At 65.5% G+C, this 55,632-nt stretch carries 57 protein-coding genes and 2 pseudogenes (2 of these 59 only partly in view); 30 read left to right on the top strand and 29 right to left on the bottom strand.

Annotated features, from left to right (window positions below):
* The 4 genes in view from ACIA48_RS27005 to ACIA48_RS26990 are tightly spaced (at most 28 nt apart) and all read right to left on the bottom strand, a layout consistent with a single transcriptional unit that may run on beyond the window.
* Window positions 1-598: the 5' portion of an SDR family NAD(P)-dependent oxidoreductase gene (locus tag ACIA48_RS27005; RefSeq protein ID WP_396738866.1), read on the bottom strand. The gene continues 257 nt to the left of window position 1, outside the view; only the first 598 of its 855 coding nucleotides appear in the window; it begins with the start codon at window positions 596-598; its stop codon lies beyond the left edge, outside the window.
* Window positions 595-1,080 carry a polyketide cyclase gene (locus tag ACIA48_RS27000; RefSeq protein WP_396738864.1) on the bottom strand — a complete coding sequence of 162 codons (486 nt, stop codon included), beginning with the start codon at window positions 1,078-1,080 and terminating at the stop codon, window positions 595-597. Before ACIA48_RS27000 ends, ACIA48_RS27005 begins: the two co-directional genes overlap by 4 nt.
* 28 nt (window positions 1,081-1,108) lie before the next feature.
* Window positions 1,109-2,686 carry an acyl-CoA synthetase gene (locus tag ACIA48_RS26995; RefSeq protein WP_396738863.1) on the bottom strand — a complete coding sequence of 526 codons (1,578 nt, stop codon included), beginning with the start codon at window positions 2,684-2,686 and terminating at the stop codon, window positions 1,109-1,111.
* 10 nt (window positions 2,687-2,696) lie between these two features.
* Window positions 2,697-3,854 carry an acyl-CoA dehydrogenase family protein gene (locus tag ACIA48_RS26990; RefSeq protein WP_396738861.1) on the bottom strand — a complete coding sequence of 386 codons (1,158 nt, stop codon included), beginning with the start codon at window positions 3,852-3,854 and terminating at the stop codon, window positions 2,697-2,699.
* 99 nt (window positions 3,855-3,953) lie between these two features.
* Between ACIA48_RS26990 and ACIA48_RS26985 the strand changes: the two genes are divergently transcribed.
* Together ACIA48_RS26985 and ACIA48_RS26980 are read left to right on the top strand one after the other, a co-directional pair.
* Window positions 3,954-5,876 (top strand): flavin-containing monooxygenase, encoded by a 1,923-nt coding sequence (locus ACIA48_RS26985; RefSeq protein WP_396738859.1) that lies wholly within the window; start codon window positions 3,954-3,956, stop codon window positions 5,874-5,876.
* Window positions 5,873-6,760 carry an SDR family NAD(P)-dependent oxidoreductase gene (locus ACIA48_RS26980; protein ID WP_396738857.1) on the top strand — a complete coding sequence of 296 codons (888 nt, stop codon included), beginning with the start codon at window positions 5,873-5,875 and terminating at the stop codon, window positions 6,758-6,760. The genes ACIA48_RS26985 and ACIA48_RS26980 overlap by 4 nt, the downstream gene beginning before the upstream one ends.
* Here ACIA48_RS26980 and ACIA48_RS26975 read toward each other — a convergent pair.
* The 8 genes from ACIA48_RS26975 to ACIA48_RS26940 all read right to left on the bottom strand — a co-directional run bounded on the left by ACIA48_RS26975 (window position 6,757) and on the right by ACIA48_RS26940 (window position 13,559).
* Window positions 6,757-7,374, bottom strand: coding sequence for a Dabb family protein (locus ACIA48_RS26975; protein ID WP_396738855.1), 618 nt, complete (start codon window positions 7,372-7,374; stop codon window positions 6,757-6,759). The genes ACIA48_RS26980 and ACIA48_RS26975 overlap by 4 nt on opposite strands.
* The gene (locus ACIA48_RS26970; RefSeq protein ID WP_396738853.1) at window positions 7,367-7,714 is read right to left on the bottom strand and encodes a hypothetical protein; all 348 of its coding nucleotides are present in this window, start codon (window positions 7,712-7,714) and stop codon (window positions 7,367-7,369) included. The genes ACIA48_RS26975 and ACIA48_RS26970 overlap by 8 nt, the downstream gene beginning before the upstream one ends.
* A complete protein-coding gene (locus tag ACIA48_RS26965; protein ID WP_396738851.1) occupies window positions 7,707-8,645 on the bottom strand; it encodes an alpha/beta hydrolase in 939 nt (312 codons plus the stop codon). The genes ACIA48_RS26970 and ACIA48_RS26965 overlap by 8 nt, the downstream gene beginning before the upstream one ends.
* Window positions 8,642-9,460, bottom strand: coding sequence for an IclR family transcriptional regulator (locus ACIA48_RS26960; RefSeq protein ID WP_396738850.1), 819 nt, complete (start codon window positions 9,458-9,460; stop codon window positions 8,642-8,644). Before ACIA48_RS26960 ends, ACIA48_RS26965 begins: the two co-directional genes overlap by 4 nt.
* Before the next feature lie 179 nt (window positions 9,461-9,639).
* Window positions 9,640-11,103: an FAD-dependent oxidoreductase gene (locus tag ACIA48_RS26955; RefSeq protein ID WP_396738848.1), complete on the bottom strand. Its 1,464-nt coding sequence runs from the start codon at window positions 11,101-11,103 to the stop codon at window positions 9,640-9,642.
* Window positions 11,104-11,106: 3 nt separating this feature from the next.
* Window positions 11,107-12,015, bottom strand: coding sequence for a biphenyl-2,3-diol 1,2-dioxygenase (gene bphC / locus ACIA48_RS26950; RefSeq protein ID WP_396738847.1), 909 nt, complete (start codon window positions 12,013-12,015; stop codon window positions 11,107-11,109).
* A 3-nt stretch (window positions 12,016-12,018) separates the two neighbouring features.
* Window positions 12,019-13,197, bottom strand: a complete 1,179-nt coding sequence (locus tag ACIA48_RS26945; protein WP_396738845.1) for an acyl-CoA dehydrogenase family protein — start codon at window positions 13,195-13,197, stop codon at window positions 12,019-12,021.
* 92 nt (window positions 13,198-13,289) lie between these two features.
* The gene (locus ACIA48_RS26940) at window positions 13,290-13,559 is read right to left on the bottom strand and encodes a 2Fe-2S iron-sulfur cluster-binding protein (protein ID WP_396738843.1); all 270 of its coding nucleotides are present in this window, start codon (window positions 13,557-13,559) and stop codon (window positions 13,290-13,292) included.
* Window positions 13,560-13,687: 128 nt separating this feature from the next.
* Here ACIA48_RS26940 and ACIA48_RS26935 point away from each other — a divergent pair, with 128 nt between their 5' ends.
* From ACIA48_RS26935 to ACIA48_RS26925, 3 genes are read left to right on the top strand one after another with little or no spacing between them, the layout of a single operon-like run.
* Window positions 13,688-15,307, top strand: coding sequence for a flavin-containing monooxygenase (locus tag ACIA48_RS26935; RefSeq protein ID WP_396738842.1), 1,620 nt, complete (start codon window positions 13,688-13,690; stop codon window positions 15,305-15,307).
* The gene (locus ACIA48_RS26930; RefSeq protein WP_396738840.1) at window positions 15,307-16,107 is read left to right on the top strand and encodes a mycofactocin-coupled SDR family oxidoreductase; all 801 of its coding nucleotides are present in this window, start codon (window positions 15,307-15,309) and stop codon (window positions 16,105-16,107) included. Before ACIA48_RS26935 ends, ACIA48_RS26930 begins: the two co-directional genes overlap by 1 nt.
* A 2-nt stretch (window positions 16,108-16,109) precedes the next feature.
* The gene (locus ACIA48_RS26925) at window positions 16,110-16,940 is read left to right on the top strand and encodes a mycofactocin-coupled SDR family oxidoreductase (protein WP_396738838.1); all 831 of its coding nucleotides are present in this window, start codon (window positions 16,110-16,112) and stop codon (window positions 16,938-16,940) included.
* Here ACIA48_RS26925 and ACIA48_RS26920 read toward each other — a convergent pair.
* Window positions 16,937-17,794, bottom strand: coding sequence for an alpha/beta fold hydrolase (locus ACIA48_RS26920; RefSeq protein WP_396738836.1), 858 nt, complete (start codon window positions 17,792-17,794; stop codon window positions 16,937-16,939). The two genes, ACIA48_RS26925 and ACIA48_RS26920, sit on opposite strands and share 4 nt — an antisense overlap.
* A 122-nt stretch (window positions 17,795-17,916) precedes the next feature.
* Here ACIA48_RS26920 and ACIA48_RS26915 point away from each other — a divergent pair, with 122 nt between their 5' ends.
* Window positions 17,917-18,312, top strand: coding sequence for a hypothetical protein (locus ACIA48_RS26915; protein WP_396738835.1), 396 nt, complete (start codon window positions 17,917-17,919; stop codon window positions 18,310-18,312).
* On the opposite strand, the gene ACIA48_RS26910 is transcribed toward ACIA48_RS26915, so the two are convergent.
* Genes ACIA48_RS26910 through ACIA48_RS26895 form a run of 4 tightly spaced genes read right to left on the bottom strand, consistent with a single transcriptional unit; the run spans window position 18,309 to window position 20,604 of the window.
* Window positions 18,309-18,593, bottom strand: a complete 285-nt coding sequence (locus ACIA48_RS26910) for a nitrile hydratase accessory protein (protein WP_396738834.1) — start codon at window positions 18,591-18,593, stop codon at window positions 18,309-18,311. The genes ACIA48_RS26915 and ACIA48_RS26910 overlap by 4 nt on opposite strands.
* Window positions 18,590-19,195 (bottom strand): nitrile hydratase subunit alpha, encoded by a 606-nt coding sequence (gene nthA / locus ACIA48_RS26905; protein WP_396738833.1) that lies wholly within the window; start codon window positions 19,193-19,195, stop codon window positions 18,590-18,592. Before nthA ends, ACIA48_RS26910 begins: the two co-directional genes overlap by 4 nt.
* A complete protein-coding gene (gene nthB, locus ACIA48_RS26900; RefSeq protein ID WP_396738832.1) occupies window positions 19,185-19,817 on the bottom strand; it encodes a nitrile hydratase subunit beta in 633 nt (210 codons plus the stop codon). Before nthB ends, nthA begins: the two co-directional genes overlap by 11 nt.
* A 55-nt stretch (window positions 19,818-19,872) precedes the next feature.
* Window positions 19,873-20,604 (bottom strand): hypothetical protein, encoded by a 732-nt coding sequence (locus ACIA48_RS26895; protein ID WP_396738830.1) that lies wholly within the window; start codon window positions 20,602-20,604, stop codon window positions 19,873-19,875.
* A gap of 159 nt (window positions 20,605-20,763) precedes the next feature.
* On the opposite strand from ACIA48_RS26895, the gene ACIA48_RS26890 reads away from it, so the two are divergent.
* The 3 genes and pseudogenes from ACIA48_RS26890 (at window position 20,764) to holA (ending at window position 24,086) form a co-directional block, all read left to right on the top strand.
* On the top strand, window positions 20,764-21,582 hold the full coding sequence (locus tag ACIA48_RS26890; RefSeq protein WP_396738829.1) for a ComEA family DNA-binding protein: 819 nt from the start codon (window positions 20,764-20,766) through the stop codon (window positions 21,580-21,582).
* A pseudogene (locus tag ACIA48_RS26885) lies at window positions 21,579-23,127 on the top strand (ComEC/Rec2 family competence protein). The gene ACIA48_RS26890 and the pseudogene ACIA48_RS26885 overlap by 4 nt, the downstream one beginning before the upstream one ends.
* Entirely contained in the window at window positions 23,124-24,086 is a 963-nt protein-coding gene (gene holA / locus ACIA48_RS26880; protein WP_396738827.1) for a DNA polymerase III subunit delta, read from the top strand. Before ACIA48_RS26885 ends, holA begins: the two are co-directional and overlap by 4 nt.
* A gap of 5 nt (window positions 24,087-24,091) precedes the next feature.
* Here the strand turns inward: holA and rpsT are convergent, their stop codons facing one another.
* Entirely contained in the window at window positions 24,092-24,352 is a 261-nt protein-coding gene (rpsT, locus tag ACIA48_RS26875) for a 30S ribosomal protein S20 (protein WP_396738825.1), read from the bottom strand.
* Between the two features lie 301 nt (window positions 24,353-24,653).
* Between rpsT and ACIA48_RS26870 the strand changes: the two genes are divergently transcribed.
* From ACIA48_RS26870 to ACIA48_RS26860, 3 genes are read left to right on the top strand one after another with little or no spacing between them, the layout of a single operon-like run.
* Window positions 24,654-26,231 (top strand): circularly permuted type 2 ATP-grasp protein, encoded by a 1,578-nt coding sequence (locus ACIA48_RS26870; protein ID WP_396739504.1) that lies wholly within the window; start codon window positions 24,654-24,656, stop codon window positions 26,229-26,231.
* The gene (locus ACIA48_RS26865; RefSeq protein ID WP_396738823.1) at window positions 26,231-27,208 is read left to right on the top strand and encodes an alpha-E domain-containing protein; all 978 of its coding nucleotides are present in this window, start codon (window positions 26,231-26,233) and stop codon (window positions 27,206-27,208) included. Before ACIA48_RS26870 ends, ACIA48_RS26865 begins: the two co-directional genes overlap by 1 nt.
* Complete coding sequence (locus tag ACIA48_RS26860; RefSeq protein ID WP_396738821.1) at window positions 27,208-28,047, top strand: transglutaminase domain-containing protein; 840 nt, start codon at window positions 27,208-27,210, stop codon at window positions 28,045-28,047. Before ACIA48_RS26865 ends, ACIA48_RS26860 begins: the two co-directional genes overlap by 1 nt.
* A 72-nt stretch (window positions 28,048-28,119) precedes the next feature.
* Here ACIA48_RS26860 and ACIA48_RS26855 read toward each other — a convergent pair whose 3' ends face one another.
* The 3 genes from ACIA48_RS26855 to ACIA48_RS26845 form a co-directional block, all read right to left on the bottom strand.
* A complete protein-coding gene (locus tag ACIA48_RS26855) occupies window positions 28,120-29,076 on the bottom strand; it encodes an esterase family protein (RefSeq protein ID WP_396738819.1) in 957 nt (318 codons plus the stop codon).
* Between the two features lie 206 nt (window positions 29,077-29,282).
* Complete coding sequence (locus tag ACIA48_RS26850; RefSeq protein WP_396738817.1) at window positions 29,283-30,155, bottom strand: ribonuclease Z; 873 nt, start codon at window positions 30,153-30,155, stop codon at window positions 29,283-29,285.
* A 37-nt stretch (window positions 30,156-30,192) separates the two neighbouring features.
* Entirely contained in the window at window positions 30,193-31,212 is a 1,020-nt protein-coding gene (locus tag ACIA48_RS26845) for an aldo/keto reductase (protein WP_396738816.1), read from the bottom strand.
* Between the two features lie 162 nt (window positions 31,213-31,374).
* Between ACIA48_RS26845 and ACIA48_RS26840 the strand changes: the two genes are divergently transcribed.
* Both ACIA48_RS26840 and ACIA48_RS26835 read left to right on the top strand, forming a co-directional pair.
* The gene (locus ACIA48_RS26840) at window positions 31,375-31,803 is read left to right on the top strand and encodes a CBS domain-containing protein (protein WP_396738814.1); all 429 of its coding nucleotides are present in this window, start codon (window positions 31,375-31,377) and stop codon (window positions 31,801-31,803) included.
* Window positions 31,796-32,404 carry a GNAT family N-acetyltransferase gene (locus tag ACIA48_RS26835; RefSeq protein ID WP_396738812.1) on the top strand — a complete coding sequence of 203 codons (609 nt, stop codon included), beginning with the start codon at window positions 31,796-31,798 and terminating at the stop codon, window positions 32,402-32,404. The genes ACIA48_RS26840 and ACIA48_RS26835 overlap by 8 nt, the downstream gene beginning before the upstream one ends.
* A gap of 29 nt (window positions 32,405-32,433) precedes the next feature.
* Here the strand turns inward: ACIA48_RS26835 and ACIA48_RS26830 are convergent, their stop codons facing one another.
* Window positions 32,434-33,024, bottom strand: a complete 591-nt coding sequence (locus ACIA48_RS26830) for a type II toxin-antitoxin system PemK/MazF family toxin (protein ID WP_396738810.1) — start codon at window positions 33,022-33,024, stop codon at window positions 32,434-32,436.
* Here ACIA48_RS26830 and lepA point away from each other — a divergent pair.
* The 4 genes and pseudogenes from lepA to ACIA48_RS26810 all read left to right on the top strand — a co-directional run bounded on the left by lepA (window position 33,025) and on the right by ACIA48_RS26810 (window position 37,918).
* Window positions 33,025-34,970, top strand: a pseudogene (gene lepA / locus ACIA48_RS26825) (translation elongation factor 4).
* A gap of 14 nt (window positions 34,971-34,984) precedes the next feature.
* Window positions 34,985-35,701 carry a sensor domain-containing protein gene (locus tag ACIA48_RS26820; RefSeq protein ID WP_396739503.1) on the top strand — a complete coding sequence of 239 codons (717 nt, stop codon included), beginning with the start codon at window positions 34,985-34,987 and terminating at the stop codon, window positions 35,699-35,701.
* A 66-nt stretch (window positions 35,702-35,767) separates the two neighbouring features.
* Window positions 35,768-36,481, top strand: a complete 714-nt coding sequence (locus tag ACIA48_RS26815; protein ID WP_396738808.1) for a sensor domain-containing protein — start codon at window positions 35,768-35,770, stop codon at window positions 36,479-36,481.
* An 84-nt stretch (window positions 36,482-36,565) separates the two neighbouring features.
* Window positions 36,566-37,918, top strand: a complete 1,353-nt coding sequence (locus ACIA48_RS26810) for a rhodanese-like domain-containing protein (protein ID WP_396738806.1) — start codon at window positions 36,566-36,568, stop codon at window positions 37,916-37,918.
* Here ACIA48_RS26810 and ACIA48_RS26805 read toward each other — a convergent pair.
* Window positions 37,915-39,348, bottom strand: a complete 1,434-nt coding sequence (locus ACIA48_RS26805; protein ID WP_396738805.1) for an FAD/NAD(P)-binding protein — start codon at window positions 39,346-39,348, stop codon at window positions 37,915-37,917. The two genes, ACIA48_RS26810 and ACIA48_RS26805, sit on opposite strands and share 4 nt — an antisense overlap.
* A 405-nt stretch (window positions 39,349-39,753) precedes the next feature.
* On the opposite strand from ACIA48_RS26805, the gene ACIA48_RS26800 reads away from it, so the two are divergent.
* Window positions 39,754-39,951, top strand: coding sequence for a hypothetical protein (locus tag ACIA48_RS26800; RefSeq protein WP_396738803.1), 198 nt, complete (start codon window positions 39,754-39,756; stop codon window positions 39,949-39,951).
* A 7-nt stretch (window positions 39,952-39,958) separates the two neighbouring features.
* On the opposite strand, the gene ACIA48_RS26795 is transcribed toward ACIA48_RS26800, so the two are convergent.
* Window positions 39,959-40,228 (bottom strand): ANTAR domain-containing protein, encoded by a 270-nt coding sequence (locus tag ACIA48_RS26795; RefSeq protein WP_396738801.1) that lies wholly within the window; start codon window positions 40,226-40,228, stop codon window positions 39,959-39,961.
* 133 nt (window positions 40,229-40,361) lie between these two features.
* On the opposite strand from ACIA48_RS26795, the gene ACIA48_RS26790 reads away from it, so the two are divergent.
* The 4 genes from ACIA48_RS26790 to ACIA48_RS26775 all read left to right on the top strand — a co-directional run bounded on the left by ACIA48_RS26790 (window position 40,362) and on the right by ACIA48_RS26775 (window position 44,720).
* The gene (locus ACIA48_RS26790; RefSeq protein WP_396738799.1) at window positions 40,362-41,354 is read left to right on the top strand and encodes an isopenicillin N synthase family dioxygenase; all 993 of its coding nucleotides are present in this window, start codon (window positions 40,362-40,364) and stop codon (window positions 41,352-41,354) included.
* Between the two features lie 64 nt (window positions 41,355-41,418).
* Entirely contained in the window at window positions 41,419-42,372 is a 954-nt protein-coding gene (locus ACIA48_RS26785; protein WP_396738797.1) for a LysR family transcriptional regulator, read from the top strand.
* A 41-nt stretch (window positions 42,373-42,413) separates the two neighbouring features.
* On the top strand, window positions 42,414-43,646 hold the full coding sequence (locus ACIA48_RS26780) for an acyl-CoA dehydrogenase family protein (RefSeq protein ID WP_396738795.1): 1,233 nt from the start codon (window positions 42,414-42,416) through the stop codon (window positions 43,644-43,646).
* 24 nt (window positions 43,647-43,670) lie between these two features.
* Window positions 43,671-44,720, top strand: a complete 1,050-nt coding sequence (locus ACIA48_RS26775) for a hypothetical protein (protein ID WP_396738793.1) — start codon at window positions 43,671-43,673, stop codon at window positions 44,718-44,720.
* Window positions 44,721-44,726: 6 nt separating this feature from the next.
* On the opposite strand, the gene ACIA48_RS26770 is transcribed toward ACIA48_RS26775, so the two are convergent.
* Together ACIA48_RS26770 and ACIA48_RS26765 are read right to left on the bottom strand one after the other, a co-directional pair.
* On the bottom strand, window positions 44,727-46,736 hold the full coding sequence (locus ACIA48_RS26770; protein WP_396738791.1) for a glycoside hydrolase family 15 protein: 2,010 nt from the start codon (window positions 46,734-46,736) through the stop codon (window positions 44,727-44,729).
* Window positions 46,737-46,803: 67 nt separating this feature from the next.
* On the bottom strand, window positions 46,804-48,042 hold the full coding sequence (locus ACIA48_RS26765) for an FAD-dependent oxidoreductase (RefSeq protein ID WP_396738789.1): 1,239 nt from the start codon (window positions 48,040-48,042) through the stop codon (window positions 46,804-46,806).
* A 32-nt stretch (window positions 48,043-48,074) separates the two neighbouring features.
* On the opposite strand from ACIA48_RS26765, the gene ACIA48_RS26760 reads away from it, so the two are divergent.
* The 7 genes from ACIA48_RS26760 (at window position 48,075) to ACIA48_RS26730 (ending at window position 52,640) form a co-directional block, all read left to right on the top strand.
* A complete protein-coding gene (locus ACIA48_RS26760) occupies window positions 48,075-48,272 on the top strand; it encodes a hypothetical protein (protein WP_396738787.1) in 198 nt (65 codons plus the stop codon).
* 136 nt (window positions 48,273-48,408) lie between these two features.
* A complete protein-coding gene (locus ACIA48_RS26755) occupies window positions 48,409-48,501 on the top strand; it encodes an Ms4533A family Cys-rich leader peptide (protein WP_396738786.1) in 93 nt (30 codons plus the stop codon).
* 116 nt (window positions 48,502-48,617) lie between these two features.
* Window positions 48,618-49,649, top strand: a complete 1,032-nt coding sequence (locus ACIA48_RS26750; RefSeq protein ID WP_396738784.1) for a sulfate ABC transporter substrate-binding protein — start codon at window positions 48,618-48,620, stop codon at window positions 49,647-49,649.
* Window positions 49,646-50,524: a sulfate ABC transporter permease subunit CysT gene (gene cysT, locus ACIA48_RS26745; protein WP_396738783.1), complete on the top strand. Its 879-nt coding sequence runs from the start codon at window positions 49,646-49,648 to the stop codon at window positions 50,522-50,524. Before ACIA48_RS26750 ends, cysT begins: the two co-directional genes overlap by 4 nt.
* Window positions 50,521-51,333 carry a sulfate ABC transporter permease subunit CysW gene (gene cysW, locus ACIA48_RS26740; protein ID WP_396738781.1) on the top strand — a complete coding sequence of 271 codons (813 nt, stop codon included), beginning with the start codon at window positions 50,521-50,523 and terminating at the stop codon, window positions 51,331-51,333. Before cysT ends, cysW begins: the two co-directional genes overlap by 4 nt.
* Before the next feature lie 18 nt (window positions 51,334-51,351).
* Entirely contained in the window at window positions 51,352-52,410 is a 1,059-nt protein-coding gene (locus ACIA48_RS26735) for a sulfate/molybdate ABC transporter ATP-binding protein (RefSeq protein ID WP_396738780.1), read from the top strand.
* Window positions 52,411-52,451: 41 nt separating this feature from the next.
* Complete coding sequence (locus ACIA48_RS26730; RefSeq protein WP_396738778.1) at window positions 52,452-52,640, top strand: hypothetical protein; 189 nt, start codon at window positions 52,452-52,454, stop codon at window positions 52,638-52,640.
* A 1-nt stretch (window position 52,641) separates the two neighbouring features.
* Here ACIA48_RS26730 and ACIA48_RS26725 read toward each other — a convergent pair whose 3' ends face one another.
* The 3 genes in view from ACIA48_RS26725 to ACIA48_RS26715 are tightly spaced (at most 13 nt apart) and all read right to left on the bottom strand, a layout consistent with a single transcriptional unit that may run on beyond the window.
* Complete coding sequence (locus ACIA48_RS26725; protein ID WP_396738776.1) at window positions 52,642-53,877, bottom strand: acyl-CoA dehydrogenase; 1,236 nt, start codon at window positions 53,875-53,877, stop codon at window positions 52,642-52,644.
* Window positions 53,878-53,890: 13 nt separating this feature from the next.
* On the bottom strand, window positions 53,891-54,907 hold the full coding sequence (locus tag ACIA48_RS26720) for an LLM class flavin-dependent oxidoreductase (protein ID WP_396738774.1): 1,017 nt from the start codon (window positions 54,905-54,907) through the stop codon (window positions 53,891-53,893).
* Window positions 54,904-55,632 carry the 3' portion of a glutamine synthetase family protein gene (locus ACIA48_RS26715; RefSeq protein ID WP_396738772.1) on the bottom strand. It continues 624 nt past the right edge of the window, so only the last 729 of its 1,353 coding nucleotides appear in the window; the start codon falls outside the window, past its right edge; it ends in the stop codon at window positions 54,904-54,906. The genes ACIA48_RS26720 and ACIA48_RS26715 overlap by 4 nt, the downstream gene beginning before the upstream one ends.

Raw genomic sequence — 55,632 nt, 5'->3', positions numbered from 1 at the left:
ACTCAAAGATGTTCGATACCACGGCCCCAGGCAGGACCGCCTGAACGTGTATGTGGTCATGGCCCGCCAGTTCGACCTCGAGCCGCAGGCATTCGGTGAGCGCCAACACCGCGTGCTTGCTCATGATGTAGGGCGCCTGTAGCGGTATCGCTACGACGCCGCCGACCGACGAAAGGTTCCACACCCACGCCGGTTCGCCGGCGGTGATCATCGGGGGAAGAAACGCCCGCACACCGTGGAAAACCCCGCTGATGTTGATGTCGACCAGCCGATTCCAATTCTCGACCGGTGTGTCCCACAGGAACCCGAACTGCTCGACACCTGCGTTGTTGACCAGCAGCCGGACCGGACCGATGTCGCGGTAGGTGCGCTCGGCGAGCGCTTGCATCGTATCTGCGTCGCGCACATCGCATTCCGCGGTAGAAGCCGCGCCGCCGGCCGCGACGAGCTCATCCCGTAATTGCGCAATCGCGTCGGCGTCGATATCGGCAAGCACCACCGTCATGCCCAGCGAACTCGCATGTCGGGCAAGGCCCGCGCCGATACCCGCGCCGGCGCCCGTGATGACGGCGACGCCGCCGTCGAACGGTGTGCTCATGCGCCTGCGGTGGCGGAACTCTTCGCACTGTATTCGGCGAAGGGAATTGAATCCTCGGCGTCGAGCACCACGCTCATCGACGTGAAAACCAGGCCATGGTCGGCCCGACGAATCCCGACGTCGACGACGCCGCTGGACACGTCGAAGGGGACGTTGTTGGTGATCTGATTGACATACAGATAGAAGCGCACGTTCGTCACGGCGCCCTCGCTACCGGCACGGAAGATGTTGGTCGCGTGATGCCGCAACGGGTAAGGGTTCTCGTTGCGGTGTTGCGTCAGCCAGGCCAAGGTCTCGGCACCGCCATGCAGCTCGGCGGCCAGCAGATCCTCGAAGGGGCACGCGCCGGAGTCCGATCGGCTGACGTATTCCATTTCGTCGGCGATCCGGACGGCGAGTTCGTCGAAGTGGCCCTGGTCGTAGTGGTACCAGAAGCCGGCGATGAACTCCTGGACCTCGGACAGCGTGATCGTGTCGCTCATGACGACCAGTCAACAGCGGCCGATTGCACTACGGCGCAGAAACGTCCGGTGAGTGGAACGGATTCTCCGAGCCGAACCGGTTGCGTAGGTCGCGTTTCAGCAGCTTGCCGCTGGGGTTCTTCGGCAGACTGTCGACGAAGAAAACCTGCTTGGGAGTCTTGTACCCGGCGAGGTGAGCGCGACAGTGCCCGATCAGTTCGTCCTCGTCGGCGGCGCCGTCACTCCGGCTCACTACGGCGGCCACCACGGCCTCGACCCATACCGGGTGTGGGATGCCGAAGACCGCCGCTTCCTGCACGCCGGGGTGCCGGTACAAGACCTCCTCGACCTCTCGGCTGGCGACGTTTTCCCCGCCCGTCTTGATCATGTCCTTCTTGCGGTCGACGACGTGCAACAACCCGAACTCGTCGTAGTAGCCGAGGTCGCCGGAGTGAAACCATCCACCCCGGAAGGCCTCCGCCGTCCGTAGTGGGTCGTCGAGATAGCCCAACATCAGGTGGGGGCCGCGGTGGGCGATCTCGCCGACCATGCCTTGGGGCACGGGGTGGTCACTGTCGTCGACGATGGCGGTCTCGACGTTGATCGCGGGCCTGCCGGCCGCACCCGCGTGGTCGCGCTGATCCTCGGGTCCCATCGCACTGGCCAGCGGCGCCATTTCCGTCTGCCCGTAGAAATTCCACAGCGCGAGATTCGGCAATCGCTCCTGGATTTCGAGCAGCACCTCCGTCGGCATAGCCGACGCTCCGTAATACCCCTTGCGCAGGCTGCTCAGATCGACCTGATCGAAAAGCGGGGACCTAAGTAGTGCGATCCAGACTGTGGGCGGTGCAAAGTAATTCGTCACCCGATGAGCTTCTATGCCGCGCAGAACCAACTCCGGATCAGGCCGGGGAAGGATGATGCTGGTTGCACCGAGGTAGATGTCGGTTGCGAGGAAGTTGTCCAGTTGAGCGCAGTGGTAGAGCGGCATCGAATGAATCTCGACGTCGTCGGACGCCATCGACCCGGCGACGATCGTGCTGACGTAATTGGCCATGAGGCTGCGGCTGGAGTGCATCACAGCTTTCGGCCGGGACTCGGTGCCGCTGGTGTACATCAGCCGAAGCAACTGGTCGTCGTGGATCTCGAGGTCCGGCGCTTCCGTCGTGGTCGTCAGCCAGAGCGCGAAGTCATCCCACCCGGCCGGTGCCCGTTGCTCGCCGGTGGTCAGGACCACCTTTGTTGTGACGGTGCCGCCGCGGGTCATCGCCTGCGCGGCGGTGGGAATGAGGTCAAGGTCGACGATCAATCCGCGGACCTGACTGTGACCGAGGATGAAGGCGATCTCGTCTGCGGTGAGCATGAAGTTGATTGGGACGAGGACCACCGCCGCGCGAGCGGTCGCGAATGCCAGCACCGCGTACTGCCAGCAGTTTCGGGCCAGCAGCGCGATCCGGTCGCCCGCAGTGAATCCGTTGTCCCGCAGCGCCGCCGCGGCACGATCGACCAGCTCGTCGAACTCTGCGAATGTCAAGCTGACGTCGCCGTCGACAATCGCGGTCTTTTCGGGATGGCGGCGGGCCGACCGCCGGGGGATGTCGCCCAGTGAGTGGCTGCGGACCTGCATGTCGTTGTCCTTAGTCGTTCGGCACGAGTTGAAGATCGCGACCGATGATTTCGCGCATGATCTCCGATGTCCCGCCGTATACCCGTGTCACCCGCGCGTCGATCGCCGAGCGGGCAATGGGGTATTCGCGCATATAGCCGTAGCCGCCGAACAGTTGTTGGCAGGAGTCGAGGCAACGGAACTCCATCTCCGTTGCCCAGAGCTTGGCTTTTGCGGCATCGGTTGCCGATAGTCGCCCTGCGTTGAGTTCGACCACACACCGGTCGATGAACGCCTCGGCGACCGACACCTCGGTGGCCACATCTGCCAGCGCGAAACGGGTGTTCTGCAGCGCGCCGATCGGCTTTCCGAATGCGGGGCGCTCGCGCACGTAGTCGATGGTCCAGCGCAATGCGGCGCGGGCTCGCGCCAGACTTCCGACGGCGATCTGCATCCGTTCCTGCGGAAGGTTTCTCATCAGCTCACCGAATCCGCGGCCGACCTCGCCGAGCACGTTGCTCTTGGGGACTTCCACATCGGTGAAACTCAGCTCCGAGGTGTCCTGGCAATGAAGTCCCAGCTTGTCCAGGTTGCGCCCCCGCTCGAAGCCGAGCATTCCGCGCTCGAGCACGAGCAGTGTCAGTCCACGGTGGCGGTCCGGTGACGTGCGAACCGCGGTGATGACCACGTCTGCGTTCTGCCCGTTGGTGATGAACGTCTTCGCGCCGTTGACGACGAAGTGATCACCGGCGTCGACGGCAGACGTGCGAATAGCGGCGACGTCGGATCCGGTGCTGGGCTCCGTCATCGCGATAGCCGCGATCAGGTCTCCGCTGACGAAGCCGGGTAACCACCGGTCCTGCTGTTCGGGCGTCGTCAGATCTGCGAGGTACGGCAGGCAAATGTCGTTGTGGACGGCGAAACTCAGTCCCACCGCGCCGCAATCGGCATCCATGAACGCTTCGATCAGAATCTGGTTGTAGCGAAAGTCGCGAACCCCGACGCCGCCGAAGCGCTCGTCGGCTGCGAAGCCGAGCAGCCCGACGCGACCGGCTTTGGCGAAGATCTCACGCGGAACGATGCCGGCGGCTTCCCAGTCGGCGATGTGAGGCGCGACCTCCTTGGCCGCGAAATCGCCTGCCAGCTCGGAGAAGGCGCGGTGGTCATCCCCGTAGTGCACCCGTTGCATCGCCGAAGCGTAGGCAGGCCGACCGCTGTATTTCGACATGTGTCCCGCTGAGTAGACAGTCGCATCGCCGGCACCGATCAACAGCTCGATACTCGGTTCGTGACGACCGAAGCCGAAACGACGGCGGCTCCGAACGCAGTTGATCTGGATGAACTGCGGGCCAATTTGCACCAGGCTGACCCTGGCGTGCTTGTCGCGGTGCTGGCCCAGCTCACCGGCGACGCATCAGTGATCGAGCGGTTCGGACCGGCGATCTCCCATGTGCCCGATCCACCCGAGCGGGCAGGCGTCACCGACTCCGACACTGCCGAAGCGCTCGTGACCGCTGTCATCGAAGCCCTCCAAAGGCCGCATCCCAACGACGCGCTGGCCGCCGACGACCCCGAATTGTTCACGCGGCTGCTGCCGGTGGCGCTGGGATCTGATGTCGACGACGAATTCGTCCCACTTCTGCTGGAACAAGGCGGTTTCCAGCTGTCACAGCCGACTTTGCCTCGGACAGTAGCGATTCCCGAGACGACGACTGTGGCGATCATAGGTGCAGGGCTCGCCGGCATCATCGCGGCGCTCGCGGCTGCTGATGCGGGTGTCGCCTTCGAGATCTTCGATCGCAACGACGAAATCGGCGGCACATGGCTGACAACCAAATACCCCGGCATTGGAGTGGACACTCCGTCGGCGTACTACTCGTTGTCACGCGAGGTGAATCCCGACTGGACGAGCTACTACCCGCAGGGTGCGGAGTACCAGGCGTACTTGGTGTCGCTGGCCGACAAGTACGGACTGCGCGACCATGCCCGGTTCGGCGCCGAGGTCGAAGCGCTGACGTGGGACGAGGACCGCAACCAGTGGCGGATCGAGTCGGTGGACCGCGACGGTCATCGTGCGATCAGCCATGCCCGTGTTGTGGTGACCGCTGCGGGCTACCTCAACCGTCCGCGCTGGCCTGAGGTTCGCGGCCGGGAGTTGTTCGCGGGTACGAGTATCCACACGGCGCAATGGGATCCGTCGCTCGACCTCGCCGGGAAGCGGGTGGCGATCATCGGTGCGGGCTGCACTGCCGTCCAGATCGTCGACGCCTGCGTCGACGAAGTGGAACACCTGACTGTTTTCCAGCGGCAACCGCACTGGGTCGCGCCTCGTAAGAGGGCGACCGACGACGTGCCCGAGTTTCGCCGCTACCTGGGGCGACATGTTCCGTACTACGCGAACTGGCACCGGCTCAAGTCGTACTGGGCCACGGCGGACAACAATTATCCGGTCGTCCTGCGTGATCCGGAATGGGCCGAGGATCACCTGTCCATCTCAGCGGCCAACGATGTGCTGCTGCAGATGTGCCTGGAGTACATCGACCGAACCTTCGGGGCGGAAAGCGAATTGGCGAAGAAGGTGACGCCCGACTTCGCGCCGTACGGCAAGCGCATCATCCGCGATCCCGGTGGCTACTATGCGGCGCTGACTCGATCCCACGTCGACGTGGAAGCGAGCGAGCCGGCAGAGGTCAACGAGCGCGGGATCGTCACCGCCGACGGTAGACAGCTCGATCTCGACGTCATCATCTATGCCACCGGCTACCACCTCGATTTCCTGTCCACCATCGACATCCGGGGCCGCGACGGGCGCAAGCTCGCCGACGAATGGGGTGACAGTCCGCGCGCCTATCGCGGGGGCACGGTACCCGGCTTTCCCAACTTGTTCATCAATTCGGCACCGAACTACAGTCCCGCCCACGGAGCGGGCGCCAACTTCTCGATGGAGGTCTTGGCGCACTACATCACCGAGTGCCTCCAACTCATGGCGCTGCACGGCGCAGAGACGATGGAAGTGACACAGCAGGCCTACGACCACTATGTCGCCGCAATCGACGAAACCATGGCAGGCACGGTGTGGTGCCATACCCCCAGTGCGCACACGTATTACCGGTCGGGATCGGGCCGGGTCGTGGTGGCTAATCCGTACCGTCTGGTCGATCTGTGGCATCAGCATCGTGCGCCCATCGAAGAGCATTTCGAGCTGCGATGACTCAATTGCTCAGCGGCAAAACGGCTCTGGTCACCGGCAGTAGTCGGGGGATCGGGCGGGCTATCGCGCAGCGGCTAGCCGCAGAGGGCGCGATGGTGGTGGTGACGGCGCGGTCGTTTGAGCCGTCGGAGTCAGTGCGACACGGATCAACCGCGGCAATTCCCGGCACGATCGACGAAACCATCGCGCTGATCGAGGCCGCCGGCGGTAAGGCCATCGGCATGGCGGCCGACCTCGAGAACCCCGACGATCGCGACCATCTCGTGCAGCGGGTGCTCGACCGCGCCGGAGGCCTCGACATCCTGGTCAACAACGCGGGTTTCGCTGACTACTCGGTTGTCGAGGACATGTCGCTGGACACGTTCGAACGCACTGTGGAGCACTATTTGCGAGTGCCGTTCTTGCTGACCAAAGCGGCGGTGCCGGCTATGCGCAAGCAGGGAGCTGGCTGGATCGTGAACATCGGGTCGGTGACCGGAGTCGCGCCGGTGCGGCCCTACCGCGACTACAACAAGACCTCGGGCGACGTGGTGTATGCGTCGATCAAGGCGGCACTGCATCGGTTCACCCAGGGCGTCGCGGCTGAACTGCTCGATGTCGATATCGCGGTCAATTGCGTGGGACCGTCAACTGCCGTGCGCACACCGGGTGCGGCCCAGCTGATCCCGGAGAGTTTCCCGACCGAGCCCGTGGAGTATCTAGCTGAGACCGTCCTGGCGATGTGCCACCGTCCGGCCACTGAACGCACTGGTCTGGTTGCGTTCAGCCTGCACTACCCGTGGTTCGCGCAGCTGCCCGTGCATAGCCTGGACGGCGCCACGGTACTGCCTCCGCTGGAACCGCCGGCGACGGCCAACCCGAATATTCTGCCGCTCGGACTCTAGGCCGAATGGCAGAAGCTGTGACAGACCCGGTCGCGGACAATGACATCCGGGCATTCGGGATCGAACCACCGATCGACGTAGGCCCAGTGGATCGGGTGCATCAGGTAGGGCCCCATCAGCCCGTCGACGTCAGTGAATTCCTGTTCGAAGACATGCGTCCACGGTGATGCGCCGATGGCGTTCTCGACGCGGCTGAGCTGCCAGGAAGTGATCGTGCGCACATAGCGTGGCATCAACCGGAGGTCGGATTCGAACCGTTTGACCGTGGCGTCGTCGGTGTCCGGGTCCACTCGCAGGAGCAGCGTCCGATAGACGGTGCCTCGCTCGTCGGTGTCTATTTCGCTGGGGACGCCTTCATATTCGGCGCCGTCGATGTGGCTGATCGCCGGAGTCGTGAGCGCCGCGGCGAATCGCGCAGCGACCGCCTTCCAGTCGTCGGCGCTCCGGAAGCGCACAGTCATCAGGATGTCGCCACCGTTGCGGGCGCCGGGCAGCGTCGGTCCCACGACGGCATGGTCGGCATCGGAAGAGTCAGCGATAGTCCGTAGTTGCGCAATCAAGGGCGCTGCCTCGGCATCGGACGCCAGATGAATCAGTCGCGTGACGCTAAACATCGCAGAGCCCGTCGACATCGTCGGGGGTGGCCGCGACGCTGCGGGATCGCTCGGAGATGAGCGCGGCGACACCGTCCCACCATTGCCCGACGCTCGCGTCGGGGCGACCCTTCCAGGTCATCTCCCACCATGCCTGAGCGTCCGGAAGTGTCCAGGTGATAGTGACGGTATTGATCTGGTCGGCGAACCAGATCGGGGGACTGACGAGTATGTCCCGCAACGACATTCCGCGTTCGCGGGCACCCGGGGCGTATTCGGCGAGGTAGCGGTCGATGAAGTCTTTGGCGCGGCCCGGTTGCGTCACCACCCGGTCGACGACATACACGGGGCCATCAACCATGAACGGCCCCGGCGAAGAGCGCGGTCAGATGTCCGCATACCTCCCTGCGCGCTTGCTGGGCAAGATCAAGCATCGGCATGGTCATGAACCCGTGGATGGCACCGTCGTAATCGAGGCGCGTCGTGGCGACCCCAGCCCGCTCCAGCGCATCACCGTAGGCGCGCCCCTCGTCGCGCAGCGGATCGTGGCCGGCGGTGACGACGATTGCCGGAGCCAGTCCGCGCAGGTCCGCATTCAACGGTGCGGCATAGGGATGTTCACGATCGGCGGCCGACGGCAGGTATTGGTCCCAGTACCACTGCAGTGCGGGACGCGGGTTGTAGAAGCCGTGCCCGTACCGGTGATACGAATCAGTGTCGAAGGTCGGGGAGATCATCGGATAGAGCAGCAGTTGGGCCGCGAGGGCCGGTGCTCCACGGTCGCGGGCCATCAGTGCCGCGGCGGCCGCGAGGTTACCACCGGCGCTATCGCCGCCGACGATGATCCGGCGCGCATCGCCGCCGAGCGCATCGGCGTTGCGCGCGGCCCACTGAGCCACCGCGAAAACATCCTCAGCGCCCGCTGGCCACGGGTGTTCCGGGGCAAGCCGGTATGAAACCGAAACAATCACGGCGGGAATCAGATTCGCGAACGCCCGACATAGTCCATCGTGACTGTCGAGATCGCAGAACACGAACCCGCCCCCGTGGGCGTAGACCACGGTCGGCACCGGGCCAGACGGCCACGCGGGCCGGTAGATGCGTACCCCGATGTCACCTGCAGGCCCGTGAACGCGTGCGTCGCGGACCTCACCGACTAATTCAGGGTCTGCCGCGGCGACGAAGCGCGACCGAATCGTCGCCCGCGCCTGCGCACCGGACATCTCGTGCACGGGCGGGAACCCAGCGTCGAGCGCTTCGATGATGTCCGCGATCTGAGGGTCGAGACTCATGCGTACTGCAGTTCGCGCGCCGGCCGTACCGCGCTGCGCAGCGGGCGCGCCTGTTGCAGCGTCGGCGCCACCCGCCGGGGCCCGTCCTCGACATCGCGCCAGATGCCCATCGCCGTCATCCGGACGGGCGCGGCCAGGCGCTGGTCGAACACCATCCGGCTCATCGGTCCGCACACCGAGACCGCCGCGACGGCTTCGCCGGGAGCGCCGATGGGCGCTGCGACACAACCGAATCCGGGCACCGACTCCTCGCGGTCGAACGCGACGCCGCGGGCCCGGACACTGCCCAATTCGGCACGCAGCTGCGCGGGGGAGCTGATCGAGAACCTGGTCTTGCGCGTGGCCAGATCGACGACGTCGGCGTCGCTGTTGTAGGCCAGCATCGCCTTGCCGACCGCTGCGCAGTGCGCGGGTTGGCGTCCGCCGACGCGGGTGGGAATGGCCGCCACCATGCGGTCGCCGATCTTCTCCAGGTAGACCACGTCGGAGCCGTCCAGCACCGCGAGGTGGACCACCAGTCCCGTTGCGCGGTGCAGATCGTGCAGCAAGGGGATGGCCGCGCGGTGCAGCCGGTCCTGGTGGACGGCGAGTGAGCCGAGTTCAACGAGCCGCATCCCCAGCTCGTAATCGCGTCCGTTGCGGCGCAGCCAGCGCAGCGCCACCAAACGCTCGAGCATCCGGTGTGCCGACGACCGGGGTAGGCCCGTGCGCCGCACGATCTGCGACAGGTTCAGGCGTCCTGGTCCGTCGAAAGCGTCCAACACGAGCGACACCCGATCGATGACGGCACTCGGGGTTTCGACGGCGGTGGTCATGACGCCTCCTCGCGTATATGACTAATAGGAATATGCCTATTTGTAGCATACAAATGTGGGCGCTGTCACATAGGCACGCAAAACGGACCTTCGAGCTGCGCGAACGTGCGCGAACTAGGGTCTGGCCGCGGCGTGTTGCCCTCTGACACGCACGCTCGCGAGAAAGGAGAGAGAGTGCCTCAGCCCTTGGCTGCGGCGCGGCCTGCGCGACGGCCGTAGAAGCTGCCGTCGCCCAGTGAGATCCCGCTGGCATAGCCCCACGCGGCGACACCCGCGGTGCAACGACCCGCGCCGTAGAGGCCGGGGATGGGGTCGCCGCTGACGTGCAGCACCTCGGAGTCCAGCGTGGTCTTCAGGCCGCCCAGCGTGAAGCCTGCGCAACTTGCGCGTAGGTCGAGCGCGCCGACGGGCGTGCCGATGGGCTTGAGCCATTCGGCTTTCTTGTGCAGCAGCGGATCCTCGCCCCGCGCGGCGGCCTCGTTGTACGCGCTCACCGTCGCTTGCAACGAGCCCGGCGGGAGGCCGATTTCGCCTTCGAGCTCCGCAACGCTGTCGCACACCCAGGTCGCAGGCCGTTTCAGGAACGGTGTCGGCGACGTCGCCGCCATCGCTTCTTCTTGCGCATCACCGTCGATGATCAGGTACGCGGTGTCGTCCTGGTGGTACAGCGTGAGCTGACCGATGCGGCCGGAGTACATATCCTCGGGGACATAGCGCTGCCCACGGCCGTTGACGAGGACGCCCCGGACCGTCTGCTGTGGGTCGACGAGAAATGCCACCTCGGTGGCGTCCATGTGGGCGAGGTCCGCACCCAATGCCTGCGCCATCCGAATCGCTTGGCCGTCATGCTGTTCGATCGATGCCGCGGGTCGGCCGACGAGCTTCGGCGCGTACTGCGCGAGCATCGCGTCGTTGTAGGCGAAGCTACCCGCCGCGAGGACGACGCCACGCCGTGCGTGGATAGCGACCGGCTTGCCGTACTGACGGGCGATCAACCCGGCCACCCGGCCGTCGGACTGCACGACCAACGACGACGCATGGACGTCGTACACCGCGCGCACGCCCAACGAGGTCGCGGTGTCCACCATCGGCTTCATCAGCATGTAGCCGGCACTGGCTTCGCCGGCCTTCTTGTTCGACATCTGCGGAATATGGCCCCGCGGAGCGGGTTTCGCGATGGTGTTGAACGGATAGGCGTTCTCGCCGCCGGTGAACATCAGGCCTTCGTCACCGGGCGGCTCCCAGCCCGGCTCGCCCCAGAACACCGGCTTGAACGGGACGCCGCATTTCACCAGCCAGTCGAAGTGGTCGACGCTGCCGCCGCAGTAGTCGTCGATCCGGTTCGGATCGGCGCCCGGCCCCATCGCCACGTTGAGGAACGCGGCCATGTTGTCGCCGGAATCGTCGAAACCGCAGGCTTGCTGGATTGCGGTGCCGCCACCCAGGTAGATGAAGCCGCCCGCCATGGCGGCCGCGCCGCCCCATCCGCCGGTGCGTTCGAGGACGAGAACGTCGGCGCCGGCCGAGGCGGCCTCGACCGCCGCGGCGACGCCGGCGATGCCGTACCCCGCGATCACGACATCGGCTTCGTAATCCCAACTCTCGATCTGGTCAACAGACTTGGGGTAGACGTCGGTATCCATCGGCTACATCCTCATGGCGGCAGGCGGATCACCCATCCACTGGTGACCCCAGTAGCTGTCGGCGGTGATTTCCTCTGCGGTGTAATACCGTTCGTCGACTCGCATGCCCTCGGTGCCGAATTCAATGTCCCAGTCGCCGGGTGCGCGGACATAGAAGGACACCATCTTGTCGTTGGTGTGCCGGCCCAGCGTCGAGGACAGCTGGAACCCCTCCGCGTTGACCCGGTCCAGCGCCTGCCCGACGGCGTCGAGGCTGTCGACCTCGACCATGACATGCACGACACCGGGCTTGTCCTGGTTCATCGCCGGGCAGATGGCCAAGCTGTGGTGCCGCTCGTTGATGCCGAGGAAGCGCACCCGGATCGGACCGAACTCCGGCGGGGCAGGAACCCGGAAGGCGCCGCGCGACCGGAATCCCAGGACGCCGGTGTAGAAGTCGAAGAGGCCGTTGGCATCGTTGGCCGGCATCACTACGTGGCCTAGTCCTTGGTCGCCCGTGACGAACCGAGCCCCGAACGGGGTGATCACCGGACTGTGGTCGAGCACCGCGCCGTGGAAAACCTCCAGTGTTCTACCCGCGGGATCATCGAAGGTGATCACCTCTTCGACCCGGCGCTCGTCGGCCTCGGTGGCGGAAAGTTCCTTGAACGCGACTCCGGCGGCGTCCAACGTGGCTTTGAGTTCCTCGAGTGCGGCGTGGTCGCGCACCTCCCAGCCGACTGTCAGCACCTGGTCGATATCGCCGGGTACGACGATGATCCGCGCCGCCCGCTCGTCCATCCGCAGGTACAGGGCCGACGGATCGGGACCCGACCCCTCGGCGAATCCCAGTACGCCGAAAGCGAACTGACGCCACCGATCGATATCGCTGGCCGCAACCGTGATGTAGCCAAGGCTCTTCAGAATGCTCATCGGTCAGATCAGCGCCCGCAGCGGACCCTCGGGGTCGACACCGAACGAACTCAGCGCCGACGCGTGATACGGGTTGCCGGGAATGTGGATCGCGTGGGCCAGGCCGGCGTGCGCGTCGCGCCAGTACCGCTGCAGAGGCTTGTCCATCCGCAACGCGTTGCCGCCCGAGCGGGCGAAGATCTGGTCGACGGCGGCGACCGCACGCCACGCCGCGCGCACCTGGGTGCGTCGGCCGGCGGCACGGTCCTCGAAGGACACCTCCTTGCCGGAGTCGACGATGTCGTAGATGCGGTCGACGTTGGCCAGCAGTTCCTGTCGGGCGGCGTTGATGTCGGCGGCGGCCTCGCCGATGGCATACATGACGTAGGGATCGTCCTTGAGCGCACCGTAGGCGCCCAAGCGGTCACGCTGGTAGTCCAGATGGGCGGCGAGCGCACCTTCGGCGATACCGACCACCGCGGACGTGATGCCCAGCGGGAACATCGTCGACCACGGCATCAGGTACAGCGTCGACGTCATCCCCGCCTTGCGCTGGGCCGTGCCGTCCATGACCTCGGTGGCGTCCATCGTCCGGTAGTCGGGCACGAAGGCGTCGCGCACGATGACGTCCTTGGATCCGGTGCCCCGCAGGCCCACGACGTTCCAGGAGTCCTCGACGATCTCATAGTCCTTGCGCGGCAGGATCATGTGCAGCATCCGCGGCGGCATCAGTGGCTTGCCCTCGGAGTCGCCCAGCATCGCGCCGAGGATGATCCATTCGCACTGGTCGGTGCCGGAGCTGAATTGCCAGCGCCCGTTGAAGATGTAGCCGCCTTCGACCGGCTTGGCGACGCCCTGCGGCGCGTACGGCGACGCGACCCAGGTGTCGACGTCGGCGCCCCAGATCTCCTCGGCGACCCGCGGGTCCGCATACGCCAGCTGGTAGGGATGCACTCCGACGACACCGTTGACCCAGCCCGCGGCGGGATCCAGCGAAGCGATGGCCATCACCGTCTCGGCGAACTCGCGTGGATGGACCTCGTAGCCGTTGTACTTGGCGGGCTGAAGCAGCCGGATGTTGCCGGCGGCCTTCATCGCCTTGGTCGTCTCGTCGGTGAGCTGGCCGATCTTCTCCGCCTCGGCGCCCTGCTCACGCAGTTGGCCGGCCATCTCCATCACCCGGTCGATTACCCGCTCGGTCATGATTTCGTCCTTACTTTGATGGGCTTGATTCATGGTGTACCGCAGATCGCTGTCGCGCCGCAGCCAATCCCGATCAGCGGAACGATCGGTTTTCAAAACTCGATGCGCACCAGTTCGGAGACGGGTCGCGACTGGCACGCCAGGATGAGGCCGGCCTGACGATCCGCCGGTTCGAGCACATCGTTGGGTGCCATGTCGACGTCACCCGAGACGACGCTGCACACGCACGAGCCGCACCGCCCTTTGCGGCACGAGTTCGGCACGTCGATGCCCGCGGCGAGGAGCACGTCGACGAGCGTGGCGTGCGGCGGCCAATCGACGCGGTGTCGTTGTCCGTCGAGATCTACCTCAGCTGTGGCCATGCGGTCAGTGTCGGCGCGCGGTGGCGGGTGCCGGCGATGGCCGCCCGGTATCCGGGAGAGCACATTGTGGGCGTCCGGTCACCGGGAAACCGCCCGGCTCGACGCACGCGACGTCCTACCGTGTGGTCGTGAGCAACGAGGCAGGCTTGGATGTCGTCACCGATGTCATTGTCGTCGGTGCAGGGTTCGCCGGAATCTATGCCCTGCACAAGTTCCGGTGTCTCGGATTGACGACGCGGGTGTTCGAGACCGCACCGGAGGTCGGCGGCACCTGGTACTTCAACCGGTACCCCGGTGCGCGCTGCGATGTGGAAAGCGTCGACTACTGCTATTCGTTCTCCGACGATCTCCAGCAGCGGTGGTCGTGGAGCGAGAAGTACGCGACACAGGCCGAGATCTTGCGGTACCTGAACTGGGTCGTCGACGAACTCGATCTGCGTGACGGAATCACTTTCGACACCCGTGTCGCGTCGGCGGTGTTCGACGAAACCACTTCGCGCTGGACGGTCACCACTGACGCCGGTGAGAAGGTCAGGGCACGGTTCTGCGTGATGGCGACGGGACCGCTGTCGGCGGCGTTGACACCTGATTTCCCAGGCCTGTCCACATTCGAAGGCGAGGTCTACCACACCGCGCACTGGCCGAAGGAGAACGTCGACTTCGCCGGTAAGCGGGTCGCAGTGATCGGCACCGGATCGTCGGGCATTCAGTCGATTCCGATGATCGCCGATCAGGCGGAGAAGGTCATCGTCTTCCAACGCACCCCGAATTACAGTGTGCCTGCCGGCAATCGAGCCCTGACGGACGAAGACGTCGCCGACTACAAGGCCGGCTACGACGAGCGACGACGGCTGTCCTGGCGCAGCGGCGGTGGCTCACCGCACATCGCACATCCCAAACTGACGATGGAGGCCACGGCCGAGGAGCGCAGGGCCGCATTCGAAAAGCGGTGGGAACTCGGCGGCGTGCTGTTCTCCAAGACTTTCAGCGACCAGATGACCGACATGGACGCCAACGACGAAGCTCGCAGATTCTGGGAGGATAAGGTCCGCGCCGTCATTGACGATCCCGACGTCGCGGAGCTGCTGATCCCCAACGACCACCCGATCGGCACCAAGCGGATCTGCACCGACACCAACTACTTTCAGACCTTCAACCGTTCGCACGTCGAGCTCGTCAGTGTGCGCCGGACACCCATCGACTCCGTCGATGCCACCGGCATCGTCACCTCCGACGCGCGATTCGACGTCGATGCGATCGTGCTCGCCACCGGGTTCGACGCGATGACGGGTGCGCTAGCCAAGATCGACATCGTCGGCCGGAACGGACACACGTTGCGCGACGACTGGGCCGACGGCCCGCGCACCTATCTCGGATTGTCCGTCGATGATTTTCCGAATCTGTTCATGGTCTCGGGCCCCGGTGCGCCGGCGGTGTTGGCGAACATGGTGCTGCACGCAGAGGCTCACGTGAACTGGATCGCCGATGCCATCACCTATCTCGACGACCACGGTCACACCGCCATCGAGGCGACCGCCGATGCCGTCGAGGACTGGCACGCCGAACTGAACCGCCGGGCCGACGCATCGTTGTTCACGAGAGCCAACTCGTGGTACATGGGGGCGAATGTGCCTGGTAAACCACGCGGTTTCATGCTTTTCATCGGCGGGTTCGCCGCCTACCTCGACATCTGCAACGAAGTCGCGAATGCGGGATACAAGGGGTTCGACCTCGGAAAGGCGCCGTGATGTCGGGACTTGACGGCAAGGTCGTCGTGGTCACCGGTGCGGCCAAGGGCACTGGGCGGGTGCACTGCCAACGGTTCGCCGAAGCGGGCGCGGATGTCATCGCGCTCGATACCGCCGACTTCGCCGACGAATTGCAGGGCACGGCAGCTCAGGTGCGCGATCGGGGTCGGCGATGCGTCGCCGCGACGGCCGACGTGCGTGACGCCGAGACGATGTCTACCGCTATCGACGCCGCCGTCGACGAATTGGGCCGACTCGACGTGGTGATCGCGAACGCCGGCGTGCACACCCCAGGCGCGCCGGTATGGAAGCTCAGCGACGAAACCTGGCAACACACGTTGGACATCAACCTGACCGGGGTGTGGCACACCGTGAAATCGGCGGTGCCACACATCGGCGAGGATGGAGGCTCGGTGGTGATCATCAGCTCCACCAACGGATTACGCGGTACCGCCAACACAGCCCACTACACCTCGTCCAAGCACGCGGTGGTCGGCTTGGCCCGAACGCTGGCCAACGAACTGGGCCCGCAGCGCATCCGGGTCAACACCGTCCATCCGGGTGCGGTCGCCACCCCGATGGTGCTCAACGAAGCGACGTTCCGGCGCCTCTGTCCCGGCATCCCGAACCCGACGGAGGCCGACGCTGCCGAAGTCCTCAAGGCCCGCAACCTGTTGCCGGTGCCCTGGGTCGACCCCGTCGACATCGCCAACGCTGTGGTGTTCCTCGCCTCCGACGAGGCGCGCTACATCACCGGAACCCAAATCGTCGTCGACGCCGGCCTGACGCAGAAGGTATGACAATGGGCCGATTGCAGGGCAAGGTCGCGCTGATCACCGGTGCGGCACGGGGTATCGGGCGCGCGCAGGCGGTGCGGTTCGCCCAGGAGGGCGCTGACGTCATCGCGCTCGACATCTGCGGTCCGGTGGACGGCACCGTCCTCACCCCGCCCGCGACCTCCGCCGATCTCGAAGAGACGGCCCGGCTGGTGTCCGAGGCGGGTGGCCGGATCGTCACCGAGATCGTCGACGTCCGGGACACCGACGCAGTGCAGGCAGCGACCGACCGCGGTGTCGAACAGCTCGGCGGCCTCGACATCGTGTGCGCGACCGCGGGAATCACGTCACGCGAGATGGCATTGGAGATGTCCGAGAACGCTTGGCAGACAATGCTGGACGTCAACTTGAGTGGCGTCTGGCGGACGTGCCGCGCCACGGCCCCGCACCTCATCGAACGCGGAGCCGGATCGATGATCCTGATCAGCTCCATCGCGGGCCTGCGAGGTTTGGTCGGCGTTGCGCATTACACCTCCGCCAAACACGGTGTCGTCGGGCTCATGCGTACCCTCGCCAATGAGCTTGCACCGCACAATATCCGGGTCAACTCGGTGCACCCGACCAACGTCGATACGCCGATGATCCAGAACGACAACGTCCGCAGTGCGTTCCGGCCGGACCTCGAGCACGTCTCCCGCGAGGAGTTCGCCGAGTCGGCCTGTTCGATGAACATGCTGCCGATCCCGTGGGTCGACGCCGTCGACGTCGCCAACGCGTGCCTGTTCCTGGCCTCGGATGAGGCCCGCTACATCACCGCCGTCACACTGCCGGTGGACGCGGGCAGCACGCAGCGCTAGCGGTTCAGGAACGCCAGCACGGCGCTTTCGAACGCATCCTTGGCCTCGATCATCGCCCAGTGTCCGCAGTTGGGGAACACGTGGAGTTCGGCGTTGGGAATGGTGCGCATCGGGATCAAGGCCATGTCCAACGGGCTCACCCGGTCGTCGCGGCCCCACGTCAGCAGCGTCGGTACGGAGAGCTTGTGCATCGTCGCCCAGGGCATCGGAGCGTCGGATGCCCGCATCGCCGCCATCATTCCGGCGAACGCCGCCTTGCCGTACATGCGTCGGGCGCTCTCCAGCGTCCCCGGATCGGTCGCAAGCGCCAACCGTTCCTCGATCAGTTGCTCGGTCACCAGCGCCTGGTCGAAGACCATCGAGTTCAGCCAGTCAACGAGGCGCTGCCGCGTCGGGTCCTCGGTGAATTCCTGCAACAGCCGGATGCCCTCACTGGGACCCGGCGAGAAGATGTTCGTGCCGATCCCGCCGATCGTGACCAGGCGCCGCACCTTCGCCGGCTGATGGGTCGCGTAGTTGATGCCGACTCCGCCACCCATCGAATTGCCGATGATGTCGACGGATTCGAGTCCCAGCGCGTCGACGAACGTGGGCACGGCGCCGAATGCGGTGATCATCGGATGGCCACCGAAGTCGTCGCTCACCCCGAAGCCGGGGAACTCCAGCACGAGACAGCGGAAGTGCTCGGCGAACGTGGGAAGGATGCCGCGGAAGTTTCGCCAGCCCGTCACACCGGGCCCGGAGCCGTGCAGTAGCAACAGGGGAGGACCATCACCCGCCTCGTGATAGCGAAGAACGCCCGCCTCAGTAGGCATCTCGCGAAGCGTCCCGTCATAGGTCAATTCCGCTGTCATCACCGATCCCGTCGCCGACAATTGGGCCATACCTCAGACTGGCATCGTGACATACCGCGCCGCGGCCACCGTCCCGGTGAGCGGGTTATGAGCGCCAGCCGGCCCGGAAAGGAGTCATGACCATGGACGCCAAAACGGTCAGCCGCTTCCTCAACGAGTACCTGGAGGCCTTCGCGGAGTGCGTGCTCGGCGAGCACGAGATCGCCAAACTGCTGGCGTTCTACGGCGTGCCGCTCATCATCACCAGCGACGACGGCGTCACCGCGCTCATGACGGACAGCGAGGTCTCGACCGTCATCCAGGGTCAGGTCGACGGATTACGCGCCCTTCGGTACCGGGGCACCCGGGTGATTCAGTCCGAGGTGGTCGGCCTGAACGCGACGTCGGCGCTGTATCGGGCAAGCCTGTCCCGATACGACGACAAGAGCGACGAAATCGACAGCCCGACAATTACTTACGTTGTGACTAACGCTGACGACGACCTCCGGATATCGATGCTCGCCGCCCACGCCGGCTAGAGCGGCGCACGCTCCGTCGGTGTCGCGGCGTCAAGCGCGGCAGGCGTCGCGAGGTCGAGGTCGAGGACCATCGACTCGAGCGCCCGGCCCCAGCTGTCGTAGTACGGACGCTGTGGATCGGCGGCGATCTCGTCCATCAGCCGCTGCCGGAACGCATCCCACGGCAGACCGAGCTTTTCGACGACCGCGACGGCGATCCCGAATGCCCGCGCCTCCCAGGGTGCGTCGAAGACGAGGTTTCCGTTGTCGCGGGGGAGTGAGTCGTCGTCGGGGATCGTCACAACCGCTGCACGCCGATCATCGAGTCGCGGGTGACGATCCCAGCGAGCTCGCTGGCCGACATACCCTCGGTGCCGTCCGGGCGCATCGGCAGCACGAGATACCTTGCCTCCGAACTGGAGTCCCACACCCGGATCTCGACCTCATCGGGAACGACGGTGCCCATCTCGGCGAGCAGCTTGCGTGGTTCACGCACCGCACGTGCTCGGTAGGCCGGCTCCTTGTACCACTTCGGCGGCAGCCCCAGCGTCGGCCACGGGTAGCAGGAGCACAGCGTGCACACCACCATGTTGTGTACCTCGGGGGTGTTCTCGACGACGACCATGTGCTGGCCCTGCGGCCCACCGAATCCCAGCGCGTCGATCGCCGCGGTCGCGTTGTCGAGGAGCTGCGCCTTGTACTCCGGGTCGGTCCACGCCTTCGCGACGACCTGCGCGCCGTTCATCGGGCCGAGGTTGTCCTCGAGATGCGTCACGATCGCGTCGACCGCCCCGATGTCGAGAATCCCCTTTTCGACGAGGACCGATTCGATCGCGGCGACGCGAGCCTCGATCGGCGCCAGTTCGGCGGGGTGGTGGTGATCTGGGTGTTCGTCAGAGGCCATCGGCATCCTCCAGGTATCGCTCGAACAGGTCGACGTGAACGACCTCGCGATCGCCGCCGCCCTCGCCCCACAGCTCGCGGGAGGTGAAACGGACCGAGTAGAAGGGATCGGTCACCGAACCGCCGTCGTGTGCCTTGATGTCATCGACATCAACCACTCCGTGCACCCGTGCGATGGTGCCGCGCCTGCCCTGGACATAGCGCGGCGCCCGGGTGTGCCCGGGCGGGTGCCATTTCCGGACCTGCACCTCGTCACCGACGGTGTAGCGCGGCTCGGTGCGTGAGGTGAGGTCGTCGGGAAGGACACCGCGGTCCGGCTGTGACAGCGGGAAGCGTCCGCCTGCGCGCTGTTCGAGTTCGTCGAGCGTCGTCAGACCGGCCTCGACGGACCTGGTCGCGATGCCGGTCAGCCAGTGTTCGAAGTAGGGCGACGAGAGGTAATGGCCCGGATCCATCCGCTCGATCGAATGGCGGAAGGCGGGCAGGTTGGCCCGCAGCGGTCCTGAGCCGATGTTGAGGCGGAACACCCGCCGCTCCCAGTCCTCGTGGAACGGTGACTCGTCGCTGTCGTGATCGACAGCGCCGAACCCGGCGATCCCACCGAGGTCGTGCACCCCATCCACAGTTATCGACTTTACGGCGCTCAGACAGCTCAACAGAACGTGTTCGAAAATCGAATCATTCCGCGGTCTTATCGACCGGCTCCAGCTTTTCCACCGAATTCCGCGCGGCCTCGCGTTCGTCCGCGTCGCGGGTGTCCGCGGTGTTGGGCCGGCTGTCGCGTTGCTGATCCAGCGACAACGCCACGCCGAGCGCCAAGAAGAACAGGATGAACAGCGGCGCACCGAGATAGGTGTTCATCGGGCCACCGGGTGAGATGAAACTCCCTGGGGGACCGATGATCGTGATCGTCTCGATCAATTGCTCCACCGCGAATACGGCGGCGACGATCCCAAGCCAGCGCGGGAAACGACCGGCATTGGCGGCCAACAGAATCGGTATCGCCATCATGATGTTCGTGATCGTCAGGATCGGACCCCACATGATCACCACGTCGGTGATCGTCCGTGCGGTCGCGGATCCGAGCTGTTCGGGGTGCAGCGCCAACCCGGCGATGAACCATGTCGCGATCAACACCTGCACCAACAATGCCGCGGCGCCGACGGTGAACACATAGCTGGCCGGCCCCGCCAATCGCTCACGGGCGTATCCGAGCAACACCACCAGCGCGAGGGATCCGAAAGCCAGCAACAGTGCCTGCGCGCGCATTTCGGCCGAGTGCTCGATGACGTGCGCGACAACCGCGGAACCCGGCTTGTCGATGCCGGGGAATCTCGGGACGAGAACCAGTGCAATGGCGCACAGCACCGCGAACGCGATACCGGCCGTCATCGGGGTACGGCGATCCAAAATTGCACCCCCTCGTGCCGCGGTGAGACTCATGGCGCGGACACCGGTCAACCACTTTAGACAACGCAACTATCCACAACCGTCATTTGATCCCCAGCGCACGCCGCGTGTCGCCCGATCGCGGCGGTCGAGGTCCGACGTCGGGCCTACTTTCGCCTCATGCGAACGGAATTGCCCACCGAGCGCCTCCATCGCCGTCTCGGCGCGGAGAGCGAGCCCGACACCGACACCGACGGCGAGCCCCAGCCCGACACGTTGCTATCGAGGTGGCTGCCCGACGCCAAGGCGGGCGGACCATCGAGTTGGGTGGCGGCCGTGCGAGCCGATCCGGGAAAAGCCGGGGTCATCGCCTTGGGCGTCGTGGGCGTCATTGCAGTGTTGGTGACGTTGTTCACGCTGGCGCGCGACGACTCGCCACCGGTGACGTCGGCGAAACTGCCACCCGTGCAGATGGTCTCGTCGGCGACTCCGACACCGGGCGCACCGGCGCCGGAGGCGCCCGTCGTGGTCAGCGTGGTCGGTCTTGTCGGGAAGCCCGGCGTGGTCACGCTGGATCCGGGCGCCCGGATCGCCGATGCGCTCGCCGCCGCGGGTGGGCCGCTCGACGGCGCAGATCTGCTGGGACTGAACATGGCCAGACGCCTCGCCGATGGTGAGCAGATCGTCGTCGGCATCGCACCGGTGCCGGGAGAGCCGGCGTCGATGGGCAGCTCGATCAGCCCGGGCACCAGCTCGGCGGCTTCGCCTAGCGCCGCTCCGGATTCCGGAGACACCGCGCCGCCGGACGGCCCGGTGAATCTCAACACCGCCACCCTCGAGCAGTTGGACACCCTTCCCGGGATCGGTCCGGTGACCGCGGCCGCGATCGTCGCGTGGCGTGACGCCAACGGACGCTTCAGCAGCGTCGACCAACTCGGCGACGTCGACGGCATCGGTCCGGCAAGGCTGGACAAGCTGCGCGACCGCGTCCATGTATGACCTCGATCGACCCGGGCGTCACGCGACTCGATCTGCGCCTGGTACCGGCGGCGCTCACCGGCTGGTCGGTGACCGCAGCCGGAATCCTCTGGAACGCAGCCGGTTTGGTGATCGCGTTGACGGTAGCAATCGCTACCACCGCTGTGGCGGGGTGGTGGTCGCGTGGCCGCCGGGACGGTGCGGCCGATCGCGGGATCGGGGCGGGGGTGCTCGCGGTCGCGGTGGTCGGTGCGGCGTTCGCGATCTCGGTCGGACTGCGCGTCGAGTCGCTGGTTGAGCATCCGATCACCGAGCGGTACGGCACGGTCGCCTCCGTCGTGGTCACGCCGGTGGAGAGCGGGCGCGTTATCGGCGGCAGCCGGATGCTTTTCCGTGCCTCACTGGGGACGCTCGACGGGCACGAGGTGAGCGGAAGGGTCGTCGTGTTCGCCTCGGCCGCCGAGTTTTCGGAGCTGTCCGCGGGCCGTCCCGTCGCGTTCGATGCCCGGATCGGCCGACCGACGCGCCGCGACCTGACTGTGGCCGTGCTCTCGGCGACGGGTAAGCCCACATGGGGTGAGGCGGCGACGGTGCATCGGGCCGCCTATGAGGTCCGTGCCGCTTTCGCCGAGGCCGCGCGCGGTGCCCTTCCCGCGGATCAGGCGGCGATGCTGCCCGCCCTGGTCCTCGGCGACACTTCCGGGGTCTCGCCGCAGACGACCGAGGAGTTCAGAGCGGCGGGCTTGACCCACTTGACCGCGGTATCCGGCGCCAACGTGACGATCGTGTGCGGTGCCGTGCTGTTGAGTGCGGGACTTGTCGGTCCGCGGGTGGCGGTTATGCTCGCGGCGTTCGCGCTGCTGGTCTTCGTGATCGTGGTGCAGCCGTCGGCGAGCGTGTTACGCGCTGCGATCATGGGCGCGGTCACGCTGTTGGCGGTGGTGTCTCACCGGCGTCGTCAGGCGATTCCGGCTCTGTCAGCGACGGTCCTGATGCTGATGATCGCGGCACCGGAACTCGCTGTCGATGTGGGGTTCGCGCTGTCGGTGTCGGCGACCGCGGCGTTGGTCGTGATCGCTCCCGCGTGGTCGCGGCGGCTGGTCTGCCGCGGCTGGCCCAAGCCGCTCGCCGATGCGGTGTGCGTCGCCGTCGCCGCCCAACTCGTCACCGCGCCGCTCATCGCGGGGATATCCGGCAGCTTCAGCGTGATGTCGGTGGCCGCCAATCTGGCTGTCGCTGCGGCCATCCCGCCGATCACCGTCGTCGGGACCGCTGCCGCGGCCCTGTGCCCGCTCTGGCCAGCCGGCGCGGACCTGCTGATCCGGTTCACCGGACCCGAATTGTGGTGGCTGCTCAAGGTTGCGCATCTGTCGGCCAACGTCCCGGGTGCGACGGTCACCGTACCGTCGGGGCTGCTGGGTGTGATCACCGTCGCGGCGACGGGAGTCGCGGTGGTCGCGTTGTGGCGGTGGTGCTGGACCCGGAAGCGTCTGCGTAGCGATCGTCGTCGGGCTGGCGTGGACGGTGTCTGGTGTGTCAGGCGCCCATGACACGATCGTGGGGTGAGTGAGGACGCTGCACGCCTACACCTGGTGCTCGGTGACGAAGAGCTGCTGGTCGAGAGGGCGGTAGCCGCTGTGCTCAAAGGTGCCCGCAAGCGAGCGGGCACCGACGATGTCCCGGTGGACCGGCTGCGTGCCGGCGAGGTCAGCACCAGCGAGCTCGCCGAGCTGCTGAGCCCGTCGCTGTTCGCCGAAGAACGGGTGGTCGTGCTGGAGTCGGCAGCCGAGGCGGGCAAGGACGCGGTCGCGCTCATCTCCGAGGTCGCCGCGGACCTGCCGTCCGGAACCGAGTTGATCGTGGTGCATTCGGGCGGCGGCCGGGCCAAAGCGCTGGCCGACAAGCTCAAAAACCTTGGCGCACAAGTCTATCCATGCGCCAAGATCACGAAGTTCGCTGAGCGTACCGATTTCGTCCGACGCGAGTTCCGCTCGCTGAAGATCAAGGTCAGCGACGACACCGTGACCGCGCTGCTTGACGCCGTCGGCTCCGACATCCGTGACCTGGCCTCGGTGTGCTCGCAATTGGTTGCCGACACCGATGGTGAGGTCAACGCCGCGGCCGTGCGGCGGTACCACTCCGGCAAGGCCGAGGTGAAGGGGTTCGACATCGCCGACAAGGCGGTAGTCGGCGATGTCGCAGGTGCCGCCGAAGCGCTGCGCTGGGCGATGCTGGCCGGCGAGCCGCAGGTCGTTTTGGCCGACGCGCTGGCCGAGGCTGTGCACACGATCGCGCGCGTGGCGCCGTTGTCGGGCGATCCCTACCGGCTGGCGTCGGAGCTGGGCATGCCGCCGTGGCGGGTACAGAAGGCGCAGAAGCAAGCCAGACGATGGTCGCGGGGCTCGATCGCGGAAGCGATGCAGCTCGTCGCGGCGTTGAACGCGGACGTCAAGGGAGCCGCAGCGGACGCCGACTACGCGTTGGAGTCAGCGGTGCGGAAGGTCGCCGAACTAGTGGCTGACTGACCTGATCAGATCTTGTTGATGGCGCGTGAGAGCGCAGACTTGCGGTTGGCGGCCTGGTTCTTGTGGATCACGCCTTTGCTGGCAGCCTTGTCGAGCTGACGGCTGGTCTTCACCAGCAACTCGTTGGCCTTGTCCTTGTCGCCGGCCTCGACAGCCTCACGGAATCCGCGGACCGCAGTGTGAAGCGACGATTTGACCGACTTGTTGCGCACCCTGCGGCGCTCGTTGGTCTTGATGCGCTTTTCCTGCGACTTGATGTTGGCCACGCGTGTTTTCCTTCGTAAATCCAGGTTGGCTTGGTTGCAAAGTATTTTTGGGACTTCATGCGCCCCCTGACCCTGCGGGCAGCGAGGGTTCAGATTACCAGCGCAGTGGGTAAATGCCCAAAGTGAGCTCGCTGGCCTGCCGAAACGCTGCAGTTAGTGCAGCATGTCAATGGTGAGCCTTCGAACACTGCCCACCGACAGCTCGCGATCATCGCGGACGCGCCCGCAGAAGCCCCGGCGCCATGACGGTGTTTTCGGCGGTTACAACAGCCTCGGCAGCTATTCGAAGGCCTTCGACGAGATGTTCGACGCCCAGGGCAACGTTCGCGGCCCCTACAAGGGCATCTTCGCCGAGCTGGAGCCGTCGGATGCCTCTGAGCTGGCGGCCCGCGCCGACGCCCTCGGACGTGCCTTCATCGACCAGGGCATCACGTTTTCCCTCTCCGGCCAGGAGCGGCCGTTTCCGCTGGATCTCGTCCCTCGGGTGATCTCGGCGGCGGAGTGGACCCGGCTCGAGAAGGGGATCACCCAGCGGGTGAAGGCGTTGGAGGCCTATCTCGACGACATCTATGGCGAGCAGGAGATTCTGCGCGACGGCATCATCCCGCGTCGGCTGGTCACGTCGTGCGAGCACTTCCACCGGCAGGCGGTCGGCATATCCCCGCCCAACGGTGTGCGCATCCACGTCGCGGGCATCGACCTCGTCCGTGATGCGCAGGGTGCCTTCAGGGTGCTGGAGGACAACCTGCGCTCCCCGTCGGGCGTCTCGTACGTCATGGAGAACCGGCGCACGATGGCGCGGGTCTTTCCCAATCTGTTCGCCACGCACCGGGTGCGGGCCGTCGGCGACTACTCATCGCATCTGCTGCGGGCGCTGCGCAACGCGGCCGCCTCCAACGAGGCCGATCCCACCGTCGTCGTGCTGACGCCTGGCGTCTACAACTCGGCGTATTTCGAACACTCGCTGCTGGCCCGGCAGATGGGCGTCGAGCTCGTGGAGGGTCGCGACCTGTTCTGCCGCGACAACACCGTCTACATGCGCACCACAGCGGGCGAGCGCCAGGTTGACGTCATCTACCGGCGCATCGACGACGACTTCCTGGACCCGATGCAGTTCAATCCCAACTCGGTGCTGGGGGTCGCGGGCCTGCTCAACGCGGCGCGGGCGGGCAACGTCGTCATCTCCAGCGCGGTCGGCAACGGCGTCGGCGACGACAAGCTCGTGTACACCTACGTGCCGACGATCATCGAGTACTACCTGGGTGAGAAGCCGCTTCTGGCCAACGTCGACACCTACCGGTGCTGGCTCGACGAGGAACGTGAGGAAGTTCTCGACCGGGTGGACGAACTGGTCATCAAACCGGTCGAAGGTTCGGGCGGCTACGGCATCGTGTTCGGCCCCGACGCGTCGGAGAAGGAACTCGCCGCGATCACCAAGAAGATCCGCAGCGACCCGCGCGGCTGGATCGCACAACCGGTCGTTCAGCTGTCCACCGTCCCGACCCAGATCGACGACAGCCTCGCACCCCGGCACGTCGACCTGCGCCCGTTCGCCGTCAACGACGGTGACGACGTCTGGGTGCTGCCCGGTGGCCTGACGCGGGTGGCTCTGCCCGAAGGTTCGCTGGTCGTCAACTCCAGCCAGGGTGGGGGATCCAAGGACACCTGGGTGCTGGCGTCGCGGACGTCGGCGGCCGACCGTGAACTCGCCGCGGCCGAAGTGGTGCGCTCGCTGCCCAAGGCGCCCAAGGCGCCGAAGAACGGGGATAGCGCCGAAAGCTCGCAACAGCAGCAACAACAACAGTCGCAGCCGTCGCGCGCCACGAATGGATCACAAAGTCAGCAACAGCAACAACAGCAAGCGCAAGGAGGCCAATGATGTTGGCCCGCAACGCTGAATCGCTGTACTGGATCGGACGCTACGTCGAGCGTGCCGACGACACCGCCCGCATCCTCGACGTGACGGTCCACCAACTCCTTGAGGACTCCAGCGTCGACCCCGATCAGGCGTCGCGGACGCTTCTGCGCGTGCTCGGCATCGAGCCACCCAAAGAGTCGCTGGACGTCTGGTCATTGACCGACATCGTCGCCTTCAGCCAGGACTCACACGGCGCGTGCTCGATCGTCGAGGCCATCTCGGCCGCGCGCGAGAATGCCCGCGGTGCCCGCGAGGTCACCTCGACGGAGATCTGGGAGTGCCTCAACACCACCTACAACGCGCTCGCCGAACGTGAGCGCGCAGCCAAACGCTTAGGGCCGCACGAATTCCTGTCGTTCGTCGAGGGCCGCGCGGCGATGTTCGCGGGTTTGGCGGACTCGACGCTCAGCCGCGACGACGGCTATCGGTTCATGGTGCTGGGCCGCGCGATCGAACGGGTCGACATGACCGTGCGGCTGCTGCTGGCCCGCGTCGGCGACAGCGCCTCGTCGCCGGCGTGGGTGACGGTGTTGCGTTCGGCGGGTGCGCACGACACGTATCTACGCACCTATCGCGGCGTGTTGGATGCGGGTCGTGTCGTCGAGTTCATGTTGCTGGACCGGCTTTTCCCGCGATCTGTCATGTACTCGCTGCGGCTGGCCGAACACAGCCTCGACGAATTGCATCACCGGGCGCTCAATCGCGTCGGCGCCACCGCGGAGACTCAACGATTGTTGGGTCGTGCGCGTAGTGAGTTGGAATTCCTGCGCCCCGGCGCGCTGCTGGATTCGCTCGAGGAACGCCTCGCCGGGTTGCAGAAAACCTGTGCCGATGTCGGGGAAGCGTTGGCGCTGGAGTACTTCCACTCCGCGCCGTGGGTCGCGTGGACGGACGCGGGCCACCACGGCTCCTTGGTGATCGAAGAAGGTGAAGTCTGATGTGGCGGCTGCGGGTGGTGCATTCCACCGGATACGCCTATAAGTCACCGGTGACGGCATCGTTCAACGAGGCCAGATTGACACCACGGTCCGACGGCCGGCAGAACGTCATCCTGAACCGCGTCGAAACCGTCCCCGCGACAAGGTCATACCGCTACCTGGATTACTGGGGGACGGCGGTGACGGCGTTCGACTTGCACGCCCCGCACACCGAGCTGGAGGTGACCTCGTCGTCGGTGGTGGAGACCAACCTCGGAGCGATGCCGAAAGATGATGTCAGCTGGGAAGATCTGCGGTCAGAAGCGGTGATCGACCGGTTCGATGAAGTGCTCACCCCGACTGACTACACGCCGGAGAGTAAGCGGATCGCGAGGGTGGGACAACGCATCGCCAAGGATCACGCCCCACGTGAAGCCGTTACCGCTGCGGCGAATTGGGTGCACAGCGAACTGGAATACGTTCCAGGGACCACCGGCGTGCACTCGTCCGGACTGGATGCGCACCGCGAGGGCAAGGGTGTCTGTCAGGACTTCGCGCATCTAACCCTGATTCTGCTGCGCAGCATGGGAATTCCCGCCCGCTATGTGTCGGGGTATCTGCATCCCAACAAGAGGGCCAAGATCGACGACACCATCGACGGACAGAGCCACGCGTGGGTGCAGGCGTGGACGGGTGGGTGGTGGAACTACGACCCCACGAACGACGCCGCGATCAACGAGCAGTACATCAGCGTCGGCGTCGGCCGAGATTACTCGGATGTCAGCCCACTCAAGGGCATCTATTCCGGCGAAGGCTCGACCGACCTCGACGTCGTCGTGGAGATCACCCGCCTGGCGTGAGGCCCGCCGAAACTGAACTCATATCGGAATTCACGTGAAAATCGGTGCATGAGTTCAGTTTCGCCAGGACCGCTACGCCCCAAGGGTGGCCTGAATGTCGCCCTTCATCGCGTTGAGCTGCGAACCCCAGTAGGCCCAGTCGTGGATACCGTTCGGCGGGAAGTTGAAGGTTCCATTGCTGCCACCGTCGGCCACATACTGCTGCTGGAAATTCTTGTTGCTGTCCAGCGTGATGCTCTCGAGTACCTGGCCGGGAAGACCGGTGTCACCCAACTCGCCGGGCCTGCCGTTACCGCAGTACACCCAGATTCGCGTGCCGTTGTTGACCAGTCGGCTGACGTTGACCGTCGGATCGTTGCGCTGCCAGGCCGGTCCGCCGCCGGGGCCCCACATCGCGCTGGCGTCAAACCCGCCGGCATCGCGCATCGAGACGCCGACCAGCGTCGGCCAGATTCCCTCGGACAGGTTCAGGAAGCCCGAAAGCGAACCGGCGTAGACGAACTGATTGGGGTGGTACGCCGCCAGGATCAGTGCTGAGCTGCCCGACATGGACAGTCCCACCACGGCATTGCCGCTGGGGGAGATGCCCTTATTGGCCGATAGGTAGGCGGGCAGCTCCGAGGTCAGGAACGTCTCCCACTGGTAGTTATAGGTTTGGCCGTTGCCGACCGCCGGACCCTGCCAGTTGGTGTAGAAGCTGGACATTCCGCCTACGGGCATGACCACTGACAACCCGGACTGGTAATAGTCCTCGAACGCGGCGGTCTCGATGTCCCAGCCGTTGTTGTCGTCGCGCGCGCGAAGGCCGTCGAGGAGGTAGACGGCATGTGTGCCGCCGCCCTGAAACCTGACCGGGATGTCACGGCCCATCGCCGCCGACGGCACCATCAGCGTCTCGACGGGCAGACCGGGACGGGAGTATGCGACGGCTGACCCCGTACCGCCTGCGACTGCGATCAGCCCTGGCAATACCAGGGCGGCCAGAGCACCGGCGAAGAGCCTGCGCGTCCATCTGTTCATCAATGTCATGTGTTTCGCACATCTTTCGGGTAGTGCCGCATCACTGCGGTCTTCGAATCAAGATCTACGGACCGGCGCTCCCGACGCAGCCGGTTGAGGTGCACCTGCTTCACACCTGCCGTAAAGGGCGAGCGTCGTTCAACGGCGCCGCCAATGAGTTCGTCGGCCAGCGACAACCCCACGTTACGTACGCCGGCGCCGCTCCGCCGGGATCGTCATTCTTCGGTCATGACTGGGGACTTGGCGCAGACGCCAGGATGGACCTCGACGCGGTGCAGGTCGTCACCAACCTCGATCTGCCGATCGAAGGCCGTCGCCGCCAGTGCACGCCACTCGTCTTCCTTGCCTGGCGCGATCGCGGGCACGTAGTGCGTGAGGACGAGAATGCCCACCCCAGCCCGTGTCGCTGTCTCCGCCGCCTGCTCGACGGAGGAGTGGTAGTCGCAGATATCCCTGATGCGCTGCATCGGCATGGCGTCGATGAGATCCTTGCGAATCACTGTGTGCACCAACGCACCTGCGCCGGAGGCCAGGGTGTCGAGTGTTTCACACGGCACCGTGTCGCCGGCCAGCACGACCGAGGCCCCGGTGTGCTCGACTCGAAAGCCGATGGTGGGTGCCACCGGTCGGTGGTCGGTCGGTGCGACGCGAATCTGTACGCCGTCGCGATCCCACACCGGACCGTCGGTGTATTCGAACACCTCCACCGGAGGCGGCGAGTTGAGATCCGCATGGTGGGCGATGCGGTACCCGATATCGAACCCGAACGCCTTGAGCGTGTTCTCGACCACGTCGGCGGTGCCGGGCGGACCGATGATGGGCAGTGGCGCGGGATCCGGGGTGAACGTGGACACCCAGCGGGTGATGATCACATCGCCCAGATCGGCGATGTGGTCACTGTGCAGGTGGGTCAGCAGCAGCGCGGTTAGCGCGTTGGCTCCGGTGCCCGCGGCGGTGAGTCGCTGTTGGACGCCACGGCCGCAGTCGATCAGGAACGTCTGGCCGCCCGCTCGCACGAGCGTCGACGGACCTGCGCGGTTCGCGTCGGGGATAGGGCTTCCGGTACCGAGCAGCGTGACCTCGATCATGGGGCTAGATATACCCCCCGGGCCCGCGTGATGGGCGCTATTCGCGGCCCGCGGACACCCAGCCGAGGTTTCCGAAGCGGTGCCCGGTAACCCCCGCTGCCGCGGCATCCAGCGCCTCGAGATGTTGGGGCGTCAGCGTCACCGACAACGAGCCGAGATTCTCTTCGACGCGAGCGGCCTGCCGAGTGCCAGGGATCGGCACCGCGGCCACGCCGAGCGTCGATGCGCGATATCGCAACCACGCCAACGCAACCTGAGCCGGCGTCGCGCCCTGCTCCTCGGCCACCGACTTCACGAGTTCCACGACCGCCAGGTTGGCGTGCAGCGCATCCTCACCGAAGCGGGGCATGTTGCGACGAAAATCCCCGGACGGCAGATCGTCGGCGGACGTGATCGTCCCGGTCAGGAAACCGCGTCCCAGCGGGGAATAGGGAACGAACCCGACGCCGAGTTCGGCGGCGGCGGGTATGACGTTGGCCTCGACGTCGCGGCTCCATATTGACCACTCGCTCTGCACCGCGGCGATCGGGTGCACCGCGACGGCGGCACGCAGCTCGTCGGCTGTCACCTCCGAGAGGCCGAGGTGGCGCACCTTTCCAGCGGCCACCAGCTCGGCCATGGCGCCCACCGTGTCCTCGATCGGCACGCTCGTGTCGCGACGGTGCATGTAGTAGAGGTCGACGACGTCGGTCTGCAGACGCTGCAGGCTCTCGTCGATGCACTGTCGGACGTATCCGGCATCACCGCGCGCGATGAGCTCCCTTGCGCCGCGCTGTGCCGGGTTGCCGGTGATGCCGAACTTCGTTGCCAGGGTGACCTCATCGCGACGGTCGGCCAGCAGTTGCGAGATCAGCCGCTCGTTTTCCCCGCCGCCGTACACATTCGCGGTGTCAATGAAGGTCACACCCAGGTCGATGCAGCGATGCAGCGTGGCCAGCGACTCGGTGTCGTCGACCTCGCCGTATACCGGGGTCAGCGCCATTGCACCGAAACCGATTGCGCTAACTGATAGTTCGTCGCCCAGCGCGACTGCGCGCACGGAGTTCTCGGCGGCCATGTTGGTTCCTCTCGCGTCGACTGTCGGAGGTCGAAGAATTCAGCGGCTCTTATTACGGTTCTATTCCTCGAAAGGCACTTTTGGGACACCTATGCCAAAACCTTTCGCACGGCGCGAGTCGGACCTAGCCTGAAGTGAGGCGGGTCATGAGCGGAGGCAACGATGCGGATCGCGGACGTATTGCGGAACAAGGGTGCGTCGGTGGCGACCATCACCCCGGAGACCTCGGTGTCCGGGCTGCTCACCGAACTCTCTGTGCACAACATCGGTGCGATGGTGGTGGTCTCGCCCGACGGTGTGATCGGCATTGTCTCCGAGCGCGACGTCGTTCGGGCATTGCAGCAGCGCGGCGCCGACCTGCTTCGGTGCCCGGTGTCAGAGATCATGACGACATTCGTCGCCACCTGCGCCCCGACGGATTCGGTCGACAGTCTCAGCGTGCTGATGACTGAGAAGCGGGTCCGCCACATCCCGGTGATGGAGAACGGCCGTCTCACCGGAATCGTCAGCATCGGCGACGTCGTCAAGACACGTATGGAAGAGCTCGAAGCCACGCAGGAGCAACTGCAGGCCTACATCACACGTGGCTGAGATCGGCGTCGAGGCCGCGCAACGGCGCGATGCCCGACAGATCGGCACGGTATTGGCGCGCGCGTTCTACGACGACCCGGTGACATCGTGGATGCTGCCCGATGACCGCACCAGGTTGAAGGGTCTGACCCGGGGCTTCACCGGCCTGGCCCGCCATCACTTCCTCCCGCGTGGCGGGTCCGAGGTCGGTAGGCGTGACGGCATGGTCGGTGCGGCCACGTTGTGGGACCCGCCGGGCCAGCGGAAGGCCTCGCGGTTCGAGGAGTTGCGGATGGCTCCCCTGATGCTGTGGTCGTTCCGGTCGCGGGTTCCTGCGCTCGCGCAGGTGCAGGAACTCATGGAGGAGCACCACCCGGAGGAACCGCACTGGTACCTGATGCTCATCGGCAGCGACCCGTCGGTCCGCGGGGCGGGCTTTGGCCAGGCGCTGATGCGCTCACGTCTGGACCGCTGCGACGCCGAACGCGTGCCTGCGTACCTCGAGAACAGCAACCCGAAGAACGAGGCGTACTACCTGCGGTTCGGATTCGAAGTAATCGGCGAGCTAAAGCTGCCTGACGGTGGGCCGTCCATGTGGCCCATGTGGCGCGCGCCACGATGAGGCAGCTCGCGACAGCGCGCGAGAAGAAATCAGCTCCAGGAGTATTCGGCGCGTAGCCGCGTGGCGACGACCTCGAACTTCTCCCGCGCCAGAATCGCGCCCTCGCGGCGGATGCCCTCTTCTGGCACATCGAGCACGCGATCAAGCCGCACCCAGCTCGCCCGGCTCTCGTAGTCCCAGGTGCCGGTGCCGATGCCCACCCAATTGGGGTCCTCGCGGTGGTGTTCCTGGCTGGACAGCATCAGCCCGAGCAGCACCGCCTGGTCACGCCCCACGACGAGCACCGGCCGGTCCTTGCCCTTCGTCGGATCGTCTTCGTAGACCACCCAGGTCCACACGATCTCGCCGGGGTCGGCCTGGCCGTCGAGATCGGGCGCGTAGGCGACCCTGCGGGCCCGGTGCGCGGTCGGGACGAAGTTCTGGCTCACCGGACGGCCCGCGGTGATCGCGCGCGTCTCCTGAACGGGCGCGCCCACGATCGCATCGATGCCGAGCTTGATGCCCTGCTGGATACCGCGCGCCACGGTGTCGGGTTGCAGCTGTTGGCGGATGAACTTCGGCGCTTCGTTGAACACCAGGTTCTCCGCAAAGCGCTGGAAGGTCTTCCACGGTGGAGCCATATCGACGAGCTTAAGCGAAGCCGTGTTCCCACGATTGTGTCGACGGGCCCCTCCCTAGATACCCTGGTAGCGCACACCGCAACGCTCACCAGGAGATTCCCATCAGCAGTTTCGCCGACAAGACCTTCACTGCGCCGGCGCAGATTCGGAACTTCTGCATCATCGCCCATATCGACCACGGCAAGTCGACGCTGGCCGACCGGATGCTGCAGCTGACCGGCGTGGTATCCGATCGCGATATGCGGGCCCAGTACCTGGACCGGATGGACATCGAGCGCGAGCGCGGCATCACGATCAAGGCGCAGAACGTACGGCTGCCCTGGCAGGTCGACGGCTCCGACTACGTTCTCCACCTCATCGACACGCCAGGCCACGTCGACTTCACCTACGAGGTGTCCCGCGCGCTGGAGGCCTGCGAGGGCGCCGTGCTGCTGGTCGACGCCGCTCAGGGCATCGAAGCGCAGACGCTCGCCAACCTGTACCTGGCACTGGACCGCGATCTGCACATCATCCCGGTGCTCAACAAGATCGACCTGCCGGCCGCCGACCCGGACCGCTACGCCGCCGAGATCGCCCACATCATCGGGTGTGAGCCCACCGATGTGCTGCGCGTGTCGGGGAAGACGGGCGACGGCGTCGCGGACCTGCTCGATCACGTCGTCCGCGAGGTACCGGCGCCTACGGGCGATGCCGACGCACCAGCCCGGGCGATGATCTTCGACTCGGTCTACGACACCTATCGCGGTGTGGTGACCTATGTGCGCGTGGTGGACGGCAAGATCGTCCCGCGCGAACGCATCAAGATGATGTCGACCGGCGCCACCCACGAACTGCTGGAAGTCGGCATCGTCTCGCCGGAACCCAAGGTGTCCGACGGCCTCGGCGTCGGCGAGGTCGGCTACCTGATCACCGGTGTGAAGGACGTGCGTCAGTCGAAGGTGGGTGACACCGTCACGAGCGCGAAGCACGGCGCGACGGACCCATTGACGGGGTATCGCGAACCGCGGCCGATGGTCTACTCCGGGCTGTATCCAGTGGACGGTTCGGACTACCCGGATCTGCGCGACGCGCTCGATAAGCTGCAGCTCAACGATGCCGCATTGACGTACGAGCCGGAGACCTCCGTCGCGCTCGGTTTCGGTTTCCGCAGTGGCTTTCTCGGCCTGCTACACATGGAGATCACCCGCGAGCGCCTGGAGCGGGAATTCAATCTCGACCTCATCTCCACGTCGCCTAACGTCGTGTACCGCGTTGTGCAGGAAGACGGCAGCGAAATCGTCGTCACCAACCCGTCGGACTGGCCCGAAGGCAAGGTCCGCAACGTGTACGAACCGATTGTGAAGACCACCATCATTGCGCCGAGCGAATTCATCGGCACGATTATGGAGCTGTGCCAATCACGGCGTGGCGAACTCGGCGGCATGGACTACCTGTCACCGGAGCGCGTCGAGCTGCGATACACAATGCCGTTGGGGGAGATCATCTTCGACTTCTTCGACGCACTGAAGTCGCGCACCCGCGGTTACGCCAGCCTCGACTACGAGGAGGCCGGCGAGCAGGAATCGGATCTGGTGAAGGTCGACATTCTGTTGCAGGGCGAGGCCGTAGACGCGTTCAGCGCGATCGTGCACAAGGACTCGGCCTACGCGTACGGCAACAAGATGACGACGAAACTCAAGGAGCTCATTCCGCGCCAGCAGTTCGAAGTACCGGTGCAGGCCGCGATCGGTTCGAAGATCATTGCTCGCGAAAACATCCGCGCGATACGCAAAGACGTGCTATCGAAGTGTTACGGCGGTGACATCACGCGTAAGCGCAAGCTGCTCGAGAAACAAAAAGAGGGCAAGAAGCGAATGAAGACCATAGGTCGGGTTGAAGTGCCGCAGGAGGCATTCGTCGCGGCTTTGTCCACCGACGCCCCGGCTGACAAGACGAGCAAGAAGTAGGGTCCCCAAAGATGATGCGCTCAACGACTCGCACAGCGGTTGCGTTGAGCGCGTGCGTCCTCCTACTGGCGGCGTGCGGCACTCCTGTCCAGGACGCGCGGCCCACAGTCCGGATCGCCGAAGCCGTCCAACCCTCTCCCGCCCGCGCGCTGGACCGGATCCTGCCCACCTCCGAAGAGCTCTCAGTTCTCGGACCCAACGGCATGATGGGCCAGCGCGTGCAGGGTGGCCCGAGCATGCTGCTCGCCAGCGTCGGCGAAGCGGACGCCGCACCCGCAGATTGCGTCAGCGCGACGTATCGGTTGCAGCGGGTGGTCTACAACGCCGGTCCGGTGCAATCGGTCGCCAGCCAGTCGTGGGTCGGCGGATCCTTTGACGCGCCACCGGTCTCGGGGTTCTTCGGCGTGGTGCAGTTCTCCTCTGAAGCCGACGCGCAGGCGTTCTTCGCCGACGCGGCCGAGAAATGGCATCGCTGCAACGGGCAGGCGCTGGTGCTGAACCAGCCCGACCACGGTGCGCAACGGACGAGCAGGATCACTGACGTGACCGTCGACGGCCACATGGTCTCAGCGATGGTGATGCAGGACTCCGGGTCGATGTCCCAGCGTGCTCTCGGAGTCGCGGCGGATTGTGTTGTGGACGTAGAGGTTTCCGATATCAACGGTCTTGGCGGTCCGCAGGGCGCATCAACGGTGGCGCGTCTGATGCTGGAGAAGGTAGGCGCGGCTTAGCCACCCGTGCCCGTCGGAATTCGCGGGTGGTGCACACATGGGCCGTGAGTCGGTCACAATAACGCGGTGACCAACATCGGTACGGCCAAGCGGAGATGCGCCGCGGCTGTCGTGATCGCAGCATCCGTCCTGCTCACAGGCTGCACGAGCACCGTCACGGGCACCGCGGTACGTCCGCCGAATGCGGGGCTCAGCGATGTGCCGCCGCTTGACGAGTCCAAACTCGAGGACGTGGTGCTCTCAATCGATGAGATCAACGCGATCATGGGTTCATCGACCATGGAGGTCACCAGCGAGCTGGACGAGATGACCGACCATTCCGACGCGGTGTCGGACGCGGAATGTCTCGGCGCGATCTACGGAGCCGAGGAGCCCGTGTATGCGGGCAGCGGCTGGACCGCCGTACTGGACCAGATTTCGCGCGAAGAAGGCGACGACAACGAACACTGGGTCGAGCAGACGGTCGTGCTGTATCCCTCGGCTGACAAGGCCCAGGAATTCTTCGAGAAATCCAAGGGGCAGTGGGAGAGCTGCGACGACTACACCGTTTCGGTGGACGACGGCGGCGATGCATACGACTGGGATATCGAAAATTTCAACGCGCAAGACACCCTGATCACGCAGGTGACGACCCAACAGGACGCCGCCGGATGGGCATGCCAGCATGCGCTCTCACCGGTTTCGAACATCACGGTCGAGGTGTGGGCATGCAGCTACTCCCCGAAGGACGAGGCCGAGACCATCGTCACCGACATCATCGCCAACGCCGCCCAGAAGTAGCTCCGAGGTCAGGACACCGCGATCATTTCGGTCGTCCTGAGTTCAACCCCGGGGATGTGGCGTCCGCGCGGCTAGATTCAACCCGTGCGCGTAGAGATCATCGAGACCTCGAGCCTCGGTGACCGCAGTTATGTGGTTTTCGACGGACCAAACGCGGTCGTCATCGATCCCCAACGCGACATCGACCGGGTGACCGACCGCGTCCGCGATCTCGGAGTCGCCATCACGCATGTTCTCGAAACCCACCTCCACAACGACTATGTGACCGGCGGCCTCGAGCTGTCCCGGACCACCGGGGCGGAGTACGTCGTCCCCGCCGGCGACGACATCGGTTATCTCGCCCGCCGGATCGGCGACGGCGAGGTCATCGACGCCGGCACCTTCACATTGCGCGCCGTCCACACACCCGGACACACCCGCGAACACATCAGTTACGTGCTTCAAGACTCCACGGAGACAACGGTCGGCGTTTTCACCGGCGGCTCGATGCTCTACGACAGCACCGGGCGCACCGACCTTCTGGGCGAGGAGAACACCCGCGAACTCACCACCGCGCAGTTCCACTCTGTCAGACGGCTCGCCGACGAACTTCCCGCCGACACGCCCGTGTTTCCGACCCACGGTTTCGGCAGCTTCTGTGCGGCGTCTGCGACGGGCCGTGAATCGTCGACCGTCGGGGAGCAGCGCGACAGCAATCCCGCGCTCACCCAGGATGAGAAGAAATTCGTCGACGAGCTGCTCGAGAACCTGTCCGAATATCCCGCCTATTACGAACACATGGGGGTGATCAACCGTGACGGCCCTGCCGCAGTTGACCTTTCAACGCCGAAGCCGGTCGATTCCGAGGAGTTGAGGCGCCGCATCGAGGCCGGCGAGTGGGTCGTCGACCTGCGTAAGCGCACGGCATTCGCCGCCGGCCACCTCGGCGGTTCGTACGGATTCGAGCTATCGGATTCCTTCGTGACCTATTTGGGCTGGCTCTACGCTTGGGGTGCGCCAGTGACGCTCATCGGTGACGATGCCGAACAGATCGCCACCGCCAGAAGAGAACTCACGCGCATTGGCATCGACAACGTTCGGGGTGGGGCGAGTGGGGCGATCGCGACTCTCGCTGGAGTCACGCCTTTGAGTTCCTACCGAGTGGCGGACTTCGCCGCCCTGGCAGCCGAAGTCGACCGTGACGACGTCGCGGTCCTCGACGTACGCCGTAGTGACGAGTTCGAGCAGGGTCACATATCGAACGCCATCAACATCGTGGTCCACGAACTGGCCGACCGTCTGGATGAGCTTCCCGCAGCAGAAATCTGGGTGCACTGTGCCAGCGGATATCGGGCATCGGTCGCCGCGTCGATACTCGATCGGTACGGCCGCAAGGTGGTACTGATCGACGACAAGTACGCGACGGCCGAGGAGCTTGGCCTGACCGGGTCGAACTAGATCATGTATTCCAGCTGAAGCTGGCCCTCGCGTTCTTCTGAGTGCGCACTTCCGAGCAGCGTCTGCGCGACGCGCCGCGCCTGCACGCGCAACTCCGGTACCGCGATGGTTTCCCAATAGGTGCCCTTCAGCATGGGGCCCAGTGCGAGCAGCCATGGCGATCGGTCACCGGCGTCGGTCAGCGCGATGTGATCGAAGTCCACGGCGATCCCCATATCGGTGGCATCGGGGGCGATCGCGCCTCGCCGGAGCAGGTTCTGGAGTAATACCGATTGTGTCGCAGTGAATTTCGTGGAGGGTCCGGTGGCGTTGAGGACCAGGTCGCCTTCCAGCTCTGCGCCGCCGGCGAGTTCGACGACGATCCGGTCGCCGGACGCTTTCACCTTCTCGATGGAATCGGCGTGGACCTGTAGTTGGCCGGTCAGCTGTGAGCTGGTGACCTGTGAATGGATATCCGGAGCGATCCGGTGTCGGTAGACGTTCCACCGGGCCGCGTGCTTCTTCGCGAACCTGAGCCGTTCCTCCCGGCTGAATCCACTCCAGATGCGCTGTGTGTAGGGACGCAGTTTGTCGACGATGATTGCGGGATTGGCGTTGCATCCGTGCAGGATTGCGCAGTGCTCTTCGATGAGCAGCACCAGCTCGTCGAGACCGAGCGTCGTGACGTCGACACCTTCCGGCGGAAAGTCCGGATAGCTGATGCCGCGGAAATGCGCGTGCGGAAACCAGCCGTGGCGCGACACCGCGTGAATGCGGCCGAGCCATCCTTTGGCGCGCAGGGTGAGGATCGCATCGACGGTCGTGAGTCCCGTTCCGAGGAGGACGACGGTTCCATCGGCGGGCAGGCGTTCTTCCCAGGGGTGCCAAGGGTTGCCGACCCAGGCTGGATGGTCCGACAGACTTTCGGTGCCGGGCAATGGTGCCGGGGTCTCGTTGCCGGTCGCCAGCACCACGCGGTCGGCGGGCACCGCCGAACCGTTCGCGAGGCGCACGAGACAACCGGTTTCCTGCGGTTCCACGTCAACCGCCCTGCCGATGATGAATTCTGACGACGCAGGTGCCATCTCGCCGGGGCTCTGCAAGTGATGCTGGACGATGGAGCGTAGATAGTCGCCATAGATCTGGCGGGGTACAAAGCGTTCGCGCAGTTCGATCTCGTTGGTCGATTCGAATTCTGATCGCGTTCGCAGCCATTGCAGAAAGTGGTCGGGCTCGTGCGGGAACGCGGACATGTTCCGCGCCGCGACGTTGAGCAGGTACTCGGGCCGCCTCGATCGGTAGGCGACTCCGCGTCCCACCGAAGGGTCGTCGTTGATGACAGTGATGTGCAGCGGTTGCTCGGTCAGGCGCGCAATGTTCACCGCGGTCATCGCGCCGCTGAAGCCGCCACCGATGACGGCGATCCGTAGAGATCGCGCCGGTTGATCCACGGGACCCCAATGCTCAGATGCGGCGGGTGATGGGCGCTGCTGCCAAGTGAGTATCTATCGACTCGAAGGCAGCACAGCGGTCAATCAATGTCGAGCGGGACATGCTTCACCGAGCGCGGGGTCGTGAATGCGCCGACGGTTGCTCCTTTTCAGAGTCCTTGGCTGCACGAATTGAACCGCGGCGGTGCACCGTTCATGCAAGACCATGCCAAGTCCGCGGTTAGAATCTGTGTGGTTTTATGTTGCTCGTCGCAGTGGCGGTGGGGACGCGGATCCGCACCGGGGGCGAAAGGTGACCTTGCGACCAACCTGATTCAAAGGGAACACGGTCCCTGTCCTGCCGTTCTGCCTCCGACGCTGTCTGTGCGAGTCCGGCGAGGACCGGTGGGCGCCTAGCCTGCATGCATGGGCGATTACCTGCGATTGACCGCCCCTGAAGGGGGAGCAGCTCCCGATTTGCAACCCGTCGGCCGATGGCCATGGATTGTGTTGCTTCTCGGTGTGGCGATCGTCGTACTCGGCGGCTTCCTGTTGAGTCATGACACCGACGTGGACACCGCCGGGACGGTTCAGCCGTCAGTGGCGCAACAGACGGTGCCGTGAGCTCGCATCACCGAGTGGCGGCCAGCGCGCGTTCACGCCTGATCAATTCGCCCCATACGTTGAACGCATCGATGTTGTCCGCTGATGAGGTCCCGCTCGCGACCGCGACCAGGCCGCTTGCGATGCTGCCGATACCGATGCCCGTTTGACGCGTTACCTGCACCAGTTCGGCGAATGCCTCGGCCGGTGAGCAGCCGCGCAAGCCGACCAAGACACCGATCGCTGTATCGATCACCTTGCGTGACGTGTCATTGGCTCGAAGACCCGTATAACTCATGGCGACGATGGTCGTTCAAAAATCCGTGCCTGCCAACAGATCCGCGCACGCTGATTTAACGGTTTGTCGATGCCCCGTGCAGGGTCGTTTAAGACGGCTGGCGTAGCAGGCAGAGCGAGTTGACAATCAGATCATGCTCCCCGTTCTCGATCTCGCGGAGTCGGACACGGCGCCGGCCCGATTCCAGGCACAGTTGCGCGAAGCCGCGCACGAGAGCGCATTCTTTTACCTCGTCGGTCACGGTGTATCGCAGACCCAGATGGACGTGGTACTCGGACTGGCTAGACAGTTCTTCGCACTGCCCCTGAATACGAAGAACGAGATCAGCCAACTAAAGAGCCCGCAGTTCCGCGGCTATTCGCGCATCGGCGGCGAGCTCACCAACGGCAAGGTCGACTGGCGCGAACAGATCGACATCGGACCGGAACGTCCAGTGATCGACAGAGCTGAAAGTTACTGGCGATTGCAGGGCCCGAATTTGTGGCCGTCAGCGCCTGCGGGTTTCCGTGCGGCGTTCGAGGATTGGGCTGCGTCGTTATCCGAGGTCGGTATCCGGTTGTTGCGCCACTGGGCGGTCTCGCTCGGCGCGGCGGAAGACACCTTCGATGCGGCCTTCACTGATCGGCCCGCGACATTGATCAAAGTAGTGCGCTATCCGGGTACCAGCGACACGTCACAAGGTGTTGGCGTGCACAAGGATTCAGGTGTGCTGACCTTGCTGCTGCTGGAGCAGGGCTCCGAAGGGCTGCAAGTCGAAGGCGTAGCAGGCCAATGGGTGGACGTACCGCCGCTGGCGGGTGCGCTGATCGTCAACATCGGTGAGCTCCTCGAGGTCGCGACGGGCGGCTACCTTCGCGCCACGCGACACCGCGTCCTCGCGCCACCACCACGCACCGATCGGGTCTCCATCCCGTTCTTTCTGAACCCTGCGCTGGATGCGACTGTTCCGATCATCACGCTGCCCGCCGAGTTGGCGGAGCTGTCACGCGGAGTCGAGGCGGACCCGGACAATCCGATCTTCAACACCTACGGCGAGAACGCCTGGAAATCACGGACGCGAGCCCATCCTGACGTCGCTGAACTTCATCACGGCATCACACCGAAGGGCGCCGCTTCCGCCTACTAGATGCGATTTCATCGGGGTGATCGCAACCATCGGCAGATCAACCGCAGCCGGTTAGTTTTCCGGGGTGTTCGATGTGCGCCGGCTGGTGGTGCTGCGGGAGGTGGTCCGCTGCGGGTCGCTGTCGGCCGCTGCGGCGTCGCTCACCTACACGACGTCGGCGGTCTCACAACAGATCACGGCACTCGAACGCGATATCGGCTCGACGCTGCTGGTGCGCAGTCCCACGGGCGTGCGGCCCACCGCGGCGGGCACCCGGCTGCTCGAACACGCGGAGACCATCCTCGGCGCGATCACGAACGCCGAACGTGATCTTCAGCGGCTGGCGAGCGCGCAGCCGGGGGTGGTGCGCATCGCGACATTCGTAAGCGCCGCCGCGACGATACTGCCGCGCGCGATTGCGCGCTTCCAGGTGTTCTGCCCGGGCGTCGGCGTCGAACTGGTATCCGCCGACCCCGAAGAGGGCGTCGGACTGGTGACGAACAACGGCGCTGACGCGGCGGTGATCACCGAGGTTCCGGGGGAGGCGCCCGAGTTTCCACGGGTCCACTCGGTCGCCGTGTATGACGACGAGTTCTTCGTCGTCCTGCCGGCCGGCCACCGGCTCGCCGCGAGAAGCGAAGTGCCGTTCACGGCGCTGGCGCAGGAACAATGGATCGTCAGCACCGATACGGGGACGTGCCCTGATGTGAGGGTCTTCCAGCGGGCGTGCCGCAATGCCGGCTTCATTCCTTCGGTCACCTTTCGCACCGAGGACTACTCGACGGTGCAGGGCCTGGTTGCGGCGAATCTCGGTGTGTCACTGGTGCCTTCGCTCGCTGCGGTCGGAGCGAGAACCGACGTGGCTTTGCGACGTGTGGCGGGCCGGCGGCCGGTGCGGCGTATCTCGATGGCGACGGCCGGCCCACCCGACGAAGGCACACCCTTGGCGACGTTTTTGTCACTCGTCCGCGAGGCAAGCGCGCGTATCAGCGCCGATGCCGTTTACAGCGTTCCTGAACGCCCCTTCAGCGTCGCTTGACTCCCGTTCCGTCAAACCGCCAGCCGCCCTACGGTTCCGATATGACCACCACCGAAAGCACCACTCCCGTTCTGGCGTCCGCCGCTGAAGCGCTGACCGTCGCCCACTCGCTGGCAGTGGACATCGCGGCCGGCGCAGTCGAACGTGAGCTCGCCGGGGCGTGGCCGGTGGACGAGCTGGAGCAGGTGGGCCGATCGGGGCTACTCGGCATCACCGTTCCCGTCGAACACGGCGGTCCCGGCCTTCCGCATGCCACGGCGGTGGAGGTGCTCCGCATTCTCTCGCAGGCGGACTCGGCCGTCGGGCAGCTGCTGCTCTCGCATTTCGTTCTCGCCCATGCCATCCGTGGCTTGGAGCAGAACGACCCTGCGCCCCGCATCTATTCCGATGTACTCGCGGGTGCGCAGCTCGGGAACGCCACCGTCGAGCGCGGGACCCGCACGAGCGTCGACCGGCTGACGACCGTCGCGCGCCAGTCGGACGACACGTGGCTGCTCAATGGGACGAAGTACTACGCGACAGGCACACTCGGCGCGACGTGGATCGCCGTCGCTGCCCGAATCCCCGACACCGAGCCCTCGCATGGCGCGACGGTTTTCGTGCGGCCCGACGACGCCGGCGTCACGCTGAACCTCGACCGGTGGTCGTCGTTCGGTCAGCGTGGAACCGCCAGCGGTGAGGTCGTTTTCGACCACGTCGCTGTCGACGATGTGTTCGTCGTCGACGAGGGGCCTGATCCCGATCCGGTGACGGCGCCTCCAGCAGTGCTGGGTGCAGTCGACCAAGCGCTGCACGCCGCCGTCGACATCGGCATCGCCCGTGCGGCTCTGGAGGACGGCGCACGCTTCGTCACCACACGATCGCGGCCGTGGTTCGAGGCGAACGTGGACAGCGCCGCGGACGAACCGCACGTCGTCCGGAGATTCGGCGAGCTGACCGCCCGGTTGTACTCGCTGGAGGCGCTGCTCGCGACCGGCGCCAAGCTGGTCGACGACGCGCTGGCCGAACCGGAACTCACCCGCGAGGCTGCGGCCAAGGCATCGCTACAGGTCGCCGCGGCCAAGGCGCTGGCGCAGGAGTTCGCAGTCGAGATCGCCAGCGGCATCTTCGAACTGGCGGGCGCCTCGGCTACCGACCGCGGACATGCACTCGACAGACACTGGCGCAACGTGCGTGTGCACTCGTTGCACGACCCGGCCCGCTGGAAGTACGTCCACCTCGGCAACTACACCCTGCACGGAACCAAGCCGCCACGGCTCGGTGTTCTGCTCTGACCCTTTCGACAAGAGGAGTTCGTCATGGCTGGCTTCTATCTCACCGGCAGCATCAACGTCCCGACAATCGACGATGCGTTCCGCCTCGTCGGCGACCGCCTGCAACCCGGCGCCACCCGCGTACCCGACGGTGAACCGGGGGATCGAGCCAACTGGGTGCTGACCCAGGCCGACCATTTCTTGCAGAACCCGACGCTCGACGTCGTCGACAGGAAGGTCAGCGTACGTGCGGGCTCCACCGTGTCATTCGGTCCGGTGGATTACCACACCATCGCGGCGCAGTCGTATGCGCGCTTCGTCGTGGCCCGCCAGGACGGCGTGCTCGCCGAGGATTCTCGATTTCTGGTCTCCATACCTACGCCGTTCAATGCCGTGAACTCGTTCGCGGAGCTGGATTCTCAGGTGGAGGTGGCGTACGCCTACGAACAACAACTGCGCCGGAGCGTGGAAGCACTGCAGGAGGCCGTCCCGCCAGGAGATCTCGCGATCCAGTGGGACCTGCCGACCGAGCTGGCCACCATCGAGGGTTGGTTCCCCAATCCATACGGCGGTTTCGAGCCGATCTTTGCGGCGACGGCACGGCTGGCATCGTGGGTGCATGACGACGCGGAGCTGACTTTCCATCTGTGCTACGGAGATTCGAAGTTCGGTGCATCACCGTTCATGGGAGATCCGCCCGACGAGCAAGCCGCGGCGCGTGGAGGAAGGCACATTCTGCCGCGCGATGCCACCGCGATCGTCACCCTCGCCAACGGGCTGTCCCGGCACGTGAAGCGCCGCATCGATGCGATTCAGGCGGCCACCGTCGCCGCGTGGACGAAACGTGCGCATTGGCAGCCGCTGAGCGGGCTCGCGCTCGAGGCGGACACCGAGATCTACCTCGGGCTGCTGCACGCCGAGGACGGCGCGGCCGGCGCACGAGCGCGAGCGGAGCTGGCGGCAGAGTTCTTGCCCGACTTCGGAATATCGACTGAATGCGGGCTCGGCAGGCATTCGACGGAACAGCTGGAAGCAGTCCTCGTGGCGTGGCAGGAGTACGCGGCGGCCCGCGAACCGGCACTCGCCGCAACGTGAGGGCGATTAGGTCGGCGCGTTGGCCGGAACGAACACCCCTGAGCTGTCGGCTTCCTCCTCGGCGCGTATCACGTGCACCACGGCGTTGATCAACGCCAGGTGGGTGAACGCCTGCGGGAAGTTGCCGAGATGCCGTCCCGTCCTTGGCTCGATTTCCTCCGCGTAGAGGTGCAGTGGGCTGGCGAATGACAGCAGTCGCTCGCACAGGTGCTTGGCGCGGTGAATCTCGCCGATCTCGACGAGCGCGGACACCAGCCAGAACGAGCAGATCGTGAAAGTGCCTTCCTCACCGGACAACCCATCGTCGGTTTCCTCGACGCGGTACCGCAGCACCAAGCCTTCCTCGGTGAGTTCGTCGGCGATCGCCAGCACGGTCGCACGCACGCGTGGATCGTCGCTGGGCAGGAAGCGGGTCAGCACTGCCAGCAGCAGCGAGGCGTCCAGCGCATCGTCGCCGTAACGCTGAGTCAGCACCCCGCGGGAGTCCACACCCTTCTTCAAGATGTCGGCCTTGATCTCCTCGGCGATTGCCCGCCACTGCTGTGCGTAGGACTTCTCGCCTTGCAGCTCGGCGAGTTTGGAGCCGCGATCCAGTGCGACCCAGCACATGATCTTGCTGGACGTGAAGTGCTGCGGCTCACCGCGCACCTCCCAGATACCGCGGTCGGGTTCCTTCCAGTGCTTGATGGCTTCCTCGACCTGCTGCTTGAGCACGGGCCACAGGGTGTCGGAAATCTGCTCGCGCGATTTGGCGTGTAGATACACCGAATCCAGCATGGTGCCCCAGATGTCATGCTGCATTTGGTTGTACGCACCGTTGCCGATGCGCACCGGCCGTGCGCCGTCGTAGCCCGACAGGTGATGCAATTCTTCTTCGACCAGGCTGCGTTCGCCGCCGACGGCGTACATCACCTGAAGAGGATGGCGCTCACCGTTATTGGCACCGGACACGTCGGCGATGAACGCGAAGAAGTCATCGGCTTCGCGATCCAGACCCAATGTGTACAGACCCCACAACGCGAAGGTCGAGTCGCGTACCCACGCGTAGCGGTAGTCCCAATTACGCTCGCCCTGAGGGGTTTCCGGCAGCGACGTAGTGGGTGCGGCGAGTAGCGCGCCGGTCGGCGAGTACGTCAGACCCTTGAGCGTCAACGCGCTGCGCTGCAAGTACGCGCGCCACGGATGATCCGGGAATTCACCGATGTTGATCCACTGACGCCAGCACTCGCTGGTCTGCCACATCTTGTCGGCGGCCTCTTCGTACGTCTGCGGCGCCGGGTGCTTGGACCAGCTCAACGCAACGAAGACGTTGTCGCCCTCCTTCATCCTGGTGCGCGCCCGCGCCTCGTGGCCTTCGAGCCCCAACCGCAAGTTGGTGGTCAGCCGCATCGTCGGATGCGCATCGGGGTCGCGGTGCGCTCGCGCGATCGCCTCCCCGTAGGCCTGCGCGGAGTACTCCCACGTCGCGGGAATGCGGTGGTAGTCGAACGCCGGTTCACAATTCATCACGAGCTCGACGGTGCCGCTCACACATCGCACGGTGCGCAGCAGGATGTGCTCGGCGTCCCAGTCCATCGGGGTGCGCCGGTGCGTGCGCGACCGGGTCTCGAGGTCGTGCCAGGGACCCATGACGAGCGCGTCGCGCACGATCACCCAGCCGGTGTGGGTCTGCCACGTCGTCTCCAGGATGAGGCTGCCCGGCAGATATCTGCGCGCGGCAGGCACCGTCACGCCGTAGGGCGCGAGGCGGAAGTGGCCGGCGCCGCGGTCCAGGATCGCGCCGAAAACGCTGGGGGAGTCGGGACGCGGCACGCACAGCCATTCGACGGAGCCGGCCGAGGAGATCAGGCAGGTGGTTTCGCAGTCGGACAGGAACGCGTAGTCGGCGATCGGTGGGAACGGGTTCCGCAAGGACCCGCCGGAGGTGTACGGCACGGGGGCCGTCACCGTCAACGGGGCGTCGTAATCGATGTCTCTCGATGGCCTGCCAGAGGCCGCGCTGTCTTGCAGAACCATGCCGCCATCATCGACTGCCGACCTGCCTGGCGTCTACTTATCGGCTGCGTGTCCTGCCGCGGTGCGATCAGCGCCGGGCAAACTCCGGCACGTGTTCGGGCAGTGGGCCGATGGCGATCCCGTAGCCCGCGGCCGTGCGCAGCGGGCGCAGCCGTGCCGCGATCCGCACCAGCAGCGGCGGTTTCGTTGGCTTTGTCGAGGTCACGGCCACCGCGATGACCCGATTGTGCACCAAGCGCTGCACCGCCTGGATCAGCGCCGCCGGCAGCCAGCGCCGGGCCTGGACGCGGGCCAGGTGCTTGGTGGAGATGGTGCCTGCCCGTAGCGGGCCTGCCACTATTCGCGCCGCCGCGACGGCATCCGCCACCGCCAGGTTGATCCCGACGCCGCCGACCGGTGACATGGCGTGCGCAGCATCACCGATCAACAACAGCCCGTCGCAGTACCAGCGCCGCAGTCGGTTGAGTTGCACGTCGAGCAGTTTGACGTCGTCAAACGACGTCAATGGCGCGAGGTGGTCGGCCAGCCACGGCACCAGGCTCACCACACCGCGGTGCAGTGCCTCGATGCCCTGGGCGCGCAGTTCGGCGTCGCGGCCCTTGGGTATCACGTAGGCGCATTGGTAGTAGTCACCGCGATCGATGACGATCTGCGCCGCCCCGGTGCCCAGGACTCCGGCCAGACCGGGCGGGTCGTCGGCGTCGCGCGGGAGCCGGAACCACCACACGTCCATTGGCGTCCCGAAGCTTCTCGGCCGTAGACCCATCGCGGTGCGCAGCGTCGACGAGCGACCGTCGCACGCCACCGTCAGCGCGGCACGCATCTCCCGTTCCTCGCCGTCGGGGCCGCGGTAGCGGACACCCGCCACTCGCTGCTTCTGTGGGTTGCCGCTCATGATCGGCCCGAGCACCTCGGTGCTGCGGAGTAGGCGGAACGTCGGCTCTTTCTCAGCGGCGGCGGCAAGTAGCTCGAGGAAATCCCATTGCGGTACGAGCGCAATGTGCTTGTGCGGACCGGGAATTCGGCTCAGATCGATGCTCACCTCGGCGCCTTGGACACTCATGGTCAAGGTGTCGATCTCGCGGTGCGGCAGTCGCGCGAACTCGGATGCCAGTCCCAGTTCGTCGAGCAGACGCAGCGTGCTGGCGTGCACGGTGTCGCCGCGGAAGTCACGTAGGAAGTCGGCATGCTTTTCCATGACGGTCACGTTCACGCCCGCACGAGCCAGCAGGAGTCCGAGCATGATGCCGGCGGGACCGCCACCGGCGACGATGCATGTGGTGGTGTCTGACTTGTCGGCCGGCACGGGGACATTTTCGCATCGAATAGTCTGGCCGCATGGGCGGCTTCCTCAGTTGGTGGGACGGAGTCGAGCTGTGGCTCTCCGGTCTGCCGTTCGTCGCCCAGACCGCGGTGGTGATGCCGGTCGTGCTGGCACTGGCCTACGGCGTGGCTGTGGTGCTCGACGGGGCACTGGGCAACGGGATACGGGTACTGCGCCGGGTTCGGCACGACGATGAGGATGTCGATAGATGAAGGGTGGCATGCCGCGGTCGAGGGTGACGTTGGTACTGGTCATCCTCTTGGTGCTGGTCATCGTCATGTGGTGGCTCACCCGCTAGAGGGCAAACTCGAAAAGAGAACCTGGGAAGGCTCTGTTATTCTTCGCGCCATGCGTACGGCGTCCGGCAACAAGAGCGGCCACATCTTGGCCCTCATTGCCGTGGGTTTCGCTGCCGTCGCTGATGTCTGTTGTTGTCGCTGACCCCATACCCGTCCGCGGTCTGGTGTCGGTAGCGGCTGAACCAATGCCCTGACACTGATTCATCACCTTGCCGTCGTGACGGGATTACCACGTAACTCCCGCAACGAAAGGTCATCATGGTCAACATTCACAAGACGTGGCGCACCGCCGCCGTCCTGGCGGCGTCCGCGGCACTGCTCGCCGCGTGCGGCGGGGGTTCCAGCGACGTCGCGGGCGGCGACGGCGATCAAGGCGCCGCCGAAACCACCCTGACAGTGGTCGCCTACGCCGTCCCGGAACCGGGCTGGAGCAAGATCATCCCCGCGTTCGCGGCGACTGACGAGGGCAAGGGCGTGGCTGTCACCACGTCCTACGGCGCCTCGGGTGACCAGTCGCGCGCCGTCGTCGACGGCAAGCCGGCAGACATCGTCAACTTCTCAGTCGAACCCGACATCACCCGTCTGGTCAAGGCCGACAAGGTGGCCAAGGACTGGAACGCGGACGCCACCCAGGGCATCCCGTTCGGCTCGGTGGTGTCCCTGGTGGTCCGCAAGGGCAACCCGAGGAACATCAAGGACTGGGATGACCTGCTCCAGCCGGGGCTCGAGGTGGTCAGCCCCAGCCCGCTCAGTTCGGGTTCGGCCAAGTGGAACCTGCTGGCGCCCTACGCCGCCAAGAGCAACGGCGGCCAGGATCAACAGGCTGGGCTCGACTTCGTCAACAAGCTGGTCACCGAGCACATCAAGACGAGGCCGTCGTCCGGCCGGGAAGCCACCGACCTGTTCCTGCAGGGCACCGGTGATGTGCTGCTGAGCTACGAGAACGAGGCGATCAACATCGAGCGCCAGGGCAAGCCGGTCGAGCACATCAACCCGCCCCAGACGTTCAAGATCGAGAACCCGGTCGCGGTCGTCACCTCCAGCGCACACCAGGAGCAGGCCAACGCGCTGAAGAACTTCCTCTACACGCCCGAAGGCCAGAAGATCTGGGCACAGGCGGGTTTCCGGCCGGTTGACCCCGCGGTCGCCGAAGAGTTCTCGACCGATTTCCCGACTCCGGAGAAGCTGTGGACGATCGCTGACCTGGGTGGCTGGAGTGAGGTCGACCCCGAGTTGTTCGATAAGGAGAATGGGTCGATCACCAAGATCTACAAACAGGCCACCGGATGACAGCTGCTGTTGACGACGAGGCGACCCGGCCGAAATCCACCGGAGACGGTGGAGCCGGGCCGCCTCGCGGCTTCTTCAAGAGCCGTTACGGCAGCACGAGGCTGCGCGTCGGCGTCGCGACGACATGGTTGTCGGTCATCGTGCTGCTGCCGCTCGCCGCGATCGTGTGGCAGTCCGCGGGCGGCGGATGGTCGGCGTTCTGGCAGGCGATCACTTCGAACGGTGCGCTGGAGTCGTTCCGCGTCACGTTGACGGTGTCGGTGGCGGTCGCGGTGGTCAACCTGTTCTTCGGTTTGATCGTCGCCTGGGTGCTGACGCGAGACGACTTCCCCGGCAAGCGCTACGTCGACGCGATCATCGACCTGCCGTTCGCGCTGCCGACCATCGTGGCCAGCCTCGTGATGCTGGCGCTTTACGGCCCCAACAGTCCCATCGGGCTCTCGCTTCAGCAGACCATCTGGGGCATCGGCATTGCGCTGGCGTTCGTCACGTTGCCGTTCGTTGTCCGTTCAGTGCAACCGGTGCTGCTGGAACTGGACAAGGAAGTGGAGGAAGCGGCGGCGTCGCTGGGTGCGGACAACTTCACGATCTTCAGGCTGGTGATCCTGCCGGCGCTGCTGCCCTCGCTGCTGTCGGGTGCGGGATTGGCCTTCTCCCGCGCGATCGGTGAGTACGGCTCCGTCGTCCTGATCGGCGGCGCGGTGCCGGGCAAGACCGAAGTTTCATCGCAGTACATTCGCCAGCTGATCGAGTTCGACGATCGAACCGGGGCTGCTGCGGTTTCCATTGTGCTGCTAGTGATCTCCTTCGTCATCCTCTTCATCCTGCGCACCGTCGGATCGCGTGCAGCCAAGCGTGAGGAGCTGTCTGCATGACCCTGTCGCCGGCGACGCGCTATCTGCTCCGTTTCCTCGCGCTCGGCTACATCTTTGTCCTGCTCGTCGTTCCGGTCGGGCTGATCCTGTGGCGGACGTTCGAGCCGGGCGTCGGCGCGTTCTTCGAGTCGATCACCACCCCCGCGGCACTTTCGGCCCTTCAACTGTCACTGCTCGTGGTGGCGATCGTGGTGCCGCTCAACGTCGTGTTCGGGGTGCCGACCGCGCTGGTCTTGGCGCGCAACAAGTTCCGCGGCAAGAGCATGCTTCAAGCCGTCATCGATCTGCCGTTCGCGGTGTCACCCGTGGTGGTCGGCGTGGCGCTCATCCTGCTGTGGGGCTCGGCCGGCATATTCGGATTCCTCGAGAACGACTTCGGCATCAAGATCATTTTCGGCTTCGCCGGGATCGTGCTCGCCAGCATCTTCGTCACCATCCCGTACGTCATCCGCGAGGTCGAACCGGTGCTCCATGAGTTGGGTACCGACCAGGAGGAAGCCGCTTCGACACTGGGTTCCAGTGCGTGGCAGACGTTCTGGCTCATCACCCTGCCATCGATCAAATGGGGACTGATGTACGGCGTCGTGCTGACCGTCGCGCGCACCCTCGGGGAATACGGCGCGGTGATCATGGTGTCCTCGAACCTGCCGGGCATCTCCCAGACTTTGACCCTGCTGGTGTCCGATCGCCACAACCGCGGCGCGGAGTACGGGGCATACGCCATCTCGACACTGCTCATGGCGGTGGCCATCGTCGTTCTGATCGCTCAGGTGATCCTCGACGCCCGCCGCGAAAAGACAAGCAAATAGGCCCGAGGAGACGTTGACATGACGAACGCGATCACCGTGCGGGGCGCCAATAAACACTATGGCGACTTCGCTGCTCTGGACAACATCGATTTCGACGTGCCGGCGGGTTCCTTGACGGCGCTGCTCGGACCCAGCGGGTCGGGAAAATCGACGCTGCTGCGGGCGATCGCGGGCCTCGATCAACCGGACACCGGGACCGTCACCATCAACGGCGCAGACGTGACCGGTGTGCCGCCCCAGCGTCGCGGTATCGGCTTCGTGTTCCAGCACTACGCGGCGTTCAAGCATCTCACCGTGCGCGACAATGTCGCCTTCGGGTTGAAGATCCGTAAGAAGCCGAAGACAGAGATCACGGAGAAGGTCGACAACCTCCTCGAAGTCGTTGGGCTGGCAGGTTTCCAAACTCGCTACCCCAATCAGCTCTCCGGTGGGCAGCGTCAGCGCATGGCGCTGGCGCGGGCACTCGCGGTCGACCCGCAGGTGTTGCTGCTCGACGAGCCATTTGGAGCCCTGGATGCCAAGGTGCGCGAGGACCTTCGGGCGTGGTTGCGCCGGCTGCATGACGAAGTTCACGTCACCACCGTGCTGGTGACGCACGATCAGGCGGAGGCCCTCGATGTCGCCGACCGGATCGCGGTGCTCAACAAGGGCCGGATCGAGCAGGTCGGTTCACCTACCGACGTCTACGACAAGCCGGCCAACGCATTCGTGATGTCGTTCCTCGGCGCGGTTTCGTCGCTGAACGGCAGCCTGGTCCGCCCGCACGACATCCGTGTCGGCCGAAATCCGGATATGGCGATCGCAGGCAGTGATGATTCCGTTCAGACGACGGGCGTGCTGCGGGCCACCATCGACCGAATTGTCATGCTGGGCTTCGAGGTTCGCGTGGAGCTCACCAGCGCGGCCGACAAAACCCCGTTCACGGCGCAGATCACGCGCGGCGACGCCGAGGCGCTGGGGCTCAAAGAGGGTGACACGGTGTATGTGCGTGCGACGCGTGTTCCCGCGCTTCCCGGCGGTACCGACATCCCCGCAGCCGACGAAGCCGACGAGGACGAATCGCTGACCACGGCCTGACTCCTCTTGGCGGGCTGAGCCCGCGCGCCTAAGATCCGCCCATGAGCGACGCGGTCCTCGGGAGCATCATCCTGTTGACGGCTGCGGCCGTCGCCATTGCGGCGTCCGTCTACTACTCGCGTCGGTTCAACGGATTGTCTCCAGAGGAGCAAGAGGAACGCACCAAGCGATGGTCGGCCGGTCGCGGCGGGGGCAACAGCGGTGGGGGATGCGGCGGCTGCGGCGGCTAGCTCAGAAGTAGCCGTTGGCAGGTGGCCGGACTCCGTTGACCGCGTAGTTGCCCGCCGCATGGGCCTTGTACGCCAATGGGCTGTGCGTGGCGACGGTGCGGGCATTGCGCCAATGACGGTCCAGGTTCAGCGCGCGGGCGGTCGCCGATGCGCCGCCGGTGTCGAACAACCGCTCCGCCGCCGCGATGGTCAATCGTTCGGCCACCAACTGAGCCTTCGCGACCGTGACGGCGACGTCGGCGACAGCGTCCTGGTCGTGCTGCAGACCCTGGTTGACCAGACGGTCGATCGCATCGGCGGCCGCCAACACGACGGCCTCGGCTGAGGACGCCGATGCCGAGATGTCCCCGACGGCTTGCAGGACAAAGGGATCGGTGGCCGCACTGTCGGCCACCGAGTGCGACGCGGGGCGCGCTTTGGTGCGGACGTAGTCGACCGCGTCGTCGAACACCGCGTACGCGATGCCGACCGCCACCGACGCCAAGTAGAGCTGCAGGAACGCTGTTCCGTGGCCGAGCGTATCGCCTTCGGATACGGTGACGACCTCTTCGGCGCGAACCTCGACCTCGATGAACCGTGTTCCGCCACTCGCAGTGGTGCGCTGGCCGAATCCGTCCCAGTCGTCGAACAATTCGACGCCGGTGCGGTCCACCGGGATGATCGCCTGCACGTCGCGGCCGTCGGCGTCCAACGCCGACACCGCGATGACGTCCGCAAACAGCGTGCCGGTCGAGTAGAACTTGTAACCGTTGAGCCGCAGTACGCCCGCGGTATCGGGAAGCACCTTGGTGTCGGCACTCGACGGTGCTTTGCCCGCCCCATCGGTGATCGCGTTGCCGACGACGATGCCTGCGTTCACCCGCGGGAACCACTCCGCGCGCTCGCCGGGTATCGCACGGTTGCTCAGCAGACGCTCGGAGAAACCGAAGTGTGCCCGCAGGGCCTGGGCGACATTCGAACTGCCGCGGCCGATCTGGATGACCGCGCTCAGCACATCGCGCACTTTGCCGCCCGGCCCGCCGAACTCCGTCGGCACCCGCAGCGCGAGCACACCGGTGCGCCGGATCGCCTCGACAGCGCCGTACTGCAGGACGCGGTTGCGTTCGGCGGCGGGGTCGTCGTTGCGCAACGAGGCGATGACGTCGGACAGTCGCGCCAGACGTTCGGTGACCGACCCGTCGAGCGGCTCGGCGGCGAACGGTCCGCGCGGTGCAACAGGTTCGCGAGTGACGGTCACATCAGCTCCATGGTCATCGGAAGTGGGGGATGATCTTGTCCGCGAATCGGTCCAGCTCCGATTCGATTGGCTGGAACTGGAGCATGAACAGTTCGACACCGGCCTCGTGGAACACGTTGATGCGCTCGATCACCTGGTCGTAGCTGCCCACCAGGCCGGCCAGTGTCCCGCCGTTGGAACCGATGCGCTTGGTGCCGGACAACACCTTGTACATCTGGGTCTTCGGGTCGGTGCCACCGGAGATCTCGGGCCGGCTCTCCGCGTCGCTGAGGGCCTGCAGATAGTCGAGTTCCGCGAACGCCTCCGCCTCCGTCTCACGCGCGATCACGAAGGCGGACAGTCCGAATCGAAGAGGCGCACCCGCTCGCGGACGGGCGCGCAGATCCTCGATGACGTCGATGGTTTCGGGCAGTGGACGGCCGTTGATGAAGAATACGTCGGCGTATTCGGCCGCCAGCGCCCGGCCGGGTTCGGATTCGCCGCCGACGTACAGCGGCGGTGGGTCTGCCGGCGCGGGCCGGATGACGGCCGGGTGGCCGCCGCGGTCACCGATCGCGACGTGCTTGCCGGCCCATAGTTCGATGACGGTCGCCAACCACTCACGCGAGTACGCGTACCTGTCATCGTGTTCGAGCGGATTCAGTCCCAGGCCTTCCAATTCGGGCAGAAACCACCCGGTGACCAGGTTGACGGACAGCCGCCCGTCCGCGATGTCGGCGACGTTGGCGGCGATCTTCGCGAACACCAGCGGGTTGAACAGCAGTGGTTTGACCGCGCCGATCAACTCGATGCGTGACGTGGCCTCGGCGAGCGCCGCAATCGTCGACCACGTTTCGAGGACGTCGTCCTCGGTGTTGCTCGGGTGGATGACGTGCTGTGCCAGCAGCGTCGAGTCGAACCCCGCCGCTTCGGCACGCAACAGCAGATTGCGCGTGCGGCGGTAGCTCGCGTCCGGAGCGTCCTGCGGATGCAGGCGTGCACCGTGATTGCCGTACACCGGGGCCCACACCCCGAAACGTGCTGCACTCACGAGCGGGCCAGGTAGCGCTTGCGTTCCCAGTCGCTGACCTCGCTCGAGTATTCCACCCACTCACTGCGGGCCAACGCCGCGAAGTCGCGCACCGAATCGGCGCCGAGGATCTCAGCGATGGTGTCGTCCCGGGTGGCCAGTTCCAGTGCCACACCCAGTGATTCGGGTAGCGGGGCACCCTTGGTGTACAGGTTGCCGCCCTGCGCCGGCGGGGGAGTCGCCTTCGCCTCCAGGCCCGCGATCACCGCAGCCAAAGCCGATGCGATCAACCAGTACGGGTTGGCGTCCGAGGCGCCGCTGCGCAATTCGATACGCGTGGCCGACGGGTCGGACTCCACCAGGGAGCGCACGGCGGCACTGCGGTTGTCGCGGCTCCACGTGACCGTCGCCGGTGCGAACGAATCGGGGATGAAGCGCCGGTACGCGTTGACGGTATGCGCCCCGAACAACGTGATCGACGGAAGGTGCTCGAGCAGGCCGGCGATCGCGTGCAGGGTCGTCTGGTTCTCGGCGCCGTCGTCGGCGGCGAAGACCGGCTCATCGTCGCGCCAGAGCGAGATGTGCAGATGCTGCGAACTGCCGGAGTGCTCGGTGAACGGCTTGGCCATGAAACTGGCGATCTTGCCGTGCTTTCGGGCCACCTCCTTGGCCGCGTACTTCAGCCGCACCGCATCGTCTGCGGCCTCCAACGCACCGGTGTAGACGAGATTGGTCTCGATCTGGCC

The sequence above is a fragment of the Mycobacterium sp. NPDC051804 genome, from assembly GCF_044452905.1.
Lineage (GTDB): Bacteria > Actinomycetota > Actinomycetes > Mycobacteriales > Mycobacteriaceae > Mycobacterium.
The sequence above is the reverse complement of the archived record's forward strand: the minus strand, read 5'-3'. Positions and strand labels throughout refer to the sequence as shown.

Coding starts and splice junctions, on each gene's coding strand:
- ACIA48_RS26795 (WP_396738801.1), bottom strand. CDS start 40,228: ATGAGTTATACGGGTCTTCGAGCCAATGACACGTCACGCAAGGTGATC.
- ACIA48_RS26975 (WP_396738855.1), bottom strand. CDS start 7,374: ATGTTTAGCGTCACGCGACTGATTCATCTGGCGTCCGATGCCGAGGCA.
- cysT (WP_396738783.1), top strand. CDS start 49,646: ATGACAGCTGCTGTTGACGACGAGGCGACCCGGCCGAAATCCACCGGA.
- ACIA48_RS26735 (WP_396738780.1), top strand. CDS start 51,352: ATGACGAACGCGATCACCGTGCGGGGCGCCAATAAACACTATGGCGAC.
- ACIA48_RS26750 (WP_396738784.1), top strand. CDS start 48,618: ATGGTCAACATTCACAAGACGTGGCGCACCGCCGCCGTCCTGGCGGCG.
- ACIA48_RS26770 (WP_396738791.1), bottom strand. CDS start 46,736: ATGGTTCTGCAAGACAGCGCGGCCTCTGGCAGGCCATCGAGAGACATC.
- ACIA48_RS26995 (WP_396738863.1), bottom strand. CDS start 2,686: ATGCAGGTCCGCAGCCACTCACTGGGCGACATCCCCCGGCGGTCGGCC.
- ACIA48_RS26870 (WP_396739504.1), top strand. CDS start 24,654: ATGTTCGACGCCCAGGGCAACGTTCGCGGCCCCTACAAGGGCATCTTC.
- ACIA48_RS26980 (WP_396738857.1), top strand. CDS start 5,873: ATGACTCAATTGCTCAGCGGCAAAACGGCTCTGGTCACCGGCAGTAGT.
- ACIA48_RS26775 (WP_396738793.1), top strand. CDS start 43,671: ATGGCTGGCTTCTATCTCACCGGCAGCATCAACGTCCCGACAATCGAC.
- ACIA48_RS26925 (WP_396738838.1), top strand. CDS start 16,110: ATGGGCCGATTGCAGGGCAAGGTCGCGCTGATCACCGGTGCGGCACGG.
- ACIA48_RS26930 (WP_396738840.1), top strand. CDS start 15,307: ATGTCGGGACTTGACGGCAAGGTCGTCGTGGTCACCGGTGCGGCCAAG.
- ACIA48_RS26960 (WP_396738850.1), bottom strand. CDS start 9,460: ATGACCACCGCCGTCGAAACCCCGAGTGCCGTCATCGATCGGGTGTCG.
- ACIA48_RS26730 (WP_396738778.1), top strand. CDS start 52,452: ATGAGCGACGCGGTCCTCGGGAGCATCATCCTGTTGACGGCTGCGGCC.
- ACIA48_RS26955 (WP_396738848.1), bottom strand. CDS start 11,103: ATGGATACCGACGTCTACCCCAAGTCTGTTGACCAGATCGAGAGTTGG.
- ACIA48_RS26820 (WP_396739503.1), top strand. CDS start 34,985: ATGCGCTCAACGACTCGCACAGCGGTTGCGTTGAGCGCGTGCGTCCTC.
- ACIA48_RS26915 (WP_396738835.1), top strand. CDS start 17,917: ATGGACGCCAAAACGGTCAGCCGCTTCCTCAACGAGTACCTGGAGGCC.
- ACIA48_RS26755 (WP_396738786.1), top strand. CDS start 48,409: ATGCGTACGGCGTCCGGCAACAAGAGCGGCCACATCTTGGCCCTCATT.
- nthA (WP_396738833.1), bottom strand. CDS start 19,195: ATGGCCTCTGACGAACACCCAGATCACCACCACCCCGCCGAACTGGCG.
- ACIA48_RS26830 (WP_396738810.1), bottom strand. CDS start 33,024: ATGGCTCCACCGTGGAAGACCTTCCAGCGCTTTGCGGAGAACCTGGTG.
- cysW (WP_396738781.1), top strand. CDS start 50,521: ATGACCCTGTCGCCGGCGACGCGCTATCTGCTCCGTTTCCTCGCGCTC.
- ACIA48_RS26845 (WP_396738816.1), bottom strand. CDS start 31,212: ATGGCCGCCGAGAACTCCGTGCGCGCAGTCGCGCTGGGCGACGAACTA.
- ACIA48_RS26855 (WP_396738819.1), bottom strand. CDS start 29,076: ATGACATTGATGAACAGATGGACGCGCAGGCTCTTCGCCGGTGCTCTG.
- ACIA48_RS26940 (WP_396738843.1), bottom strand. CDS start 13,559: ATGGCCACAGCTGAGGTAGATCTCGACGGACAACGACACCGCGTCGAT.
- ACIA48_RS26920 (WP_396738836.1), bottom strand. CDS start 17,794: ATGACAGCGGAATTGACCTATGACGGGACGCTTCGCGAGATGCCTACT.
- ACIA48_RS26850 (WP_396738817.1), bottom strand. CDS start 30,155: ATGATCGAGGTCACGCTGCTCGGTACCGGAAGCCCTATCCCCGACGCG.
- ACIA48_RS26990 (WP_396738861.1), bottom strand. CDS start 3,854: ATGCAACGGGTGCACTACGGGGATGACCACCGCGCCTTCTCCGAGCTG.
- ACIA48_RS26970 (WP_396738853.1), bottom strand. CDS start 7,714: ATGGTTGATGGCCCCGTGTATGTCGTCGACCGGGTGGTGACGCAACCG.
- ACIA48_RS26890 (WP_396738829.1), top strand. CDS start 20,764: ATGCGAACGGAATTGCCCACCGAGCGCCTCCATCGCCGTCTCGGCGCG.
- ACIA48_RS26865 (WP_396738823.1), top strand. CDS start 26,231: ATGTTGGCCCGCAACGCTGAATCGCTGTACTGGATCGGACGCTACGTC.
- ACIA48_RS26780 (WP_396738795.1), top strand. CDS start 42,414: ATGACCACCACCGAAAGCACCACTCCCGTTCTGGCGTCCGCCGCTGAA.
- ACIA48_RS26800 (WP_396738803.1), top strand. CDS start 39,754: ATGGGCGATTACCTGCGATTGACCGCCCCTGAAGGGGGAGCAGCTCCC.
- ACIA48_RS26945 (WP_396738845.1), bottom strand. CDS start 13,197: ATGACCGAGCGGGTAATCGACCGGGTGATGGAGATGGCCGGCCAACTG.
- ACIA48_RS26840 (WP_396738814.1), top strand. CDS start 31,375: ATGCGGATCGCGGACGTATTGCGGAACAAGGGTGCGTCGGTGGCGACC.
- ACIA48_RS27000 (WP_396738864.1), bottom strand. CDS start 1,080: ATGAGCGACACGATCACGCTGTCCGAGGTCCAGGAGTTCATCGCCGGC.
- ACIA48_RS26760 (WP_396738787.1), top strand. CDS start 48,075: ATGGGCGGCTTCCTCAGTTGGTGGGACGGAGTCGAGCTGTGGCTCTCC.
- ACIA48_RS26860 (WP_396738821.1), top strand. CDS start 27,208: ATGTGGCGGCTGCGGGTGGTGCATTCCACCGGATACGCCTATAAGTCA.
- bphC (WP_396738847.1), bottom strand. CDS start 12,015: ATGAGCATTCTGAAGAGCCTTGGCTACATCACGGTTGCGGCCAGCGAT.
- ACIA48_RS26965 (WP_396738851.1), bottom strand. CDS start 8,645: ATGAGTCTCGACCCTCAGATCGCGGACATCATCGAAGCGCTCGACGCT.
- ACIA48_RS26790 (WP_396738799.1), top strand. CDS start 40,362: ATGCTCCCCGTTCTCGATCTCGCGGAGTCGGACACGGCGCCGGCCCGA.